Source organism: Aquisalinus luteolus (genome assembly GCF_009712425.2).
Classification (GTDB): Bacteria; Pseudomonadota; Alphaproteobacteria; order Caulobacterales; family Parvularculaceae; genus Aquisalinus; species Aquisalinus luteolus.
Genome location: NZ_VCJR02000001.1, coordinates 680,387 through 738,057, shown reverse-complemented (window position 1 = coordinate 738,057; position 57,671 = coordinate 680,387). Strand labels below are relative to the sequence as shown.

Here is a 57,671-nt window from a genome sequence, read left to right as displayed (position 1 = left end):
GTTTGTAGCATTGAACAAAAAGTTAACGCCGCCATTGTTGGGCAACACAGGCTGGTCTAGACTGCAGGCAGCGAAAGGCCGGTTAGCCTCAAATGGCGCCGGAAGGGGATGGTATGAGGGCTTCGCAAACTGGGATCGACCTGATCAAGCATTTCGAGGGCATTCGCCTCGATGCCTACAAGGATGTGGCCGGTATCTGGACCATTGGCTACGGCCATATCGGTCCGATCAGCATAGACGGCAGGCGCTATGACAGCGTTGCTGCCGCCGTCGCGGCCAATGGCGGCCAGCCCGTGCGCATCAGCCAGGGCTATGCCGAGGAGCTGCTGCGCGACGAGTTGCAGCGCTTCGAGGAAGGTGTCTCGGGCGGCCTCAAACGCGACATCAACCAGAACCAGTTCGATGCCTTCGTATCGCTGTCCTACAATATCGGCGTCAGCGCTTTTCGCGGGTCGAGTGCCCTGAAATTCTTCAACCAGGGGAAGATCACCGAAGCAGCAGATGCCATCACCTGGTGGAACAAGGCGACCGTGAACGGCCAGAAACAGGTCGTGCAGGGCCTCGTAAATCGCCGCGCTGCCGAGAAAGCACTGTTCCTGCAGCCGATGGACAGCAACGAGCTGGGCGATACTGACGAGGATTCCAGCCGCGTCACACCGGAGGAGAATTCACCCCGGCGCAAGAATATCGGCTCCTCGCGGACCATGGAGGGCGCGGTGGTTGCCGGCGCGGGCGGCGCAGCCAGTGCCGGTGCGGCATGGATGAACCGCGACAAGGACGAGGAAGGTAGCGAAGACGGCGAACCCGATAGCGGTGACGACGGTGATACGACCGGCGACACTGGCACGGATACAGGGACTGATACCGATAGCGGCACGACGACCGATGCCCCCGGCGAAGAGGATAGTTCGACGGACGAGCCAGCCGATGGTGAGCCAGCTGACGATACCGGGACTGATGACACCGATACTGATGACGCGACCGAAGACAGTACTGACGATACCTCCAGTGATACGTCGACGGACGGTTCGACCGGCGCGACCGATGACGTTGCGAGCGACGACACGGCTGGTGATGATACCGGCACGGGAACGGAAGTCGGCACGCCGCCAGTGACCGACCCGGAGATCACGCGGGAGGATTATACCCTCGCCTTCCAAGTCGCCATCGGCGTCATCATCGTGATCGCGGTGCTGTACATCATCTATGCCCGTATCGACGACTGGCTGAACCACAAGCGCTAGCCTGCAACGGCACGTACCCGGTTGGTCAGCAAATGCTGGAATGCCGGGAGCAAGCCGATGCATCTTTGCCTGATATTTCTCTTCGCTTTATGGGGCGGGACGAGTGCCCTTGCGCAGGAGAGCGCGAGCCTGACACCCGCACAACACTATGAAGCGGCACTGGAACACAGACAGGCAGCGGCAGGTTTCATCGATGCTGGCGATACCCCTTCCGCCATTTCTGCCCTTGAGGCAGCCCTTTTCCATCAACCCGGTCATGGCAGCATTCTCGTCAACCTGGCAATCCTCAGTGCCCGGATGGGTGACATGGATACTGCCGAGAAATGGTTGACTGAGGTCAATCGTCTCGGCCTCTCCTATCCGACCAGCGCCCTAGCCGCCGCAATGCCGGAAGACGCGCGTAATAACCTTTCTGTGCTGCTTCAGTTGATTGAAGAGAATGGAGCCCCGACCGGCACAGTGGAAGCGCTGGTGACCATCCCCTACCTCGACATACTGATCGAAAGCGTCGCGAAAGTCGACAGCACCTGGTATGTCAGCGGCATTGCACAGCCCGGCCTTTATCGCCTTGACGATGATACACTGGAAAACCTTCTGGAGGACAAGTCTATCGGCAGTGTTTTCGAGATCGTTGCTGCGGATGGCCTGATCTGGGCGGCGACGGCCATCGTGCCGCAGACAGCCGCAAGCCATCGCAAGGCAGGCACTGTCCTACTGGCGATCGATCCGCAGACAGAGCAGGTTATTTACCGCTTCGAGGCCCCTGCCAACAATGCCCAGATCACCGATCTCGCGCATGACGAGGATATCGTTTATTTCACCGATCAGGCAGGCGGTGCGATCTACAAGGCGGATATCGAGACTGGCGAGCTCACGACTGTTGTCGCCCCCGGCACATTCGCCTCCCTGCAGGGTATCACGGTCAGTCACAGCTTTCTGTATGCGGCGGATTATGCGACCGGCATATGGCGCGTTGATCTATCGACAGGCACCGCATTACGCCTGATGACGGACAACGCATCGCTGATCGGCATCGATGGCCTGACAGCTGATGGAAATGGCGGGCTGGTCGCCATCCGTAACGGCGCACGCCCCCATGGCGTGCTGCATCTCTCCCTGACAGAGAATGGATCCGCCATAGAAACTGTCACGCCACTGGCGACAGGCATGCCCGAATTCGACGATCCGACACTGGGGTTTGTCAGGGACGGTCAGTTCGCTTTCATCGCCAATTCGCAATGGCCGAGCTTCCCGGAGGATGGCAGCGCACCTGAAAGTCCGCGCAAGCCGGTGCTTATCATGGCAACGCCACTCCCCACGGAAGAACGCTAGGCCATCACCTCCTCGACGAAGACGGCAGCAAGTTCGAAAGACTTGTCGGCATCGCGGGACTTGAACCTTTCGAGATGGTGGCGCGGCGAGTCCCAGTAATTGATGCGACACGGCACACCGGCCTTTTCTGCCTTTTCCACCAGCCGCAGGGCATCATCGAAGCGAATGTCATACCGGCTGGAATGGATCGCCATGGGCGGTAATCCCTTTATTTCGCCATAAACTGGCGAGGCCATCGGATCTGTCGGCAGCGTATCCTGCAGGTACAGACGCGCGCAGAAGGCAGCGATTTCCATTCGGTACGGGCTCGTCGCGGAGACGCTGCCAGTGATGTAGGACCAGCCGGACAGGGAAAGATCCGCCCAAGGCGAGAACAGCAACGCCCCCGCCGGCATGGTCACACCGCGGCGGCGCAATTCCATCAGGGCACCGAGCATGATGGCCGCACCGGAGGTGTCACCACCGGCGATGATGTTGCCGGGATGGTGACCCTCGGACAGCAGCGCCTCGTAATGATCGGCGATATCGTGGATCGCCGCCGGGAACGGATGTTCCGGCGCCAGCCTGTGGCGGCCGATGACAAGGCGGCTGTCGCAGGCACTGGCGAGGCGTTCAGCCGTCGACAGCTGTTTCGGCGATGGGGGCAGGATGAAGCCACCGCAGGGCACGTAGAAGAGGACGCGTTCGCCGCCCTGACGGCTCAGCCGCCAGACATCGGCGCTGGAGGTCTCATCGGTATCGATATGCGGCGTGCCGTCAGCCGAGGCCATCATGGACAGGCCGGCCATCTTGCCCTCGCTCTGTTGCTGGCGCAGGTCGTCCATCATGTTTTTGGTCGGTTTTGACGGATCGGCGAAGTCGCGAAACGTCTTCCTCAGCCGACTGATGAAAACGAATTCGATCAGCATGTTCTCAAAACGGGCCAGGGTGTGATCAGCGAGACGTCCAATCACCCCCGCCTCGGAGCGGACGAATTGAGCGAGCCTGCCAGCCTCGAGCGCCGAAAGACGGGCTGCCGGATGCATGCGTTCGGTATAGGTTCCTGCCGTCATGAGCCTCTCCCGCCCCTGAAATTTGCCTGCAGAGTATAGCATAAATCAGGAAAACCTGAATGCTTCACAGGACTGCCCGGGCAAGGCATGATGACCACCGGAGAGAAAATGGCCAAAGAGCAGGACAGAAATGACGATGAGAATGACGAAACGGACACCGTGGAGGCGTTCCTGACCTATGCCCAGCTATTCGAATTCGACGGCGAACGGCTGGGGGACGTGCCTATCTGGCAGCAGCGGATGCGGGAAATCGCGCAGCACCTGCCGGAAGAAACGGTCAAAGCACTGACCGACCGAATGCGCCACGCCGCACCGGGGGAATTGACGGATTATCATGCCTTTTCACAACGTTATAACCTGACTGTGTCGGAGAAAAAGCTGCTGGTCAGCCTTGCCGGCGGCTTTTCCGTGCCCGACCATGCCCGCCGCACCGGCATTTCGGTGAATACCGCACGGGTACACATGCAGAACCTGCTCGACAAGACCGGTGCCGGTGGGCAGGTCGACCTGATCAAAATGCTCCTTGCCGGATAATTTAGGCCCACCTAGTCCTATTGCATCATGTGGAGTGCCGGGCATAGCGGCACCCTCCTCCTCGTTCACAACTTTCGAAGAGGAGAGAACCCATGAAACGTACATTACTCGCGGCATGTGCCGCCATTGCCATCTGTGGCGCTATTCCTGTTGTCTTGACGCCCGCCCACGCCCAGGCAATGGACTCGCTTAGTGTAACCCAGCTTGAAGACAGATTGACAGGGATGATGCTCGCGGACGGGCAGGCAGCTGCCTCCACCCAAGCATACGCACAGACCTACCGGGAACTGAAAGTCCGAATGGAAAGCAAGCCAACTGCCGATCAGCTGAACAGGTTCCAGAATTTTCCCAAGCCAGTGCAGACAACAAAGGCCGAAGACAGTCCAGGTGGGCAACCCGCCGGAGACGCGAATATTGTCTATTTCGGTTTTGACCGGGAAAAACTCAGTGCAGAAGCAAACCAGACGCTTGATGAGGTGAGAGATGCGTATGCTCCGGATCATCAGCCAGGGGATCTTCCCGAGGTCGCCAGGACAAGCCCGGCGCGGAATGCAGACGGAGTTGATCCCGGCACGTCTTTTGTACTGACTTTTTCCGAACCGATGGATGAGGCTGCTGTCGAAGACAATTTCGTGATCAGGAGTTTCACGGAAGAGCGCGAAGGGTCAGATGGTTCTTATCCGCCTCACTCTACCGGCAAAAGCAAAGATGCCGACGATGGTGAGCCGGTCGACGCAGCCTATGCCGATGCGAATCTCTATGCGGCGGAAAAGGGCGCGGTTTCAAGCCGGGACGGTGCACGGTTTGTCGGCAGCGATACTGGCGGATTGATCGTCGAGGATGAAGACGTCGGCAAAGAGCGTCCCACCGCTTCTGGAGAAAAGTCCGACGGAGGCCAATGGTATGATGGTCTCGATACGTCAGACGTACAGGGCGCTCTTCCGGGAACTGACTCACCGGAAGACGCCTACGACAAAACCCTCGGTGGGCCTATCGTCAAGGACAGGCTGTGGTTCTTTGTCGGCGCGTCGCAGACAAGCCTGCCCCAGGCTGGCTACGGCGTCGAGGTGACAGCGGACGATGAACAGTTCGTGGCGGAAACCGACGACCATCTTTCGGGCACCACATTCGGCGGGGCCTATCTGGGCGGTACTGTTTTCACCCCCAGGGATGAATTTGAGCGGTTCTCATACATGCAACGAAAATGGCGTGGCCGGGCGAGCGCCTTTGCCGCTTCATTGTCCTACACTGAAGCTGAAGGGTCATCCTTTGGCAGTGTTCCCGCCGGTGGTAACGGCACAGGTGTCGTCTATTTCGACTTTGCCGATGACGACGCCACGGGACTGTTCTATGGCAGCGCCGGATCGGATGTCGAGACGCATACAGATTATGAAAACTTCCGCTTCGCCGCCGGGCGCAAGGTTTATCACGGCATTTCGCCGGACTGGTATTGGGGCTGCTATCACGGCTTTTTCTTTGATTATTCCGGCACGGAACACGAGTTCCGGATCACGACACCGACCTACCCGGATATTTACACATTCGGCCTTCAGGACCTGACGGAACGTTATGCCGGTGTTGAAGTCGGTCCGTTCTTCGGGCGCAAGTTCGGCAAGGTGAATACCTTTGCCCGCCCACTGGTCAATATCGGCTATCGCGAAGCAGACCTTGATGCGAAGGAGGATACTTTCTGCGGAGCGTGCTACTATTCCCAGAATGTCCCGATCCATCTGGAAGATGACGATTCAGGCCTGACTTACGGCGTTTCGTTCGACGCCGGCTTGAGTGCCCAAATAGCCGATGGGGTTGATATAGGCCTGCTGTATGGCGCGCGTTGGCGAGCCGACAGGGCCGCGATCGATAACCCGGAAAGCGGCGACGATCTGTTCGTCGACAACCAGCCGACAAGGCTTTCCAGCGAGGATGAGCTGGACCAGAGGCTGGTCTTTACGATCGGCAAGAGCTGGTAAGCCTCACGAGAACTCTCGGCGGATGATGTCCTGCATGAAGGGCACGACGTCCTCTTCGAACCAAGTGTTCTTGCGCAGCCACGCATTGTTCCGCCAAGAGGGATGGGGAAGCGGTAGATAGATGGGGGAGTCCATCGCCGCTTCCCCATCGATTATCCTGTCCCGCGCCATCTTCACCGTTTCCGTCAGGGTACGCCCCATCTGGTCACCGAGGTGCCATTTCTGGGAATAGCCGCCGACGAGCAGGACGAGTTTCAGCCGGCTTTCGATCTCCTTCATGATCCGCGCACGCCAGATCTCCGCGCAGACCTTTGGTGGCGGCAGGTCACCACCCTTGCCTGTCGGGCTCTTGCCGTCATAGCCGGGGAAGCAGAACGCCATCGGCGCAATGGCGATGCGACCTGAGTCGTAGAATTCTTCTTCCGTAACGCCCATCCACTCGCGCAGGCGCACGCCGGACGGATCATAGAATGGTTTGCCATTTATATGAGCGAGATTGCCGGGTGCCTGGCTGAACAGGCCGATCCGCGCCTTCGAGGGCAGCTGGAAGATTGGCCGCGCCTCGGGGATCAGGCCGACTTCTTCGCAGTGTCGGCAGCCGGCAAGGTCTTTTCTGAGGGTGCTGAGGCTCATGGTCGTGACGATATAGGTTTGTCGCCGCCACTGTGCCAGTGCGAGCGTGAGAGAAGAGAGGAAGGCCCGTGGAGAGTATTATCCAGAGCTGTATGAGCATTGAGAGCTGACAAGCTGGAAGCAGCTATTCACTCTCCACGGCGGCATTCTGGTGCGCGGCCCTAAGGGAGCTCTCGCGTCCACCCGTCTGGGCGGAATGCCGATCCCTGCCACGGGCGCCGACGCGCGCTCGCTCCTCCCGGCGGCAGGAATGCCTGTTGTCTCCGGGCTGGCGGACAGATCACCCGCAGACCCGAGACCTCCGCCCGGTTCTCACCGGGCTTGGGGGGGGTTATAAGTGCTGGTGAGAGTGTGGGGATAAGTTTTGCCCTCACCCGAAATTCCCTGCAGGAATTTCGACCTCTCCCAGAGGGAGAGGTAAAGCCAACTCTCAGATATTTTACGGCGCCCTACCTCTCCCTCTGGGAGATGTCAAAATCAGCCTGCTGATTTTGGGTGAGGGTCCTACTTCAACCGATACCGGATCACGCCCTTGACCGTGTGCGGATTGACCGGCTTGCCCTTGCGGGTGACCTCGATCAGGCCTTCGTCGGACAGCGCCCTGCCCGCTTCGCGGACCTTGTGCATTTCCGGGCGCCAGTTGTCTGGCGAGAGAGCCTTGGCGGCTTCCGACGGGCAGATGGATTTACCGGGGTCGCGCTTGTCCAGCAGCGTCAGGATTGCATCGCGCGCCTTGCTCATGATTTTTTCTTCCCGATGGGAACATAGCGGGCTTCGAACGCGAAGGGGTGTTTTTCGACGCCGGGCGTGAGGTGCACATACCGCCCCTGCCCCGCTAGATTGGCGCTGACATCGACGCTCGCTTCGACTGTCAGAACATTGTCCTTGTGCGGAGAGACCCAGTTCTCGATCTGCGCCAGCGCGTGTTTCTTTGCCTCACGGCCATCCTTAGCGACGACCAGCAGGTTTTCGTGCAGTTCGGTGAAGAGTTTCGGGTCATAGCCGCCGAGATTGACGAACCATAATGACGCCCCGCCCTCCTGAGGCTCATTGCGCAACTCAACGACATGGCCGTCGGCCCAGTGGATTTCGCCCCAGCAGTCGAGATGCAGGCTCTCAGGCGTGCCCCACCATTGCGCGCGCAGGTCGTCATAGCAGGCCTCGATGCTCTCGCCGATGACGAAGCGGACATCGTGCAGCTCGACGTGGCAGCCCTCGGCCATGCCGCCGACATAGACCATGAACAGCTTCTCAGCACTCAGTATGGTCATCGGGTCATCCCATCCAGATTACGCCGATGACGGCGCCGGACATCAGGGTGGCAAGCGTGCCGCCGACCAGCGCCTTTGGTGTGATCTGGATGATCTCCTTGCGCCGGTTCGGCACGAGGCTGGACAGGCCACCAATGACGATGCCGAGCGAGCCGATATTGGCAAAGCCGCAAAGGGCATAGACCATGATCAGCTTGGTGCGCTCGCTGAGATCGGCATATTCCGGGCTGGCGAGGTTGATATAGGCGATCACCTCGTTCAAGGCGGTCTTGATGCCCATCAGCTGGCCTGCATGAAACGCTTCTTCGAACGGGACGCCGGCAAGCCAGACCAGCGGCATGAAGACCCAGCCGAGCATGCGCTCGATCGTCAGCGGCGCACCGTTGATATCCGGTATAAAGCTGTCGAGCATGATGTTGATGAGCGCGGCGAGCGCGATGAAAGCGAGGATGGAAATGATGATGTTCCACCACAGCTTGCCGCCCTCGGTGACGCCATGCATGAACGCGTCCATGGAGCCTTCATACTGGAAATCATCGCCTGCACTGGTCGGCGTCGGCGTTTCCTCATCGGAATACGGCACCATGATACGACCGATCAGCAGTGCGGCCGGAACAGAGATGATCGAGGCAACAATGATGTGGCCGAGGATCGATGGTTCGATCGGCGAGAGGATCGTCGCATAGAGCACGATGACAGAGCCGGCGACCGTCGCGTAGCCGGAGGTGATGATGGTGAACAGCTCCGACCGGGTGACCCGATCGAGATAGGCGCGGATCAGCAGGGGCGCTTCGGTCTGGCCGAGGAAGACGTTCGCTGCGGCGGCGAGCGAAACCGCGCCGCCTGTGCCGAAGATCTTCGTCAGCACGATCGCAAAGCCGCGCACGAGCCATTTCAGAACGCCCCAGTGCCAGAGGACGGCGGACAAGGCCGAGATGAACACCACAAGAAACAGGGCCTGGAAAGCAAAGATGAAAAGCGCCCCTTCATTGGTCACCTCGAACGGCATGGATGCAGTGTCGCTGGTGCCGAGATAGCCGAACAGGAAGGATGTGCCCTCGCCTGTTGCTGCCTGCAGGGCATCGACAAGGCCATTCAGACCGCGCAGGGCCCGGCGGGCCGGATCGAACTGCAGGAAAAAAGCTGCAATCCCCATCTGGATCGCCACCGCCCAGATCGCACTCATGAAAGGAAATTTTGTCTTTCGCTCCGACAGAAGCCAGGCGATTGCCATAAACGCGAAAATTCCGAGCAGTGACTGCCCTCTGAGCCCCAATTCCATACTCATTCTTTCTATCTGCCCCAACCGGATACCCTGACGACCGGCCTGCCGCGATTCCCACCATGAAATACCGTTTTCATGGTTTTGTCATGTCTGGGCGCTTGCCCCTGTAACTGTGTACCGGTAGGAACGAAAGGTCTTTTGCTAGAGGAGAGAAGCGATGCTGCCAACCCCGCGTACCGATCTTGAGCCAAATACGCTTGAGTATGAGATCATCCCGAAGGTCAAACCGACCGGATTCCGGGAATATGACGCGCGATGGCTGTTCGAAAAAGAGATCAACCTGCTGGGCATCCAGGCCCTCGGCGCGGGCCTCGGCACGCTGATCCACGAATTGGGCAAGGAGCCGCGCATCGTCGTTGGCCATGATTTTCGCTCTTACTCCTCCTCGATCAAGCAGGCGCTGATCGTCGGGCTGATGAGCGCGGGCATCGAAGTCAACGATATCGGCCTTGCCCTGTCGCCTGTCGCCTATTTTGCCCAGTTCGACCTCGATATCCCCTGCGTCGCCATGGTCACCGCCAGCCACAATGACAATGGCTGGACCGGCGTGAAGATGGGCGTCGAAGCCCCCCTGACCTTCGGGCCGGAGGAAATGGGCCGCCTGAAGGAAATCGTGCTCAACGGCGAGTTCAAGCCGCAGGATGGCGGCGCCTACAAATATGTCGAAGGCATGCGCGAGCGTTATATCGACGACCTCGTCAAGGACGTGAAGTTCACCCGCAAGATGAAGGTCGTCGCGGCCTGCGGCAACGGCACGGCGGGCGCCTTCGCCCCGGAAGCGCTGGAGCGCATGGGCGTCGAGGTCATCCCCATGGATGCGGAGCTTGACCACTCCTTCCCGAAATACAATCCGAACCCGGAAGACATGAAGATGCTTCATGCCATGGTCGATGCGGTGAAAGAGCATGGCGCGGATGTGGCGTTGGGCTTTGACGGCGATGGCGACCGCTGCGGCGTCGTTGACAATGAGGGCAACGAGATCTTCGCCGACGTGATCGGTGTGATGATCGCCCGGGACCTGTCTGCGCTGCATGACGATGCGGTTTTCGTCGCAGATGTGAAATCGACCGGCCTCTACCTGACCGATCCGGTGCTGCAGGAAAATGGCGCGACGACCAAATACTGGAAGACCGGCCATTCCTATATCAAGCGCTATTCCAACGAGATCGGCGCGCTTGCCGGCTTCGAGAAATCCGGCCACTTCTTTTTCCGCGAGCCCTATGGCCGTGGCTATGATGACGGCCTCGTTGCCGCCATCGCACTCTTGAAAATGCTCGACCGCAACCCGGACAAGTCGATGGCGCAGCTGCGCGCAGACCTGCCCAAGACCTGGCAGTCGCCGACCATGTCGCCCCATTGCGATGACGAGAAGAAATACGAAGTGCTCGACCGCATCGTCGCGCAGGTGCAGAAGCACGCCGATGGCGACGGTACGTTCATCGGCCAGAAGCTGCGCGACGTGAACACGGTCAATGGCGTGCGTTTCACCGTCGAGGACGGCACCTGGGGCCTGATCCGCGCCTCCTCCAACAAGCCGGAGCTGGTGGTCGTGGTCGAGAGCCCGACATCGGAAGAGAACCGCAACGAGATGTTCCGGGAGATCGAAGCGATCCTCGAGGGCTACCCGGAAGTCGGCGAGTTCAACCAGAAGCTCTGATTTCCCCTGTTTTATCTTTTTGGCGCATAGTGACTATGCAGCGGCGGACGGTCCCGGACTGTCCGCCGTTCTTGTATCCGGTTCTCATGTCGGCAAGAGTTGAGAGAGACAGGAGAGACTGCCCATGACCATCACGCTGTATCACGCCCCTTATTCGCGCTCGTTCCGCATCGCCTGGCTGCTGGAGGAAATGGGACTGGAGCATGAGCTGAAACTCGTGCCGCAGGCGACATTCCGCCAGTTCGCGCGCAGCGAGGAATATCGCAAGATCAGCCCGACAGGGAAATATCCGGCGATCCAGGATGGCGACTTCACCATGGTAGAGTCGACCGCGATCATGGAATACCTGATGAGCCGCTATGGCGATGGGTCGACGGCGGGCGGGCTGAAGCCGGAACCCGGCACGCACGACTATGGCCGCTACCTGCAATGGTTCGAATATGGCGAGGCCGGCATGGGGCCATACATGAACATGCTGCTAGCCCATGCGCTGATCCTCCCGGAGAAGCACCGCAACCCTGCAATCGCCGAGTGGGCGCAAAAGGAAGTCTACACCTGCGTCGATTTCATCGGCGACGGGCTGGGCGACAAGCCGTTTATCTGCGGCGAGACCTTTACTGCGGCTGATATCTCCATCGGGTACATGCTGCTGCTGCTCAAGGTCATGGGCCGTCTGGACGGCACACCTGAAAATGTGCAAGCCTATTTCGATCGCCTGAGGGGGCGCGAGGCCTGGAAAACCGTTTCCGCAAAGGCCGCCTGATCCCCTCGCCATCCTGAAGGGGTTTTCCGCATGACACTGATGTCCCGGCTTTTGACTGCCGCTGCTGCCGTTTTCGCCATTACCGGCACCGCGCACGCGCAGAACGCGTTTGTGACCGCCGACCGTATGGTCGATGTGGAGAGCGGTCGCCTGATCGAGAATGCTGCGGTGCTGATCGAGGATGGCAAGGTGAAATTTGCCGGGGACATGTCGACGGTCCGGATGGCGATCCCCGAGGATGCGACGCGTATCGATCTTTCCGGCTACACGCTCCTGCCGGGGCTGATCGACATGCATGTCCATCTGACGAGTTCATCGGACTATCACGGCTATCGGGGTCTCGCCCTGTCCGACGAGATGAGTGCGATCATCGGTGTCGTGAATGCGCAGACGACCCTCGACGCAGGCTTCACCACGGTGCGCAATGTCGGCGCCGGGTCGTTCGGCGATGTCGCCCTGCGCGATGCGATCAATCAGGGGATGATCCCCGGGCCGCGCATGTTTGTGTCCGGCCCGTCCATCGGGATCACAGGCGGGCACTGTTCCGATAATAATCTGTTGCCGGAGGAATATAAGCTGGAGGGTGAAGGCGTGGCCGATGGCCCGTGGGCGGCGCGCAGCGCAGTGCGCAAGAACATCAAGTATGGCGCTGACCTGATCAAGACCTGCTCGACCGGGGGCGTCCTGTCCAAGGGCACAAAGGTCGGTGCGCCGCAATACACGGTCGAAGAGCTGACCGCGTTGACAGAAGAAGCCCACAGCCATGGACTGAAGGTCGCCTCCCACGCCCATGGCGCCGAAGGTATCCGCAACGCGCTTATGGCCGGTGTCGACACGATAGAGCATGCCAGCTTCATCGACGATGAAGGCATCCGCCTCGCCAAGAAGAACGGCGCTTACCTGTCCATGGATATCTATGTGACCGAATATATCCTCGGCGAAGGCGAAGCGGCGGGGATCCTTGAAGAGTCGCTGGAGAAGGAGCGCATGACCGGCCAGACCCAGCGCGACAATTTCCGGAAAGCCCATGAAGCCGGCGTGAAAATGGTGCTCGGCACCGATGCCGGGGTCTATCCCCATGGCCAGAACGCCCGGCAGCTGTCACGCATGACCCGTTTCGGCATGACCTCTGCCGAAGCTCTGCAGGCCGCCACCGTCAACGCCGCTGACGCGCTCGGCAAAGGCGACACGATCGGCAAGCTGGCACCGGGCTATTTCGCAGACATCATCGCCGTTCAGGGCAACCCGCTGGACTATATCTCGATCCTGGAAAGCGTCGACTTCGTGATGAAGGAAGGCGTCGTCTATAAGTCCGTAGACTGATATGCTTCCTGAAGATGAAAAATATCCCTACTTGATGCATACCAACCGCGAGTTGGAACTCATGCTTGAGGGTAAGAAACCCCTTGCGGTCTTTACGCATGAAAAAGTGGCAGGTTGGGAGAAGTCAGATGCTTTGGCCTCGCAGGATTTCGATCCGTATGTTCTCGACGGCACCTTCTCCGAACACAAGCGAACATATGCATGTTCGCTGAGAGGTATGCCATCAACAATCGACTACTGGTTTTATACCAAAGCCGGGGAAGAATGGCGTGTTGAGGCATATTGCCAGTTACTTGATTTGTTATACCGCGGCGGCTGGTGCTCCCATTTGGAGTGGTTACAAGGTACTCTTCTGGGTTACACGGAAGAAGAAAACAGATATCACCTGTCCCGAAAATATGGTGACAAGAAATGCGAACACTGATCGCTTATTCTGGTATTTTCCCACGCATCTTCTTGATATCGCCCCGGCGCTTCTTGGCGTCGAGGCGTTTTGCCTTCTGCGCCCTGCTCGGCGCCGTCTTCTTACGTGCCTTGGGTGGCACGAGCGCCTTTCTCAGCAGATCGATCAGCCGCTTGCGGGCATCCTCGCGGTTCGCTTCCTGCCGGCGGAATTGCTGCGCCTCGATCAGGATGTGGCCGTCCTTGGTCAGGCGCGATCCGGCAATGCGGCGAGCACGCGCCTTCACATCCGGCGGGATCGTGTCGCAGCCCTCCAGATCGAAGCGCAGCTGCACGGCACTCGCCACCTTGTTGACGTTCTGTCCGCCCGGCCCGGACGCGCGGATAAACGCCTCCTCCAGCCATTTGTCGTCGATCTCGATATTGCGGGAAATCTGCAAGGTCATGTCAGACACCGGTAATGAGCAGGTCTATGGCCTGCAATAGTCTGTACCGGTCATGTTCCAGATCACCGAGACTGGCACTTAACTCGCCGGTCTGGAATGACGTCATTTCGTAACTCATGAACAGCAAGTCCTGTCCTTCAAAGCTGACTGATGGTGCCAGCTCCTGTATCACACGAGCTGGCGCAGACGCATAAAGCGGCACAACAAGGCGCGACGGTAGTGACGCGAAGACATCAGACTGAACGCAGACCACATAGGGAATGATCCGGCGCACGGACGGTACCGGCATCTGGTGAACGGTGAAATCACTCATTTGCCGTCGCGCCACGCCCGGACATGATCAGCGAAGAAACCATGCTCTTCATGAAAAGCATGGTGAGCGGCAATTGCCTCGGCATTATCTTCCTGCCACTGGCGTTTCTTCTCGGCGCGGACGGCTTCCTCGATGGCCCGCTCTGACAGGGCAGACAGATTAAGCTTCAGCGCCTTGGCCTGCTGCAGCAAGTCGGCATTGATGGTGACATTGGTCGCCTTTTTCGGGGCTTTCCGATCGTAGAAGCTCATGAGGCCCTCCAGAATTTTATGCGCATACGTTATGCGCATAACCTATCCGCATCAAGCTATATCAACGCTTCCCGCAGCAGCAACAGCGCCGTTATGCCAAGATAAATCGCAAAGACGCGGTTCAGAATGCCCTTGTCGAGCCGATGGGCCAATGTGGCGCCGAGTGGTGCCGTCAGGAACGTCATCGCAGCGATCAGGGCAAAGGCCGGGAGGCTGACATAACCGATAGTGAGCGGCGGCAGGCCGTTGACGCCCCACCCCGACCCGATGAAACCGAGCGTGCCGGGCACGGCGATGGCGAGGCCGAAGCCGGCAGATGTGGCGATAGCCTGATGGATGGTGCGGCCATAGGCGGTCAGCACGATGACACCGAGCACGCCGCCGCCAATGCCCATCAGCGAAGACAAAAGGCCAATACCACCGCCAAGCGCTGCGGCGATTGGGCCGCCGGGCACCGGGGCCAACTCGCTCGCCTGTTCTTTTTCCCGCGACCGGAACAGACCCTTGCGGATGGCAACGCCCAATGCACCAAGAGCGAAAATGAGCGTCAGCGCCTCCGCCGGGATGACGCGCGCTGCGATCGCACCGGCGATGGCGCCAAGGCCTATCCACGGCGCCCAGCGCTTCAGAAGCGCCATGTCCACCGCGCCATGTTTCATGTGCGAGGAAACCGAACGCAGCGACGTGACGATGATCGTGGCAAGGGATGTGGCGACGGCGACCTTGATCCGCTCCTCCTCAGGCACACCGATAAGACCGAAGACGGCATAGAGCGCAGGCACGATGACGATGCCGCCACCGATGCCGAACAGTCCGGCAAGAAAACCGGCGAAAAGGCCGACCCCGGCAAGGCCGAGCAACATCAGGGCCCAGTCGAGCCCGGTCAGGTCGATCACGCCGCCCCCTCCAGCGCTGCAGCGGGCAATTCATCGAGCGACCGCAGCAGCACGCTGGCATCGGCGTCGGGCCTGGTGCCTTCGACTGTCAGCGTCTGACGCCAGCGGCGGGCGCCGGGCTGGCCGTGGAAAAGCCCGAGCATGTGGCGGGCGACATTGTGGGGACGCACACCCCGCCCTGCCTGTTGGTCGATATAGGTGGCCATCGCCTCGACCACCGCGCGGCGGGAGGCTGTCTCTCCCGTCAGCCCAAGGAGCTTTTCATCAAGCTGGCTGAGCATATACGGGTTCTCATAGGCGGCACGGCCGATCATGACGCCGTCGAGTTTTTCCAGATGCCCGGCAGCGGCGTCAGGCTCGGTAATGCCGCCATTGAGGACAATGGTCAGGTCGGGCCTGGCCTGCTTGAGGCGATAGACGAGATCATAGTCGAGCGGCGGGATGATGCGGTTTTCCTTCGGGCTCAGACCCTGCAGCCAGGCCTTGCGGGCATGGATGATGAAGACCTTGCAGCCTGCATCCGCCAACAGGTCGACAAAACCGGGCAGGACTTCCTCCGGGTCCTGATCGTCGACGCCGATGCGGCATTTGACCGTCACCGGCACATCGACCGCCCCGGCCATGGCACGATAGCAGTCGGCGACAAGCTGCGGCTCGCGCATCAGGCAGGCACCGAAGGCACCGGACTGGACCCGGTCCGACGGGCAGCCGACATTGATGTTGATCTCGTCATAGCCGTAGTCGGCGCCAATGCGGGCGGCATCGGCCATGGTTTCAGGGTCGCTGCCGCCGAGCTGCAAAGCTACAGGATGCTCGATTTCATCAAAGCCGAGCAGGTAGTCGCGATCACCGCGCAGGATCGCATCGGCGACGATCATCTCCGTATAGAGCCGCGCACCGCGCGTGATCTGACGATGGAAGAACCGGCAGTGGCGGTCCGTCCAGTCGATCATTGGCGCGATGCAGAATTTCCAGTCGCTGGTGTAGTCAGTCATACGGCCATGAAATAGGCCGATGGGGGCGGGAAAGGCAAGCGGCGGCCTGCCCTTCCCTGATGCCGGATTATTGAGCGTCGACCGGCGCGGCAACTGTTTCCGGTGACGTCTGGGCATACATGCCGAAGGTTGCGCCAACGAAACCGCCAGCGGTGCGGGTCGAGAGAGGCTTCGCATCGAGGCGCTCGCCCAGCTGCTGCCAGTCGCCACCGCCAATGGCATAGTGGAAGGTGTAGCCGTCAACGCCCTCTGCGACAGCCTTCAACCGCAGCGGCCCCTTGGCCGCCAGCGGCGCAGAGGCAACAGTAACACCGCCCTTGGGCGCGCCTTCGCCGACACGCTGGGACAGGCGTACGAGACGGTTGCCGTCCTGATCAAGGGTAATGCCGATGGCGTAATAGTAGTGATCATTCTGGAAGGCAGCGAGGCCGGCTTCATCACCCGCATCGCGCGGGGTGAATTTGACGACCGTTTCCGCCGAGCCATGCAGGTGCTGCTGGCGGCGGGCCACAAAAGACGGCTGGGTCATGTCGCCAAGACGCTGGTCGCGGGCCTCGATAACCAGCGCACCATCCTGGAGCGACCACCATTCCTCCTTCGGCACACGGACCATCATCCAGTACGGATCAAGGCTGTCACCATCAAACTCTTCCGTGATCGTGAAGTTGCCATTCATAGGGATATCCGGCGCACCGGCATCGGGCAGTGCCGGGCGGTCGAGCATGTAGCCGACGGGTTCGCCGCGATCAAGGATCACCGGCCAGCCATCGCGCCATTCGACCGGCAGCAGGTAGGTTTCGCGGCCGGTGTTGTAATAATCGCCCTCATAGGGACGAACGCCGAGGAAGGTCGCCCACCACTTGCCGTCATTGTCGATGACCATGTCGGCGTGGCCGACGGAGGTGATCGGGTTGGCCCGGTCCGGGTCCATGTCTCGCTGTGTCAGGATCGGATTGCCCTCATAGACTTCCCACGGTCCCTTGATGTTCCTTGAACGGATGATGACCTGGGAGTGGTTGATCGCCGTGCCGCCCTCTGCCGAAGACAGGTAGTACCAACCGTCGACCTTGTAGATATGCGGCCCCTCGATCCAGATCGGGTTTTCCTCCGGACGAACGCCGCCATCGAGCAGCACGGTCTGTTCCTCGATCGGCTGCAGCGTTTCCGGGTCGACAGCGCGAATCCAGATGGCCCGGTGGCCGTCATAGCGCGGCTCGCCGACCGGCGCGTCATTGTTGATCATGTAGACGGTGCCGTCATCGTCAAAGAACAGCGACGGGTCGATGCCGCCGACTTCAGGTGTCCAGATCGGGTCGGACCAAGGGCCTGCCGGGTCTTCCGAGGTGACGATGAAGTTGCCGCCGCAATCGACGCAGGTATTGGCGACGTAGAACGTGCCGTCATGATGCTCGATCGTCGGGGCGAAGACGCCGCGCGACAGGCCGAGACCGTCGAAATCGAGCATGCCGGGCCGGTCGATAACATTGCCGAGCTGCGTCCAGTTGACGAGATCGGTGGAATGGAAGACCGGCAGGCCGGGGAAATAGGCAAAGGTCGAATTGACGAGATAATAGTCACCGCCGACCTGAGTGACGCTCGGGTCCGGGTAGAAGCCGGCGAGCACCGGATTGAGGAACTGATTCGCCCCCGGCTCCAGTCCGTCATAGACCGGGTCATTGCCAGTATAGGTGAAGCTGTCGAAGCTGGCCGTCAGCGGGCCAGCGGCTTGTTCGGCTGTGTCAGCCGAGCTGTTTTCCGCAGCCGGTTCACTGCAGGCGGCAGCCCCGCCCAGCGCCATGATGGCAGCCATAATCCCAAGCTTGTTGATGTCTTTCATTGATTCCTCCCGGTTACGTTAAGCCGCCCTGTTTTTGTTCTTGGTGGACGGCAATGGTTAGTTTATGATAGCGTTACCAAACAGACTAGTGTATAGCTGGCGAAAAGTACAAAAAAATTCTGCCCCTGTCCTGAGACAAAATACTGGATGGGGTCCGGTGATGGAGGAAACAAGACATGACCCGCTGGTCTCGCCGCGAGTACCTGACCTATTCCCTCGGCACGGCTGCAATGGCCGGTGCTGGTGCCCTGTCCCCTGCTTTTGCTGCGTCTAATGAAGCATCTTCCCTCGCCGCTATCGCCGCCGAAAAGGGCATCCGTTTCGGCACGGCCATGGCCGCCTATCAGGTCAATGACCCGAAATATGTCGAGATCGTCCTGAACGAGTGCAACACCATCGTCGCCGAGAACGAGCACAAATGGTACACGATCCATCCGCAACCGGACGTTTGGAATTTCGCGCCCGGCGACACGCTGGTCAACTTCGCCAAGGCCAACAACCTGATGATGCGCGGCCACACGCTGATCTGGCATCACCCGCAATGGTTCCCCGACTGGGTCAACAACAAGCAGTTCTCCAATGCCGCCGAGGCCGAGGCGATGCTGGATGATTACATCGACCGGGTCGCGACCCATTACTCCCCCTATCTCTATTCCTGGGACGTCGTGAACGAGACGATCGACCCGGAAACGGGCGAACTGCGCGAGACGTCGTTCTCCCGCGCCATGGGGCCGGAAGTGATCGACTATTGCTTCCACCGCGCCCGCGAATACGCACCGAACGCAACGCTGGCCTATAACGACTATATGAGCTGGGAGAGCGGGCACGAGAAACACCGCACCGGCGTGCTGAAACTGCTGGAGCGGCTGGTTGCCAATGGCGCGCCGATCCAGGCGCTGGGCATCCAGAGCCATTCCAACGACAACAACCCGGACGAGTTCACCGCCGACAAGCAACGCACATGGCGGGCCTTTGTCGAGGAAGCCATCGGCATGGGGCTGGAGATCTACATCACCGAGTTCGACGTCAACGACACGGAGATGGACCCCGACCCGGCGGTTCGCGACGAGATCATGGCAGCGTACACGAAGGACTATTTCGACTTGATGCTGTCCTACGAGGCGACCAAGGAAATCCTGATCTGGGGCATGGTCGACAAATATTCTTGGCTTCAGGGCTTCAAACCCCGCGAAGATGGTGTTGCAAAACGCCCGACTCTGTATGATGCCGACTACAAGGCAAAAGCCATGCGCGATGCTGTCGGCCAGTCGCTGAAGGCGGCGCCGGTTCGAGACCCGGGCAAGGCCGACCCCCTTCGCGGGAAGAGTGAAGGCTGAGACGGAACTTCAGGGCAGGAAAGAACGGATTGGATTTGAATGTTTCTAGGTATTGATATCGGCACGTCCAGCGTGAAGGCCGTGATCACTAACGCCGATGGCGACGTGATCGAACAAGCGACTGCGCCCCTGCCCATCTCGCGGCCGAAGCCGCTATGGTCTGAGCAGAACCCGGCGGACTGGTGGTCGGCGACCAACAAGGCTGTACTGGAATTGTCGCCAGACCGGCGCAAGGCTGTCGAGGCAATCGGCCTGTCCGGCCAGATGCATGGCGCAACCATCCTCGATGCCGAGGACAAGCCGCTGCGCCCGGCGATCCTGTGGAATGACGGCCGCTGCGCCGCCGAATGCGCGGAGCTGGAAGCAGCCGAGCCGAAATCGCGCGAGATTACGGGCAACCTCGCCATGCCGGGCTTTACAGCGCCGAAGCTGGTGTGGGTGAAGAAATACGAACCTGAAGTCTTCGCCAAGACAGCCAAGGTGCTGCTGCCGAAGGACTATGTCCGCCTGCTGATGACCGGCACCTATGCCAGCGACATGTCGGATTCCGCCGGCACGCTGTGGCTGGATGTCGCCAAGCGCAAATGGTCGCCGGAAATGCTGGCCGCGACCGGCCTCGATGAAAGCCACATGCCCGAGCTGTTCGAAGGCTCGGAGGTTACCGGCACGCTGAAAGCATCAGTCGCAAAAGACTGGGGCATGGATGCCGTGCCTGTTGCAGGCGGCGGCGGCGACAATGCTGCCGGTGCCGTCGGTGTCGGCGTGACGGAACCCGGTCAGGCCTTCCTGTCACTTGGCACCTCTGGCGTGCTGTTCCTTGCGGGCGAAGCCTTCCTGCCGAACCCGGAACGGGCTGTGCATGCTTTCTGCCATGCCCTTCCCAATGCCTGGCACCAGATGACGGTGATGTTGTCTGCAGCGAGCTGCGTCGACTGGGCGGCACGGATGACCGGCACACACGATGCAGGCGAGATCATCGCCAAGGCCGCCGCGAAGGACCGCCTCGACGGGCCGGAAATCTTCCTGCCCTATCTGTCGGGCGAGCGCACGCCCCATAATGATCCGTATGCCCGCGGCGTGCTGTTCGGCCTGAACCATGACACAGATCCGGCAACCGTCGGGCAGGCGGTGATGGAAGGCGTTGCCTTTGCCTTCCGCGACGGGCTCGATGCCCTCGTCGAAGGTGGTGGCACGCTGAACGAGGTTACCGTCATCGGCGGTGGATCGCGCTCTGCCTATTGGGGCCGCATCCTGTCGGCAGCGCTGGAAACGCCGCTCGTCTATCGCCGCGATGCGGAGGTCGGCCCGGCCTATGGCGCCGCCAAGCTGGCCCAGCTGAGCATTTCCGATGCCGACCCGGCAACGGTCTGCGCTCCGCCGCCGGTGCGCGAAACCATTGAACCGAAACAGGCCGATATCGACGCCCTCGCCGCCAAGCGGGAGCGTTTCGGCACCCTGTACAAGAACTTGAAGTCAGTATTTCCACAAGGAGACCAGTAATGAGCAGTTCGGAATTTTTCGCCAAGATCGACCCGATCAAATATGAAGGCCCGGAGTCCAAGAACCCCCTCGCCTATCGTTATTACGACAAGGACCAGATGGTCATGGGCAAGCGGATGGAAGACTGGCTGCGCCCGGCGATCTGCTACTGGCACACCTTCTGCTGGGACGGTTTCGACGTCTTCGGCGGCGGCACGTTCAACCGCCCGTGGCACAAGCTTGACGGCCAGGAAATGGCCGAAGCCAAGCTGGACGTCGCGTTCGACTTCTTCACCAAGCTGGGTACGCCCTATTTCTGCTTCCACGATATCGACATCATGGCCCCGGCCGCTGACATCAAGGAGCACACGAACAATTTTGCCGCGATCCTCGACAAGGTCGAAGAAAAGATGGGCGAAACCGGCGTAAAACTGCTGTGGGGTACGGCGAACGTCTTCTCCCATCCGCGCTTCATGGCCGGCGCCTCGACCAATCCGGACCCGGAAGTGTTCGCGTTCGCGGCGACCCAGATCCGTCAGGCGATGGACGCGACCAAGCGCCTGAACGGCGAGAACTACGTCATGTGGGGCGGCCGTGAGGGTTATGACTCGATCCTCAACACCGACCTGAAGCGCGAAATGGACCAGCTCGGCCGCATGGTTTCCCTCGCCGTCGACTACAAGCACAAGATCGGCCTGTCCGGCCCGATCCTGATCGAGCCGAAGCCGCATGAGCCGACCAAGCACCAGTATGACCGCGACACGGCGACCGTGTACGGCTTCCTGAAAAAGTACGGCCTGGAAAATGACGTGAAGGTCAATATCGAGACCAACCACGCGACGCTCGCCGGCAATTCCATGGAGCATGAAGTCGCCACCGCCTTCGCGCTCGGCATTTTCGGCTCCATCGACGCCAACCGCGGCGACCCACAGAACGGTTGGGACACCGACCAGTTCTGGATGGAGAACATGGAAATCACCAAGACCATGTATCACATCGTCAAGAATGGCGGGTTCGAGACCGGCGGCTTCAATTTCGACTCTAAAGTGCGCCGCCAGTCGATCGACGCCGAAGACCTGTTCTATGGTCACATTTCCGGCCTCGACGCGCTGGCCCGCGGCCTGTTGTGTGCCGTCGACATCATGGAAGACGGCCGCATGCCGGACTTCGTCACCGAGCGCTATGCCGGCTGGGATGGCGAGTTTGGCCAGTGGCTGCTGAAACAGGGCTCTCTCGACGAGATTGCCGACCGTGCCGTGAAGGAAGGCCTCGATCCGAAGCCGAAATCCGGCCGTCAGGAATATATGGAAGGCCTGCTGAACCAGTTCGTCTAGGCAGATGACACCAGCACCCGAAATACAGGCCCGCCGCACCTCCGCGGCGGGCTTTTCTGTATCCAGCCGCCAGCCGGGTTGCCCATGAATTGCCATCGGGGGCATAGAGTTGTCGACTCGGCATTCAGTACGCTATAGGCTTTGCAAGCAGGGACAAGAAACGACAATAAAATGAGCCAGTCACAGATCCGCATGAACAAGCGCCAGTCCGTCACGATCAAGGAAGTGGCCGAACGCGCTGGCGTCTCGCTGATGACGGTCTCCCGGGTGCTGAACAAGCAGAGCGTGGTAAAAGACGAAACCCGCGCCCGTGTCGAAGAGGCAATGCGCGAGCTGAACTATCGCCCGAACATGCTTGCCCGCGGGCTTGCCGGCGGCAATTCCATCTTCATCGGTCTCGTGCACGCCAACCCGTCCGGCAGTTATCTCAGCGAGTTCCTCGTCGGCGCGCTCAACAAGTGCCGTGAACTGACGCACCACCTGGTGCTGGAAGACATGGTCATTGGCGAGGATACGAGCGTGGAGGAGTTCGAACGCCACCTGCGCAATATCGGCCTCGACGGCATGATCGTGACACCACCCCTGAGCGAGAACCCGTCCTTCATCCAGGCCCTGCGCAATATCGCGGCGCCGTTCGTACTCGTCTCGCCCGGCGACAATGCGCCGGAAAATGCCAGCGTCCTCATCAATGACCGACAGGCGGCAGAGATGATGACCAATTACCTGATCGAGAAGGGCCACACCCGTATCGGTTTCATTCTCGGCAAGCCGGACCAGTCATCGACCTATCGCCGCCATGAAGGCTATCTGGCTGCGATGAAATCCCACGGGCTGGAGATCGCCAGGGATGATGTGATCCAGGGCGCGTTTACCTATCGCTCCGGCATGCAGGCGGCCGAAAAAATCCTGGGCCAGGCTACGCCGCCAACCGCGATCTTTGCCAGTAACGACGACATGGCCGCAGGCGTTATCGCCATGGCTCACCAGCGCGGGCTGAAAATTCCGCAGGATCTTTCCGTCGTCGGATTTGACGACACGCCGATCGCAACCGCGATATGGCCGCAGCTGACGACGATCCGCCAGCCGATCGCAGACATGGCGCAATCTGCCGTGACCATGCTGTCGGAAAGCGTTGCAGGCTCCAACGGCAATGGCGCAAAACAGTCTTCAGACGGGCACGATCACCTGGTGCTGGATTTCGCCATTATCGAACGCGACACGGTCGGTGTGCCGAAGAAAGGCTGACGCGGTCCGGACCGGCTAGGCTTCTTTCGTCAGCAGGCGGGCGATCTTCTGTTCGAACCCTTCAAGGTCTCGCCATGCCATGGCGCAGCGCACAGCTGTACCAGCTTCCTCATCGACGAGCGTCATCCCCTCGTCGGTCACGGTGATGGGCAGGGTCTCGATCTCGACATGGCTGTCATTATAGGCAAGCTCCACTGCGAGGACGTCGAACAACGTGCTGCTGACCTGTGAGGGGTCATATCCTTCCGGCATCCAGTCGACATTGGGCAGCCATGTCTCGTAATTCTCGATGGTCGCGCGCGCGAGCGGATCGGCGCTGCGGTAGACGCGCTGATAGTCCTCGCCGTCGAGCACGATCAGCCCGCATGTATCGAGCGGCGTCAGCAGGATGTCCCGCCATGGCGCAGACAGGAGCGTGCGCAGGGCTCCGGGATCGGCAACGACATTATATTCGGCGACCGGCTCCCCAGCCCCGCCATAACCGACATCGATGGAACCGAACATCCCGATCAGCCGGGCATTACGGAAGACTTCAGGGCGCTGACGGATCGCCTCAGCCAGGACGGGCGCGGGCCCGACGGAGAGTACAGTCACCGGCTCTTCCGAGCTTTCGATGGCCGCGAGAATTGCTGCGACGCCATCCTCGAGGATCGCGCCTGGATAGTCGGTGAGCTGATAATCGCCGATCCATTCCGATTGCGGACCGTCCCAGTCGTCGCGGTTCGGCCCGAGACTGACGGGTACGTCGGTGCGCCCGGCAAGCTGGAGCAGTTTCGCCGTCAGCCGTGCACGGTATGGCGTCGCGCTGCCCTCTGTCGCAACGAGCTTCAGGTCGAGCTGCGGGCAGCGCAGCAGGTAATAAAGCGCCCACGTGTCATCGACATCGCCGCCAATATCAGTGTCGAAAATGACGGGGATGGAGCGCAGGTCCGATGGCCCTGCCCCGCAGGCGCCAAGCATGGGCATTGCCGCCATCAGCTGGAGGATCGTCCTTCTCGAAATGTGGGTCATGACCGCTCCTGCCCTGATATGTTTTTCCGCACTCTAATGAAAAAAGGCCGCCCTTCACAAGGCGGCCTTTCGATAATGATCTGTGAGAAGAGGGCTAGCCCTGCATCTCTTCCAGTTCCTTGCCTTTCGTCTCCTTGACCGCCCAGAAGACGAAGAAGACCGAGATCAGCGCGCAGACTGCGTAGAACGCGTAGGCGCCCGACAGGCCGATCCATGCCGTTGCCAGCATCATCGGGAAGGTCAGCGTGATCGCGAAGTTCGAGATCCACTGGAAGAACCCGGCGACTGCGAGACCGGAACCACGGATCTGGTTCGGGAACATCTCGCCAAGGGCAACCCACATGACCGGGCCCCATGACATGTTGAAGAAGAACACATAGGCGTTCGCGGAAATGAGCGCGGTACGACCGACATCTTCCGGCATGCGGACCGAGCCGTCGACCAGAGACGCCTGGGAGAAACACCAGACGAGAAGGCCGAGCGTAACGGTCATGCCCATGGAGCCGAACCACAAGAGCGGCTTGCGGCCGATGGCATCGATCAGCACCAGCGCCACGATGACAGCACCGATGGAGACGGCGCCGGAGATGACGTTGATGAGAAGCGCGTCAGCTTCCGAGAAACCGACAGCCTGCCACAGCACGGCGCCGTAATAGAACACGACGTTGATGCCGACGAGCTGCTGGAACACGGCAAGGCCGATACCGACCCAGACGATGGGCTTGAACACCGTCCCGCCGAACACGTCGCCGAGGCTCGGCTTGTGGTCCGAGGCAAGCGATTCCTTGATCTCGGTGACTTTCGTCTTGGCACGGATCGCGCCGGAGAGTTTCTCCAGAACACCGCGGGCTTTCTCGACCTTGCCATTGGCAACAAGATAGCGCGGGCTTTCCGGGATCAGCAGGAGAGCAAAGAAGAAGATGAAGGCCGGGATCAGTTCCATCCAGAACATCCAGCGCCACGCTTCGAAGCCCATCAGCCATTCATTGGTCGAGGCACCGGCGGCACCGGCGACGAGGTAGTTGCTGACGAAAGCCATGAACAGGCCGGTGATGATCGCGACCTGCTGGATCGAAGACAGGCGACCTCGATACTTGGCGGGCGCGACCTCGGAGATATAGGCCGGCGACATGACCGATGCGGCACCGACGGCGAAACCGCCGAGTACGCGATAGATGATGAACTCGATGGAGCCGTTGGCAACACCCGAGCCCCATGCGGAGACAATGAAGAAAACGGCGGCGACGATCATCATCGTGCGGCGACCGAAAGCATCTGACAGCGTACCGGCAAGCGCGGCACCGCCGGCGCAGCCGAGCAGCATGGAAGCGACGTTGAAGCCCGTGCCTGCGCTGTCGGAGTTAAATGCGGATTGCAGCCCGTCTACGGTGCCGTTAATGACGCCGGAGTCGAAGCCGAAGAGAAAGCCGCCGATCGTGGCGACGATACTGATGAGAAGAACGTAGGCAAAGCTGCCCTCGCTCTTCGGAGCGTCTGCGGTTGTTTCTGACAATGTTCCATCCCTTCGATACTGGCCACTGCCCTACTCTGGCAAACATGGCACCCTGTTTGTTGTCTACCCTTGGCTTGTCTTCTTATTGTTAGGGCTAACAGCCACGATACGGCACTTAAGCCGCCAAGATCAACAACAGTTTGGGATAAGATCACAGGCCGGGAGCGTCAAGCAACAGAAAACTCTGCGGGTGCAGCAGGCATGACCCGCGACAGGTGTGACGAGCAAATTGGCTACAGGCGACTGGTGTATATCAGACCGTCACCAGCGCGTTCATGGTCAGGCGGCCCTTGCGCGGATTTTGAGGGAACCTGAACCAGTCGGGGATCAGTCCGGAGTGAAGCGTATTGCCCCGATACATCAGGACACGATTGAAGATGCCATCCCAGCCGGCGATACGCTCGAAAAAGGGGTTGCTCTGCTTCATGTATTCCTGCGGCGGTGGCCCGTAGTGGCGAACCTGTGCCTCGACAGTACCGCGATAGGATGGCGCGCGCCGAGAGGTGACAGTTTCAAACCCTGTCTGCACATGCCGGAAGAAACCGGTGCCTCCCGCCTCGTTGCGCGCGATGTAATGCAGCACGGCGATCGAGTTCGGGTATGTGCCGTCATAATGCGGCATGCGCTGGAACGGCACGAGTTGGTCGGGAGGGGTCGTGACCAGCGAATAGGCACACTGCTCCACTTCCGGCTCTTTGTGTCTGCCAAAGACATCGTATATCACCGGGCCGAGAATCTGTTTGACCGTCTGTCTGTATTTTTCGCCGGCAGGGGCCCGCACCCCGGGATAAAAGGGTGAGCGGATCGGCCAGTCCTCCAGCCGCTCCGCAGATTCGACCAGCGCGTCTGAGTCTTCCAGGAAGTTATCGACAACGACAACAGGCTCGCCTTCGGACCCGACGGAACTGACATGACATTTAAAATCAGGGTGCTGATTATAAATATCCAAGACAAAACTCCGGCACGCGTTACCCAACTGCCGGTTGACTAACATGCTCCCGCCCGGGCGCATAGTTACAGTGGCTTAAAGAAGCCCTGTGAGAAGCCATTGCACAGTGATGGTTTCGTCAGTTTCCGCTCATCAGGTTCGGCAGGCCCATGGACAGGAACGGCACGAAGGTCACGAGCATCAGCGCGGCAAGAAGCGCCAGGTAGAACGGCCAGATCGAGCGCACTGTCTCCTCCACCTTCACCTTGCCGATAGCCGAGCCGAGGAACAGCACCGAGCCGACCGGCGGCGTGACGAGACCTATCGACAGGTTCAGGAGCAGCACCATGCCGAACTGAGTCGGGTCCATGCCCGCCTTCTCGGCAATGGGCAACAGGATCGGCGTCATGATGATGATCAGCGGCGCCATGTCCATGAAGGTGCCGAGGATCAGGAGGATCAGGTTGATGATCAGGAAGATGACGATCGGGTTTTCCGACGCCGCAGTGATCAGCCCGGCGAGCATTTCCGGCGCCTGCAACAGCGCCAGCAGCCAGCCAAAGGCACCGGCGGAGGCGATGATGAACATGATGATCGCCGTGGTGCGGGCAGCACCTGCCGCGGCCATGGCGAATTCCTTCCACCCCATTGAGCGGTAGACGAGCCCGGCGATGATAACCGTATAGACAACGGCAACGGCGGAGCTCTCGGTCGGCGTGAAGACGCCCGCGAGAATACCAACGACGATGATGACGGCGGTCATCAGACCGGGGATCGCGACGATCAGCCCGATGATGAGATTGCGCCACCCCGGGAACGTACCGCGCGGATAGCCGCGCTTTTTCGCTACCAGCCATGCAGCGACCATCAGCATGGCACCGGCGATGATGCCAGGCACGATACCGGCGAGGAACAACTCGCCGATGGAGATGCCGGAACCGGCTGCTGCGGCATAGATGATCATGTTGTGCGATGGCGGGATGAGGATGCCGAGCACCGCCGCACAGACGGTGACGTTGACGGCATAATCGCCGTCATAGCCGCGCTCGCGCATCATCGGCATCAGCGCCGAACCAATGGCGGATACGCTGGCGACGGAAGACCCGGAGACGGCACCGAACATCATGGAGGCACCGATGGTGACCTGGCCAAGCCCGCCCTGGGCGCGGCCGAACATGGCCTCTGCCACCTTCACCAGCCTCTGGGCTATCCCTGCCCTGTACATCAATTCCCCGGCAAAGACGAAGAAGGGTATCGCCATCAGGGCAAAGGTGTTGATCCCCGCCGCCATGCGCTGCAGGCCGACGATGGGCGGGATGTCCATGTAGATGAAGGTCAGCAGGCTCGCCCCGGCAAGCGCAAACGCCACCGGCACGCCCATCAGCAAGAGGATGAGGAGTGCGCCAAGCAGGAGTGTCAGTTCCATAGTGGTTCAACCTCCTGCCCTTTTATGGCGGCAAATATGTGTTCGAGTGCGAAGAAAGCGATCATCAAGCCACTGACGATCACAGGAATATAGGCAAAGCCGCGCGACATGCCGAGGGTCGGGATATTGTGCGGCCAGGTATAGCCGGTCAGCTGGACGCCCCAGAGGATCATGCCGATGCCGATCAGGCCGACGATGACATGGGTGATGATTTCCATCGTCCGGCGCGCCTTGCTGCCGAGCGGATCGACCATGGCGGTGATGCGGATATGGAAATTCTCGCGAATACCGACAGCGGTCGCGAGAAAGATGAACCAGATCATGAGGAGGAGCGATGCCTGTTCGGTCCAGGACGGACTGGCGTTCAGCACGTAACGGGCAAACACCTGCCAGGTGATGATCAGCGTCATCGCACAAAGGCCGGCAGCCGCAAGGGTGAGCGAGACCCGGCTAAGCAGCTTGGAGAGTTGTGTGAGGAAATCAGGCACTGGCTTCCTCCATCGACAGGATGTCATCGACGATATTCTGCATTTTAGGTGTGGTGATGAAACGGTCCCAGACCGGCTCCATCCGTGCAGCAAACAGCGACTTGTCGACATCCTCTACGACCTCGACACCACTGGCGAGGACGGTCTCGCGGGCCTCGTCAACCAGCGCATCCCAGAGCTGGCGCATATAGGGCACGGATTCACGGGCGGCCTGAAGTACTGCCTGCTTGTCATCATCGCTCAGGCGGTTCCAGCGATGGGCGGACATGACGAGCACTTCCGGTGCCAGCACGTGCTGGTCGAGCGTGTAGTATTTAGCGACCTCGAAATGGCGGGATGTGTAATAGGACGGCCAGTTGTTCTCCGCCCCATCGATGACGCCCTGCGTGATGCCGGTATAGATCTCGCCATAGGGCATGGGCGTTGCGTTGGCGCCCAGCGCCTCGACCAGGGAGACATAGAGATCGGAGTTCTGCACCCTGATCTTCATCCCCTTCATGTCGTCCGGTTCGTGGATCGGACGCCGGCCATTATAGAAGCTGCGCGCCCCTGAGTCGTAATAGCAAAGGCCGATCAGGCCATGGGGCTCCAGCGCATCGAGGATCGCCTGCCCCGGCGCACCGTCCATCGCGGCGCGGGCATGGGCGATGGAATTGTACAGGAAGGGCAGAGCCGGGATGAACGTCTCGCGCGCTATGGAGTTCAACGGCGCGATGTTGACCCGGTTTAGATCGAGCCCGCCGAAGATGGTGATCTCCAGCGTGTCTTTCTCCGCGCCCAGCTGGGCACCCGGATAGATATTCATCTTCATCCGGCCGTCGGTCAGCTCTTCCAGCCGCCGCGCCATGAAGCGAACAGCCTCGACTGTCGGATAGCCATCGATCTGGGCGTCGGCGGCGTAGAGAATCTCCCGCCCCTTGCCGCAGCCGGTCAGGCCGAGCGCGCCCACCCCGGCACAGGCGGCGAGTGCCCCCCGTCGGGTCAGATTGGATTTCTGGTTCAGCAAGAGCTGCTTCCTTCCCTGTCTTCCCTGTCCGGCACTTCATGAGCGCCGATTATCCAGTTTTGCCACCGGTAACATTATTGTCGGCTGCCGACAACAGCGACATCTAGCCTGATCACCCTTCGCCCTATCTGCCCCTTATCCATTTCCGGGAGCGGAGGGGAAATGCCGTGACTTGTAATAGTCTACATCATGGGGCGGCACGTCATAGCCGTCAGGCAGGTCGCGGCCTGAAACTTCCATGAAATAGGCAAGGCAGGCATTGCGCCACCAGCGGGCTTCCTTCTCCTGTATGGCGAGGAAATCGGCAATCTGGGCATGGCGTTCGGCATCCACATAAGGCGCCATCTCGTCCCAGGTCGTGCGCATGGCCTCGACCTTTTGCACGCCTCGCTCGTAGTAGAAAACGATCTCTTCCCACAGGGTACGCCCGCTACCCATCTCGTAATCCCAGCTGAGATGGTGGAACCAGAGCAGGAGTTCATCCGGCGTGGTCGCGGGATCGTCCCACTGCTCCCGAAGGAATGGCGCATATTGGGAGACGGCGTCGGAGCCGGTGGAAGAACGATCGAAACCGATCCCTTCCTCGTCAGCCTTGTGATAATAGGCCGGGTTCCAGTCGGGCCGGCCGAGATCGTCGACCCACGGGCCGGGCCCGTAATGGTGGCCGGTCGCCATAAGGTGATGGAGGCCGAGCGGTGTCATGTAGTCGACCACCGCCTCGCGCGATCCCATCATCATCTCGACGACAGGATCGAGGAACTCTGCCTCAGGTGTGAAGGTCATCGCAGCCCATTCGCGGGCGACCGTCTCGGCATCCTGCTCGGGGTCCCAGGCGAGACGCCCGAAGGCATACCAGTTGGCCTGATCGAAGATTGACCCGGACCAGTTGCGGTCGGTGCCGATATTGGCAACGCCCGCCATGGCGCTGACCGTGTAGTCGTCATTGTCGGAGACCATCATGTCGGTGACGGTCAGGGTCTCGCCCTCTCCGGTCCTCTCCGCGGGGGCGTCCAGCGTCTCCTCCCACATCGTGCCGAGATAGGCGAGATGGGTGGCAAAGCCGAGATATTCCTTGGTGATCTGGAATTCCATCATCAGCGTCGTGTCTTCCACGCCGGCAAAGAGCGGGCTGAACGGCTCGCGCGGCTGGAAGTCGATGGGGCCGTTCTTGACCTGGATCAGGACGTTGTCGCGAAACTCGCCATCGAGCGGTACGAATTCCTCCCAGGCCTGTTTGGCCCGGTCCTGCGTCTCGTCGGCGGCATAGACAAAGGCCCGCCACATGACGATGCCGCCATGGGGCGCGACAGCATCGGCCAGCATGTTGGCGCCATCGGCGTGGTTGCGGTCATAATCCTGCGGGCCCGGCTGGCCCTCGGAGTTCGCCTTGACGAGGAAGCCGCCGAAGTCCGGGATGTAGTTGTATATCTCGTCAGTCTTTGTTTGCCACCAGGCCTGCACCTCTTCATCCAGCGGGTCTGCCGTCTCCAGCCCGCCGATCTCGATCGGGGCGGAGAAGCGCGCGGTCAGGTAGACCTTGATGCCATATGGCCGGAACACATCGGCAAGTGCGGCGGCTTTTTCGAGATATTGCGGCGTCAGCACCTCTGCATTGGCGTTGACGTTGGTCAGCGACGTGCCGTTGACGCCGATGGCGGCATTGGCGCGGGCATAGTCCGTATAACGCGGATCGAGATAGTCCGGCAGCTTGTGCCAGTCCCACAGGGACTGGCCGGCATAGCCACGCTCGACATAACGGTCGAGATTGTCCCAGTGATTGAGGAGGCGATGCTCGGTCGCCGGGCGCGAGACAAGCTCCATGCCTGCAATCGGTTCACCCTGAAGCAGGTGCTGCAGGAAGGCGAATGTACCATATAGCACGCCGATCTCACTCTCAGCCGCGATGACCGTCAGAACGCGGCCGTTGCGGCGCATCTGGGTGATGGCATAACCCTCCGGCCCGACATCCGCGCTTTCTAGGTCGAGACCTGAGAGCTCATCATAGGTGCCGGCAACCAGCGCATTGCCGCGCGGCATTGCCGTGCCGACGGTGACCGTCCTGTCGAGAATGCCGGAAAGGCCCGTTGCCATTTCCTGGCGGGCGGCTGCGATGGTCGCACCCTGCCCCAGCACGGCGATGGAGGAAATCTGACTGTTGTAGTCAGCGCGCAGCTCGACCGGTGCCTGTTCATAGCGCAGCCAGAGATCGTAACCGTCCTCGGCCTTTGCCGTCAGACCTGTAAGCAGCATCAGGGCAGCCAGAAGCGCCATGGGGTAGTTCATCGTTTCCTCCGCGGCCGGACCGGCCTGTCATGATTTCCCGGATCAGCCTGATATTGTTCTGATTAATGGCTGACGACCAGAATGTTAGCAGTAACAGGCGGCTTGTCCAAGACAAACCGTGCAATCGATTGCCGAAGATTCAGGGAATTTCTAGCGCAGCATCAAGCCGAGACGGGTGCGCAGGAAGCGGCCCGTTTTTGCCACAGCCGTCGGACGGCTGTCCGGCTCCAGCTTCCACATGATGAGCTTGCGAGCCATAGGCTTGGGGCCATAGCCGAGAAGAACGAACCACAGGCGCTGGCCGATCTTCGTGCGCAACAGCGCGGTCTCGGGGATGGCTTTCAGCGCATCACCCGCAACACGCGCGCGCGTGTCCTCTGCGAATGGATGGCTTTCCGGGGCAAGCAGCAGCGAAACGAGACGGCTTTCCAGATGCGACTTGTCGTGGCGGGAGATAGTGTCCTCGACCGGAAGACCGAGCCTGCGGGCGTGGCGGATGATTTCGCGATGGCGCTCGGCGTCATGGTTCAGGTACCAGCGCGTACGCTTCAATAGGCTGCTCTGGAAACTGGAATGGTTCGCGCCATGGCGGCGATAGCCGGAGAGCGGCCTATCGATACTGCGGCTCTCGCCATAGAGCGGCACGACGGCAGACAGATAGCCATCCCCGCCTTGCCGGAACGCTTCCTGATCCATCGGCATCACCTGCGCCAGCGCAGCGCGGGAAAAGACGAGGCCCGAGGTGATCGTGCCATCATAGCGGCCGTGTTTCAGGAGTTTGCTCGCAATATCGCCACTGGCGAGCGACTGCTGTTCCGGCGGGAACAGGTCGCCGAGGGTGCCGGTCTCGTCAGCGATCAGCATACGGTAGTGATAGATGGCGACGCCCTGCTCGACATTGGCGCGGATCGCCTCTATCGCCCCCGGCAACAGGAAGTCATCGGCATCAAGGAACATGACGAGGTCGCCGCGCGAGGCCGCAAAACCTGAATTGAACGCGCCGCCATGGCCCTTGTTGACCTCGTGCAGTACAGGCGTGATGCGCTCGCCATAGCCGGCGATGATTTCTCTGGAATGATCGGAGGAGACATCGTCGACGACGATAAGCTCGACCTCATCGTCCGCCTGGGACAGCACGCTGTCGATGGCGACCGGCAGGAAGTGGGCGTAATTGAAATTGGAGATGATGATAGACAGTATGGTCACACCTGCCCGCCCGTAGTGCTCGCTGTTGGTGCGTTGCCCGCAGCGGCCCGGCCGCGATCGATGCGACGGCGCAGGCGGATGATCATGCCCTTTATGGAATGCTCGGTGTCCGGCTTGCGGATGAAAGCCATGACGGCTGGAAAGAACATCCCCGCCAGAAGGGAGACATAGACCGCCCCGCCAAGCGCGATGGCAGAGGCGAGCACGAAGACTTCGTGCAGGGTCTGGCCTTCCGCTCCCTGCCCCTCCGCCCAAGGCACGTACAGCGAGACAGCCACGAACATGACGGCCCCGCAGGCGGCGATCTTCGTGAACGGTACGAGCACATCACGCCAGTTGAAGGCAACGATCGAGCGGACGGTGAGCCAGGTTGCCAGGAGGCCCGGCAGGCTGGACGCGGCCATGCCGACAGCAGCGCCATTAAGCCCGCCATAAGCCATGCCGATCACGACACCGGCGATGATGAAAACCGCCCGCGCCGCCAGCAGCCAGAACAGCGTGCCGGACCTGTTGACGGCCCTCATGAAGGCATAGAGCCCGACGCAGGGCGCGGTGATCGCCTTTGAGATCGCAAGCCCGGCGAGGATGCCGGCGGCAGGGGCGAATTCCCACCCGAGAATGACCTTGGTCAACGGCCCAGCCACCGCGGCAATGCCGACAAGGATCGGCAGCAGGAGAAATGTGTTGGCTGTACCGCTCCACACGACGGCGCGGGCGCGCTCCTCCTCGCTTTTCAATTCCGCGAAAGCCGGGAATAGCATACGGGCGAGCGAATGCAGGATGATATCGCCCGGTAACGAGGACAGCCGGTTGGCGACGCCGTAAAGCCCTGCACTTGCGGCCCCGAGACCGCGGGACACCAGCAGGACCGGCGCCTGGACGGCAAAGAAATTGACGAGTTCACCGCCGGTCGACTTGACCGCGTAAGGCACCATCGGACGGATGAGCGCGAGCTGGGGACGTATCGCCGGATAGAGCTTCGTTGCGCGGGTGAAGACGATGAAACGGATACCCTGTGCAAGGAAATGCTGGAGCACCAGCGCCCATGCCCCTGCCCCGAGAAAAGCCGCGATGATGGCAAGAACCGCAGCCGTCGTCTCGGCGGCAAGTCCCGCTTGGGATTCAGTGCGGTATTTGTTGTCTGCCACCAGCAGGATCGACATGAATTCCGCCGACAGCATGATCGGTGTCAGGAGAGCGACTGCGCGCAGGTACGGGACGGCCTGCGGCAGTCCGATAAGGGAAGCAATTGCAGGGGCAAGCGCAATGACGATCAGGGCGCAAAGCCCGGCAATGATCAGCGTGATGGAATAGGCCGTGCGCCATGCGGCAGGATTGTCGCGGTGAAAGACGATGACAGCGGCAGACAGCCCGCCGCGCCCGCCAAGGATCGCGATGAACATGATCAGGGCCATGGAGGCCGCGACGATGCCGAACTCCTCAGGCGCCAGCAATCTGGTCAGTACCGGGATCAAGGCGAGCTTGATCAGGAACGACGCGCCATGGGCGGCGGCAAGCCACCCTGCCCCCTTCGCAACGCTATGGGGCCTGAAGACCGCTTCCTGTCTATAGTCCTGTTGCTCGCTCACGGGTCAACTCGCACGGCTGAGCGTCTGGGATGCGAGGTCGTTCACAGACATCGGCTCCTCGACCAGCGACACCTGATCCCCGAAATGCGGCGCCAGTGATGCATCGTAGATCGCCCGTATCTTGAAATAATTGCCGGTGATCAGACGAACCTTACGGCCGACGATGCAGGCACCGATGGCGACATGCAGGCGGTCGGTGACCACGGTCTCATAAGCGGCGATACGGGAAAGGAAATCATCGCCATTGGACATGTGGTCGCCCTCGAGGCTGAGATCGACATTGCCACCGGGGACTGCCTCCGCCGACAGGCGCGATTCGCGGTCGGTCCGCAGGAACATGCCGGTGCCTTGCGTCGGCGCGGGCCAGACGCGCCCGCCCCCCTTTTTTCGGCAGGCGGCATAGAGGGCCATGTCGTGACAGAATTCTGAGTTCGGGGCGAAGTCCACGCTCTGGGCTTCATCGCGCCGGAACATGACGGCACGTTTTGGCAGGCCATCGAGCGCATAGGTCGACGGCAGCACCATCAGCCTGTCGGTGAACCGGTCGATGAAACGGCAATAGTCACGGGCAAACCCGTAATGCTCGGACCAGGCCCCGCCACCGCCATAGAGAAAACAGGCGTTTCCCTTCACCAGCCATGGCGCCAGCTGATAGCGCGCACGGGTGTAGCCAATATTGAGCTCATGGTGTTCGAAGCCGAAATCGGCCAGGAACTGCTTGGTCGCATAGCGGATCAGGCCGTCGCCATAATTGCCCGGATTGGGAATATAGACGAGGCGCCGCCCGTCACTCAGCGCTCTCAGCCTATCGGCGAGATATTCGAAACGTTCCAGCATCATCGTCAAGCGATAGCACCGAAACCTAAACAGATTGTTCCGAAAGGCCGGGAATGGCGGCTCGCCGGGGCTTTCAGGCAAAAAAAAGCCGTGTTCCGCGTAAGGCAAGGCCAGTACGGAACACGGCAGTAATAGTCAGCTTCTAGAAGGCAGTCAGGCCGGCTTCCCGGTGCAAAGACAGGCCTGACTTACAAATTGCAATCTGCGTCGCCTCCATTGCTGACAATCTGCGCGGACTGGATCTGCACGGTGAGCGGACCCTCCGACGAAATACCAAACGGTACTGTAACGTTGCTGACATCGAGACCTGCTTCGGCAAAGCAGCTGAGCTTGACCTGGGATGTCTGCCAGCCTGCCCCGGCGAGGCCGACGAACTGGTCGGACAGGTCGAGCGTCGCGCCGCAATCAGTGCCGCACTCGGCAAACAGGGACGTTGCGCCGACAGTGTCGCCGGTTACCTGATAGGTAAACTCGACGACCATGTCGCCATTGGTCTGGCGTGTCAGGTCGACCGGCTGGCCGGAAATGTAGAAGCGCGCCGGTGCCGTCCATGTGACGATACTGGTATCTTCCTGCGCCTCATAATCGGCAGGTACGACAGACAGCGAGCCGCTCGGCGTTTCGCCGGTCGAGCCACTGATCTGGTTCTCGCCCTCGCCATCGGTGATAACCATGCGCCATGGCGAGCTGGCATTGCCGGCAACGATCAGGCTGTTGAGGCTGACAAGGCCATCCTCGCCGAGACCGGAATCTTCCGACAGTTCGCCGATCACTTCCTCGTCGCCATAGGTCAGGCCATAGCCATAGGCAAAGAGCGGATCGTAATCATCGTCCCCGACATTGAGCACATCATCAATTGCCGTTTTCGGCCAGGAGAAGGAGAGCGTGCCGGTGAAGTCGTTATTCACGCTGCCATCGGCATTGGCCATCAGGACATCGGCGACACCGATGCCTTCCGAACCCGGCAGCCAGGCGGCGACGAATGCATCGGACGCATTCATTTCCGGCGAGGTGAACATCGGACGGCCGGACAGGAAGACCGATACGACCGGGATACCTTCTGCCTGCAGGGCGCGCATCGTTGCGAGCGGACCATCATCGGCAAAGTCCAGATTGGCACGGTCGCCCTGGAACTCGGCATAAGGCTCCTCACCGAACACCACGATGGCGACATCCGGTGCTTCGTCATAGCTGCCGTCTACGGACAGGGTGACAGAGCCACCGGCTGCCTCGGCTGCCGCTGCGATACCGTCATAGATCGAGGTGCCGCCGGGGAAGTCGCTGTTCTCATTGTCCGTACCCTGCCAGTTGATGGTCCAGCCACCGGACTGCTTGCCGATATTGTCGGCACCGTCACCAGCCATCAGGATGTTGAGCGAAGGATCGAGTGGCAGCGTGCCGTCATTGTTCTTCAGAAGGACGAGCGACTGGCGCACGGCGCGGCGGGCAACCTCGCGGTGCTCGTCACTGCCAAGCAGGTCCCACTCACCGGCATAGGGCCGCTCGGACGGCAGGCCCGCCTCGAACACACCGGCGCGCAGCTTCACGCGCAGGATGCGGGACACGGCCTGATCGAGACGCTCCATGGAGATGGTGCCATCCTGAACCTGGGCCAGCGTGTTTTCGTAGAGCCCCTTCCAGCTGTCCGGCGCCATGAACATGTCGAGGCCGGCATTGAAGGCCTGTGCGCAGGACACGTTGGTACAGCCGGCGACCTGGCCGTGACCGTTCCAGTCACCGACAGTAAAGCCGTCAAAGCCCATGCGATCGACGAGAACGTCGGTCAGCAGTTCTTCATAGCCGTGCATCTTGCGGCCATGCCAGTCATTGAATGATGGCATGACAGTCTGGATGCCTGCTTCGGCAATTGCCGCCGGATAACCCGCAGCGTGAATATCGCGCAGGTCTTCCTCCGAGGACAGGTTGGAGCCCTGATCGACACCGTCTTCGGTGCCGCCATCGCCAAGGAAGTGCTTGGTAGTGGAGATCATGTGCTCATCGGACAGGAAATCATCCGTACCCGGCTCGCCCTGGATGCCTATGACGATGCGGGGGGCATATTCTGCAACGATGGCGGGATCTTCGGAATAGCTCTCATAGGTCCGGCCCCAGCGGTCGTTGCGCACGACGGCAACAGTCGGGGCAAACGTCCAGTCGAGACCCGTGACCAGCATTTCCTTGGCCGTGATCTCGCCGATCTCTTCCATGATCGCCGGGTCGCGCATGGCGCCGAGGCCGATATTGTGCGGGAAGAGTGTTGCGCCGACGATGTTGGAATGGCCGTGGACTGCGTCCGTGCCCCAGATTGCCGGGATGCCGACACCGCCATCGGAGGTATCGGTCGAGGCGAGCCAGAACTCGTCAGCCAGCGCCAGCCAATCTTCAGCCGGCGAGTAATTATCATTGTTCGGGGCGGAGCTGCCACCGTTCAGCACGGAACCTAGATTGTACTCACGCACATCTTCCGGCGTGACGGAGGCGATATCGGCCTGAATGACCTGGCCGACCTTCTCCTCTACCGTCATCTGGCCAAGAATTTCCGTGATCCGTTGTTCGACAGCCTCGTCGCGGCCGATGGCTGATTCTTGTGCCGGCCAGATGTCAGGATTGACCATGCTGTCGGTATCGGTGCTCTCGACCTCGGCAACATCAGTTGGCTCGGGTTGCTCGCTGCCAGCATTGCTATCGGCAGGCTGGCTGCAGGCGGCAATGGTCAGCGCCGTGCCGGCGAGCAGAATTTCTTTCAATGAAAAAGACACAGTTTTCCTTCCCAGGTTCAAACTTCAGGATTTGCACATCCTGTATGTTCTCATTCTTTTGTCCATGATTATCAAGGTGTCTGACACCGGTGTCAACATTATTGATATATTGAGCCCAGCTCTCATGATATGGAAAAACCCGGCAGTTTCCTGCCGGGTTCTCATCGTCGGTTTCAAATCGGGTCCAGCGCCTCGCTATTCCTGTTCAGGGATCGGAAAACCGCGGTCCCGCATCAGCGCATCAACCTTGGCATCGCGGCCCCGGAAAAGGCGATAAGCCTCAGCCGGGTCGATGGAGTTGCGCGGGGCGAACAGATAGTCGACCAGCTTCTGAGCCATCTCTGCATCGTAATAGCCGCCAGGCGCCTCGGCGAAGGCCTCTGACGCATCGGCAGTCAGCACTTCGGCCCACATGTAACCGTAGTACCCTGCAGAATAGCCCTCGCCGGAGAAGACATGCCCGAAATGCGGCGAGCGGTGACGCATCGGCAGTTCATCCGGCATGCCCAGCTCTTCCAGCGTCTCACGCTCGAATGCGTCCGGGTCGATACCGGTCGGATCGACCGTGTGGAACTTCATGTCGACAAGGGCCGAGGCGAGATACTCGGTCGTCGCGAAGCCCTGGTTGAACGTCGCGGCATTCTTGATCTTGGCGACAAGTTCGTCGGGGATCGGCTCACCGGTCTCGTGATGGACCAGATAGTTCTCGATCACCGGCTCGGTCAGCAGCCAGCGCTCCAGCAATTGCGACTGGAACTCGGTATAGTCGCGCACGCCGCCATTCAGCGTCGGATAGGCGACGTTCGAGGACAGGTAGTGCAGCGCGTGGCCGAACTCGTGGAAGAACGTCTCCGCATCGTCCCATGAGATCAGGACCGGCTCGCCCTCAGCACCCTCGATGAAGTTGGAATTGTTCGAGGACAGGACATTGGTCTCGCCATCGAATGTCGTGTAGCTGCGATAGCTCGTCGCCCACGCGCCGGAGCGCTTGCCCTGACGGGCGAAGGGATCGAGATACCACAGGCCGACATTCTCGCCGGTGGTCTTGTTCGTGACTTCCCAGACTTTCACATCCGGATGGAAGACAGGCACGCTGCCCTCCTCCACCGGCGTGAACCCGAAGTCGAACAGCTCTCCGGCGACGTAGAACATCGCCTCGCGCAGCTTGTCGAGCTGGAGATATTGCTTCACCTCATCGGAATCGAGATCGTATTTCGCCTTGCGGACTTTCTCCGCATAGAAACGATAATCCCATGGCTCGATAGTGATGTCGGCACCCTCTTCGTCGGCGATCGCCTGCATGTCGGCGACCTCTTCCTCGACACGGGCGATGGCGGCAGGCCAGACGGCAAGCATCAGGTCGTAGGCCTGCTCGGGTGTCTTCGCCATGCGGTCCTCCAGGCGCCACTGGGCGTAATTGTCATAGCCAAGAAGGCCGACACGCTCGTCGCGCAGCTGCAGGATCTTGGCGATGATCTCGTTATTGTCGTACTCATCGCCATTGTCGCCACGATTGTAATAGGTGCGCCAGACCATCTCGCGCAGGTCGCGCTCGGTCGAGAAGGTCAGGAACGGGTCCATGGACGAGCGCGTGTTGGTGACGGCATATTCGCCCGGACGGTCACGCTCCTCAGCGGCAGCAGCCATCGATTTGACGAAGCTCTCCGGCAAGCCGCCGAGCTGGTCTTCCGTCAGGTAGGTGACGTAGAATTCCTCGTCATGCAGGACATTGTTGGAGAAATCCGTGTGCAGAACGGACAGCTCCTTGTTGATCTCCGCATAGCGCGCCTTGGCCTCGCCATCAAGCTCTGCGCCATTGCGCACGAACCCGTCATAGGTCAGGTCGACGACGCGCTTCTGGTCATCACGCAGCTCGTCATACCCCTCGCCTTCCTTGACCGCCTTGATGCGCTGGAACAGCGCTTCGTTCTGGGAAATCTTCGTGGAGAACTCAGACAGTTTCGGGGCCATTTCCTGCTGGATCGCACGGAATTCCGGCGAGGACATGTTGGACGACCAGATGCCGTAATAGGTGAAAACACGGTCCAACTCAGCGCCCGCCCGCTCCAGCGGAACGATGGTGTTCTCGAAAGTCGCCGGTTCGGTGTTGGCGGTGATCGCATCGATCTCTGCTAGCTGCATCGCCATGCCGGCCTCAAGCGCCGGCTTCAGCGCATTGAGGTCCATCTGGTCGAATGCCGGCACGCCTTCATAGGGACCGGTCCATTCGGCGAGCAGCGGATTATTGTCGGCCTGTGCCATGGTCGTCATTTCTTCCTGGGCATTCGCCGTGATGGAGAGGCCGCCCGCCATGAGCGCAATAGCGGCAGCGGACACACCGCTGATCAATCTGGTCTTGAATGTCTGTTTCATACCAATTCCTTCAGTTATCCCCGTGTTATCTTCATGGGATACGTTTCGTGCCATCAATATGGCGCAGGCGACGAGACTGCCCAACCCTTCTGTACCGTGCAACTGCCATTCGTCGTGGAAGGATGACCGTTCGTCGTGGCTGGCCGTTAGTGTGGCGCAGCGGTCGTGCCGCCGACGATCAGGCGGGACAACAGGGTCTGCGCTCCGCCCGCTTCGCCCGCGCCACGCTGGATGCGGGTGATGAGCCGCTCGCCCGCTGCCCGTCCAAGGGCATCGAGCGGCTGGTTGACCGTCGTCAGCGGCGGCCAGACCATCTCGGCGATCTGCGCGCCATCGAATCCGGCAACGGAGATATCGCCCGGCACTTTCAGGCCATGCTGGTAAAGGCTCGCCATCACGCCTGCGGCCATGTGGTCATTGCCGGCGAAGATCGCCGTCGGCCTGTCGGGCGACGCCAGAAGCATTTCCGTCGCCGCCATGCCGGAGGCGAAGGTGAAATCGCCATGGGCGATGAGATCGGACGGCACCTCAAGACCATGGGCCTCCATCTCTGCAAGAAAGCCCTTATGCCGGCGCAAAGCCGCGCCGTGGTGCTTGCGCCCGACAATGAAGGCGATCCGGCGATGGCCAAGCTCAATCAGGTGCCGCGTCATCTCCCGCGCGGCCCGCATCTCGTCGATGCGTACATGCAGGACGTTCTCTCGCTCAAGACCGGAGGAGATCAGCACCACCGGCTGGCCACTGGCGACCAGCGCATCGACCAGCTGTTCATTGTCCGACAGCGGCGGCATGAGAATGACCCCGTCCAAGTGGCGCATGCCAAAAAGGCCACCGCCCCTTTCGGCTTCCCGGTCCTCGCCGTCGCCGGCCGAGACAAGGTCTGCCTTGTCCAGCGGCTCCAGCATCAGGTGATAGCCATAGAGGCGGCAGATCTCGAGCACACCGCCCTGGATACCGGCCATGTATTCCGAACTCGGATCGTCATAGGCGAGCGCGATATTGTAGGAGCGGGACCCGGCGAGACTGCGCGCGGCAATGTTCGGCTTGAAGCCCAGCGCCTTGACGGCCTCCATGACCTTTTCCTCGGTAACCGGATTGACGCCCTTCTCGCGGTTCAGGACGCGAGAAACGGTTTTCTTGGAGACGCCGGCCTGGTCCGCGACGGTCTGAATTGTCACCCTCTGGCCGGTTGCCGGCATGCTCTACTCCCTCTTGCTTTTATAATGGTATTACTCCGGCATTTCGACGGCATAGGCAATCTGTTCGTCTGCATCCGCTTGACGCACGCCCAAATGCCCGCCTTGCCGCCTCTCCCTTAAGTGCAAGGAGTCCTCATAAGCCTTTGAAACAACATCGCAATGGCTAGATCATTTCCGCATATGGATGACTGGGCAATACATGCTAGCCTGAAAAAAACGGAGGAATGAATGAGGCTTTCTGCAACACTTGCTATCCTGATGGTACCATTGCTGGCCGTTACAGCCTGCACGGATGAAGATGCAGCGGAGGGCTTCGACATCGACCACGAAGAGATAGCCGCAACGGGCGCGCTGGTCACCGAGGAGCTGCTCTCACGCGAGACTTTCATGATGTATGAGGTCGATACGGTCATTGCCCTGCATTATGCGGAGGTCGCGGCGGCCTATGGCGCGCTGGAACTGGCAGGTCTGACGGGCCGGGACGATTTTGTCAGCGCCTTGACCGACCGGTACGAGCGCACCATCAGCGAAGAGATCCCGAACTCCGAAAACCACGTCGATGCCAATGTGCTCGGCGTGTGGCCGCTGGAGCTTTACATGCAGTCCGGTGGCGAGGACTATCTGGAGCGCGGCATCGCGCTGGCTGACGGCCAGTGGGTAGATGCCGACCCTGAACCGGCCTGTCTGTCCAGACCCGCTACTGGATCGACGACATCTGGATGATCGGCGCTCTGCAGATGCAGGCATACCGGGCAACGGGCGATGAGATCTATCTGACCCGCGCGGCGCGCACGGCGGCAGCCTATATCGAGCGCTTGCAGCAGCCGAACGGCCTGTTCCATCACGGGCCGGATGCGCCGTTCTATTGGGGCCGCGGCAATGGCTGGGTCGCGGCGGGGCTCGCCGAGATCATCGACGGGCTGCCGGAAGACAATGAGTACTACGACGAGGTCGTACGCGGCTATCAGAGGATGATGCAGGCGCTACTCGAGTACCAGGCCGAGGACGGCATGTGGCGCCAGCTGATCGACTATCCCGATGCCTGGAAGGAAACTTCAGGCACGGCCATGTTTGGTTACGCGATGGCTGCGGGAATCAATAATGGCCTGCTGGACGAGCATCTCTATGGCCCCGCCGTAGAGAAGGCGTGGACAGCACTGCAAGGCTATATCGAGGAGGATGGCCGCCTGTCTGCCGTCTGCGTCGGTACCGGCCAGTCCCTGGACGAGAACTACTATCTCGAGCGACCGACCGTCACCGGTGACCTGCACGGGCAGGCACCGTTGCTGTGGTTCGCGTCAGAACTGTTGAGTGCAGACTAAATAGCCTGGCGGGTGGCCGTGATCTCGACCATTACGGTGACCGGCAGCCCAACCCACTTGCCATCCTTGTAGGCACCGGTGCCGACATTGTAGTCGGTACGGGTCAGATCCAGCGTTCCTGACGCTGTCGCCGTATCGCCGTCGATTGAGAGGGTGAAGGGCAAATTTGCCGGCTGGCTGACATCCTTGATGGTCAGGGTACCGACAGCCTCATACTGGTCGCCGCCAAGGCTGTTGATCTCGTCTGACACGAATGTCGCCTCCGGAAATTTCTTCACCGCGAACCAGTCATTGGTCGGCAGGGCATCATTCCGGTCAGTCGATCCGGCATCGACGGATGTCATGTCGATCGTCGCGGAAATCATGGCGTCAGAAAGGTCCTGCGGGTCAAGACGGATGTCGGCGCTAAAGCTGCCGAATTCACCGGTAAACTCCTGTCCCTGCTGTTCGGCGGTGAACGTGACAGAGGATACCGCGGGGTCAATCGCCCAGACATCGTCGCCCTGCAGGCTGGTCTCCCCTGCCCCGGCATCGGTAGCAGCTGGCTGCCCGGCGCTGTCGGTCGCAAAGGATGCTTCACCGGTCTCGGCAGTGGTCTCGCTGGCATTGCCGCAGGCGACAAGGGCGAGGATGAGGAAGGCAGCGGCGGAGTTGGCGAACAAGGATGTCATGGGTCTTATCCTTTCTTGTTCAGTAACGGGATCATGCGGGCCAATACCCCGTCCCGGTTGATGAAATGATGTTTCAGGGCCGCGCCAATGTGCAGGACCAGGAGGGCAATGATGGCAAAGGCCATGTACTCATGCACTTCCTTGAAGATGCCTTCCAGCGCTGCATCCTGCGGAATGCCGGGCACATGCGGCCACGGTATCAGCTTGAACAGGACCGTCGGCAAGTCATAGGGCGACGCGGAGACCATCAGCCAGCCGGCCAGCGGTACGGCGATGATAAGGAAATAAAAAGCAACATGCGTGAACCGCGCGGCAAGCTTTTCCCAGCTTTTCATGCCTTCGGGCAGCGCGGGGGCCTTGTGGGTCAGCCGCCAGCCGAGGCGGGCAAGAGAGAGCAGCAGCACAGTGATGCCGAAGGATTTATGCCACTGGTAGAGTTCGAACTTCCAGGTCGTCGCAGGCAGATTGTGCATGTAGAGACCACCGGCGATCTGGCCGATGATCAGCACGGCGATGAGCCAGTGCAGGGTAACGGCGACTGTCGTGTACCGGTCCGGTGAATTGAGCACTGTGGTCGACATGGCGGTTTATCCTGAAATGGGAGAGCCGTTTCAGGCCCTCCCCATTGAACCGGTCTTCCTTACTCGGACTTTTCCAGCTCGATCTCGATGATCAGGTCGACCTCGTCACTGACGTAAGGGACATAGGCGTCGACATCGAAATCCGAGCGCAGGACAGTGCCCTTGGCGGAGAAGCCCATTTTCGGCGTATCGCCCTGCATGGTCGTACCGATCTTGTTGAGCGTAACATCAAGGGTCACCGGCTTGGTAATACCCTTGATGGTCAGGTCGCCGGTCAGGGTCCCGGTCGTCTCGGTTGCCTGGGTCAGGCCGGTGCTGACGAAGGTGATTTCCGGATAGGTCTCGGTCTCGAAGAAGTCGGCCGAGTTCAGGTGATCGTCAAAATCTGCAACGCCGCTGTCGATGCTGGCGGCATCGATGGTGACATTGACCGTGCTGGCCGTAACGTTTGCCGGGTCATAGTTCACTTCGACAGCGAAGTCGTTGAACCGCAGATAGGGCGCGGAATAGCCTTGGTGGTCATAGGTGAAATAGATATAGGCGTGGGCATCGTCCTCGGCATAGGTACCGGCGGGGGCCGTGTCCTGTGCGAAGGCAAGGTTGGAAATCGGGGCAAAAGCGAGCGCACCGGCAAGGATGGCGGCGCTGAGGGAAAGCTGTTTCTTCATGGTCGGTCTCCAGTGTGTTCTGGTGAATGGGTTTGATCCTGTGGGAGGGCGACTTCTCTGCCCCCGCCTTTCATCTAACAATTCTCAAGCCGTAAATTAATTGCCGATCCGGCAGCTTATCGTTGCCGGATACTTCACAATCAGGCCGGCTTCTCGAATTCGGCCTCGACAACCACGTCAACCTCGTCACTGACATTCGGGACATAGGCGTCGAGCCCGAAATCGGAGCGCAGAAGCGTCGTGCGACCCGAAAAGCCGAGCTTGTAGACATTGCCGCGTTCCTCGAAGCCCGCCTTGTTGATCGTCACGTCCATGGTGACCGGCTGCGTCGTGTCCTTGATCGTCAGGTCACCGGTGAGGATACCGCTGTCGGCGCCTGTCACTTCGAGGGCCGTTGTGGTGAAGGTGATCTGCGGATATTCGGCTGTGTTGAAGAAGTCGGCCGAATTCAGATGGTCGTTGAAGTCGGCAACGCCGGTATCGACGCTTGTCGCATCAATGGTGACGTCGAGGGTCGAATTCTCGGGATTGTCCGCATCCCAGTTCAGGTTGGCATCCCAGTCGCCCCAGCGCACGATCGGCTTGGAAAAGCCGAGATGGTCATAGCTGAAGACGATATAGGCATGGCCGTCATCCTCGGTATAGGTCCCGCTTTCGGCGGCGGTGTAGTCGACGCCGGCCGGTGCCGGGGTGGCCTCTGCGTCGGCATCGGCGACTGTTTCAAGGGTTTCTGTAGTGGCCTCTTCGGTCTCAACGACCGTTTCATCAGCCGCCGGTTCCGTTGCTTCAGGCTCGTTGCCACAGGCAGCGAGCAGCAAGCCAATAGCGAAAAAGGAGCAAGTTGTTCTTGTAAGTAAAGACATGGAGGTTTCCTTCGTTCCTGTTCGCACAAGAATCTAGTGCGATGCCGCCTGTCTTCCAGAGTTACCGGCGGCATTCACGATAATATTACCTGCAGGAAAGGGCAGTATTGCTTGCAGCGTGAAAAAGCGGCTAAGGCGATTGCATGTTCGACAAGCTGACAGATTATCAGGACGACATCATCGAGGGCATCTTCCGGCGTTGCGCGGCAGACAACCGCCCGGAGGTGATGAACCTGTCAATCGGGGTGTACCGCGACCGGCATGGTGCTGCCCCGGTGATGAACGCCGTGCGCCAGGCAGAGGCGGATGTCATCGCCAGCCAGCAGACGAAGGCTTATGTCGGCCCACTCGGCAATATGGCCTATGCCGGCGCCATCGAGCGGCTGGTGCTGGGGGATGATCATCCCGTGATCGACAGCGGTCGGCTGAAAACGGCGCAGACACCCGGCGCCGGGGCGGCACTGAGGGTTGCCGCAGAACTGATCCGCGACCTCGCGCCGGACACGACAATCTGGTTCAGCGACCCGGTCTGGCTGCACCAGGTCGATTTTTTCACCCGCGCCGGGCTGAAGGTTGCCTGGCACCCCTATTACGACTGGCAGTCGGGAACGCTCGATTTCGATGCGATGCTAGATGGGTTGGGCAAGGCAAAGGCGGGCGATATCGTCGTCATCCATGCCGCTTGTCACAACCCCACAGGGGCAGACCTGTCCCTCGATCAATGGCGTGTACTGACCGAGTTCTGCCTGCAGAGAAAGCTCATGCCCCTCGTCGACAGTGCCTATCAGGGCTATGGTGACGGGATCGAGGCGGATGCAGCGGGCCTGCGTCACATGGCAGCCCACATGCCGGAGATGATGATTGCCGTCTCATCCTCAAAATCCTTTGCGGTCTATCGCGACCGCGTCGGCGCGCTGATGCTGCTGCACCCTGAGGGCGGACGCGGGGCGGAAGAGGCATGGCTGCACATGGGCGACCTTATCCGCGGGCTTTACTTCATGCCACCGGACCTCGGAGCTGCCGTCATCACCCACATCATGTCGGACGCCTCGCTGAAAGCGGCTTGGCAGGCAGAGCTGGAGACGGCCCGCACCCATGTACAGCGCCTGCGGCAGCTGACGGTCGATCATTTCACCACTGCCCTGCCCGATTTCGACAGCCGATACATGCTGCGCCAGAAAGGCATGTTTTCCTGCCTGCCGTTAAGCGACGAACAGCGGCTGACGCTGGAACAAGATCACGCTGTCTATCTGATGCCGTCGGGGCGGCTGAACTTCGCTGCGCTCAGCGAGGACAAGATTACGTATCTCGCCGAGGCGTTGAACACCGTGTGGAAATAGCCGGTCAGCGCTGCCAGTGCGTAGTGATATCCGACGCCTCGACCCGGGGGCGTTCGAGCGGATCTTCCTTGGCCGTGCCGATATAGATGAAGCCGGCTATGCGCTCTTCTTCCGACAGGCCAAAGGCGGCCAGGACCTCGCGGTCATAGGCGTACCACTCGGTCAGCCATTGGGCGGCAAAACCAGAAGCGCTCGCGGCCAGCAGCATGTTGTGGCACGCAGCCCCGCAACACAGGACCTGTTCCCATTCCGGTGTCTTGTGGCCGGGATCGGTTCTCGCGACGACGGCAACGACCACAGGCGCACGCAGGAAACGCGCGGCCTCCAACTCCATCGCTGCCTTTTCCGCTCCGGGATTCTGCTTTCCATAGGCTGCCGACAGGATATCGCCTGCGTTTTGTCGAGCACCTCCCTCAAAAATCACAAATCGATATGGCACGACCCGGCGATGATCGGGAACCCGCGATGCGATATCCAGAATGGTAGTCAACTGATCGGAGTCGGGTCCCGGCCCCGTCATCATGGCAGCAGTCGTCGACCTGCGCTGCTGGAGCATAGACAAGAAATTCTCGTCAGGATGAGTGGCGGGCAAAGGATCGCCCAGAACGGGTTTGTCTTTCATAGCAATGGTGGCCTTCTTTAACTTGGATTGTTGCCCTCAAGCACCTTTTTACAGTTTCAGGGGTCCCTTTAATCTATCTTAATGGCAAAACTCGCCAACTGTTCGATACCTGTTCGCTGACGTCCCCTACCACCTTCATAGGAAACAATGGTGCGAACAAGAAGAGGCGAAAGCCCCCTAGCCATACTGGCCGGGAAATACCTGAACCTGAACGAGGATGAACGGGAGCTCCTTGGATCACTAGACAACCAGCCGCGACGCATAGCCCGCAATAGCGAGGTAGTGCGCGAAGGGCGGGCCGCAGACAATCTGTTTGTCGTGCAGTCAGGATGGCTCCTGTCCTACACGATCATGCCGGACGGTCGCCGACAGGTATTACAGGTCCACCTGCCCGGTGACATCATCGGCTTCTGCGACATGCCGCTGCCAAGCTTTACCTATGAGCTCAAGTCGCTGACCGACTGCAGCCTGTGCATGCTGACCCATGGCCACATCCAGGACATCTTCCACAAGACACCGCGCCTGACCGGTTTCCTGCTGAGCCTGATGATGGTCGATCAGAAAACGCACACCGACAGGCTGCGTGTGCTGGGGCGGATGAACGCTCGTGACAGGGTGATCCACTTCCTGCTCTCGACCCTTGTCCGGTTACGGATGATCGACCAGGCAGAAGGCAACATTTTCGATTTCCCCATGACCCAGTTCGACCTTGCCGATGCCGTCGGGCTGACAAACGTATCGGTCAGCAATGCGTTGAGCAGCTTGCAGGAGCAAGGCGCCCTGAAGCGCTCGACGGGCAAGATGCAGATACTTGATGAAGCCTATATGAGAGAGGCTGTCAGCTTCATCAACCGGTTCGAGAGCATCGATATCAGCTGGTTCCCCTATCTGCCGCCCGCGAAGGACAAATAGCCTTCATTCACTGCTGCCTGAACGGGCACGCCGCAGCAGGGACTGGCAGGGAACATCCTCACCATCGCCGGTTTCGAAAAACGGCAGCGCCGCAAGCGGGGATGCGAGTGTGCCCAGCAGCCCGGCAAAAAGCGCCTGCGCGGCGCCACCGCTTGCATCGACGCTGATCGAAGGATCGCGCCATTTGCCGCCGATATTGATGTCCCCCATCAGGGTGCCCCACGAGAAGTCCTTGGCGTCCGCTTCCACGTCGAGGTTCAGGGTTTCGTCGCGCAGATTGACTGTGCCCTTGGCGAGCACGACGGAATCTTCCGTATCCGCGACTATAGGGCTCGCCGTGCCGATGCCATCGGCGATGTCGAGGCTCGCCACAAGACATGGCGCTTCGACATAGACAGGATCGTCCCTGTCCTGCCCGGCAAGCGTCACGACAGCCTCGCCAAGATCGAGCCCTGCTGCCTCGACAGGCACAGCCGCCAGCCGCGCATCCTCTGCCCAGAAAGTGACACTGCCATTGGCATTGCCGAACGCCGTGCGGAAGTCGCTACCGGTCAATGCCAGATCGAGACGGCCCTCGATCTTGCCGCGGGCCATCCGGTCCGGCACGATCTCTTCCAGATCCAGATTGCTGAAAGTGCCTGCAAGGTCACTGCGTGCCGGTTGCTCGCGGGCATTCACCGTGCCGGACAGCGACATCTGGCCGTCCACCATATTTGCAGTGAAGTCTTCGATAGTCAGCAGGCTCTCTTCGATCGTCAGGCCAAGGTTGAACGCGGAAATGCTGAACGGTGCATCGATAACATTCGCAGCACTGTAAGAGACATCTGCATCGACGACAGACAGGCGGCTGAAGTCAATGCTGGCATCCGGTATGAACCGGTCGCTCTGCTGGTACTTGGTGTTGGCCGCTTCCTGAGCCTCGTTCAGCTCCGCACCATCTTCATTGGCACTGGGCAAGCCGATGATCACACCGAGATCGTCGAAGTCGAGCGTTTCGGAAGTCAGCTCCGCTTCGATGAGCGGCCGGGGTTCCTCGAAATAGATCGTCAGCCCACCGCCTATATCGCTGTCACCGATCTCGCCCGAAATGCCGGTCAGGTCCCAGTTATCGGAATTGACCGCGAGGCGCCCGTTCAAGGTGAAAGGCGGTACGTCTGGCGCGGCGATACCGAGGGCCTCAGCAACAGTGGCGAGGTTATCGCCCTCGACAGTGACATCACCTTCAATCGTCTCGACGATAGTTAGCTTGCCATCGCCGCGGAAATAGACACGACCATCGCCTGCCACCGCATCAAGTGACAGTGTGCCGCCGCGCAGGGAGCCGCTGCCATCGACAATGCGAAAGCGTGTGGTCGCTGATGCCCGCCGGATCACGACATCGATGCCGGTGAGCGAAACCTGGTCGATATATCTTTCGTAATTCGTGCTCATCGAACCGCCGCCAGTGCGTTCGATGATTACGGTGCCACTGTCTGCATTGACCGACCGAACCATGGTGATGCCTGGCAAGAACCCGAACCAGTTCGGACGCAGGTCTATTGTACTTGCCTGAAGACGGTCGGCGATATCTATCTCGCGGATGGCATAGACCGGTCCATCATTCCACCGGAGCCAGGCACTTCCGATCCGTGTCTCGTGGCCAGTAACCAGGCTGGTCACCCGCTCGGTTATCGGTGTCATGATGGCGGGCCGCGTGGTCGCCCAGATCAGGGCGGCAGCCAGCAGGATGGAGGGCAGAAAGACCGCCAGAAGGATGTTACGGGTAGACTGCATATCGATACCGCAGTCTGAACACCGGCCCTGCTGTTGGCGTTCCCCGAAGCCACGCCGCCCGATACCCTAGAGGCCGAGACTGCGAGCACCCCAATAGGTCAGCCCTGCCGAAATATAGGCGAGCGCAAAGAGGTAGATGACCATCAGCGCCGTCCAGCCACGCGAGTTCGTCTCCCGCCGGGCAACTGCAATCGTCGAGATGCATTGCGGGGCGAAGATGTACCAGGCGAGGAAGGCCAGCGCGGTCGGTAGCGACCAGGCCGATTGCAGCGCCTCGGCAAGGCCTTGCGTGTTCTCCTCAGCGTCGGCAACAGCGTAGACCGTGCCGAGTGCCCCGACGGCAACTTCCCTAGCGGCCATGCCCGGCACCAGCGCGATGACCATTTCCAGGTTGAAGCCGATAGGCGCAAAAATGGGCTCGATCACCCGACCGATCATGCCGGCAAAAGACGTGCGCAGAGTATCACCCGGATAGGAGATCAGGACCCACAACACGATAGAGACGGCGAAGATGATTGTACCGGCGCGGCGCAGGAAGATCTTGGCGCGCTGCCAAAGGCCCAACAGAAGCTCCCACGGATCGGGCATCTTGTAGGTCGGCAGTTCCATGATCAGCGGCTGGGTCTCACCCTTCGTCAGTGTCTTGCGCAGGACGAAAGCAACGAGGATGGCCGACAGGATGCCGATGAGATAGAGGGCAAACATGACGATGCCCTGCAGGTTGAAGAGCCCGCCTACTGCCGTCGGCGGGATGAAGGCGGCAATCAGCAGGGTATAGACCGGCAGGCGTGCCGAGCAGGTCATCAGCGGTGCAATGAGAATAGTCGTCAGCCGGTCGCGCTCGCTTTCCAGCACGCGGGCCGCCATCATGCCGGGAATGGCGCATGCAAAGCTCGACAAGAGGGGGATGAAGGCTCGCCCGTTCAGACCGACCTTCAGCATCAGCTCGTCCATGAGGAAAGCCGCACGGGCCATGTAGCCGGTCATCTCCATCAGCAGGATGAACAGGAACAGGATGATGATCTGTGGCAGGAAGATCACCACGCTGCCGACCCCGGCGATGATGCCGTCGACCAGCAGGCTCTGTATCCAGTTATCGGGAAGGACGCCGGCGAGCCAGCCCGACAACGCGCCGATCGACCCGTCGATCATGTCCATCGGCACTGTCGACCAGGAGAACACCGCCTGAAAGACGAAGAACAGGATCGCCGCGAGCAGGAAGGTGCCAGCAACCGGATGCAGCAGGATGTTGTCGAGGGTACGCGTCAGCTTGTTGAGACCCGGCTCGTGCAGGATCACTTCCGAAGCGAGCTGCCGTGCCGTCGTCTGGACGTGGCGCAGGTCCGGTTCCTCGGCGGCGCTTTCCTGCAGCGTCGTCTCACTAGCCATCACCTCGTCGAGGCGTTTGAGCAGATCGGCGCGGCCTGCCTTGCGGGTCGAGGTCGCTGCAACGACCGGCACGCCGAGCTTTTCCTCAAGCTTTGCGGCATCGATCTCCAGCCCGTCGCGGGTGGCGAGGTCCATCATGTTGAGGACGACGATCATCGGCTTGCCGAGGGACTGCATCTGCAGCACGGTCTGCAGATGCGTGCGCAGCTGGGCGGCGTCGATGACGACGAACATCAGGTCCGGCGTATTGAACGCCTCGGTCTGGCCCTGGATGACCGACAGGGCGACACGTGCATCGACTGAGCGGGCCGACAGGCCGTAAATGCCCGGCAGGTCGATCAGGTTGAACTGCGATCCGGCGGGCGTCTCGAACAGCCCGACCCGGGTCTCTACGGTCACGCCCGGATAGTTGGCGACCTTGGCATTGCCGCCGGTCAGCCCGTTGAACAGGGTCGACTTGCCGGCATTGGGCGCGCCGACAAGGGCGATGGTGCGCGGACCGGTCTTTTCCGGCACATCCATTTGGCCCGACGTGTTTTCGTCGGTGACGATATCCTCAAGTACAGTCATCAGCGGCGCGCGACCTCGATCATCGCCGCCTCACCGCCGCGCAGGGCAATGATGGTGCGGTTGAGGCGCACAGAGATCGGTGTCGCCCCGAAGGCGCCGAGCGCCAGCACTTCGATGTCGTCGCCCTCCGAAAACCCGATCTCGCGCAATTCGCGCACGATGGGGGCTTGTGCATCCGTGAAGCCGGTGACAGAGGCATGCTCGCCGCGCTTCAGATCCCTGATGGTAATGGTGTCTGTCATAGCGCGGTACCAATCACAATTGAGAATGATTTGCAAATCAAAAGCGCAATGGCGGCAGGACGCGCTGCCGCAGTTGTTCAGGTCAGCCGGCGAAGGATCGACTGGACCTGGCCGAGATAGCCGCCGCCGAACAGACGCACATGCACCAGCAGCGGATAGAGGTTGTAGAGATCGCGGCGGATCTCGAAAAAGCCCGGCCGTATCGCATGGTGCGCGCCATAGCGGCGGAAGAACCGGTCCCCCACCGTGCCGAACAGCGTCATGAAAGCGAGCTCTATTTCAGGGTCGGCATAATAGATCGCCGGGTCGATGAAGCCGGACAGGCCATCTGAACCGCACAACACATTGCCGCCCCAGAGATCGCCATGAATAAGCGTCGGCGGGGCGGGATCGGGAATCAGGTCATCGAGACGGGCGCAGACGCGTTCCAGCCGGATGAGCACACCCTGATCCATCCGCCCCTCCTCCAGCGCCTTGCGACCCATATGCAGGAGACGATGCTCTGCGAAGAACGCGCGCCAGTCATCGCTCTCAGCATTGGGCTGCGGCAAGGGACCGATGACGGTATCACGCTCAAGGCCATACTGCTCGGCCTTCACGCGGTGCAGGGCCGCGACGGCGTCTGCCACTTCCTCCTCGCATGACGCGCTCATCAATCCGCCGGATGGCAGGTAATCCATGATCAGCAGGCGGTCCTCGGCATGGTAGACAGCGGGCACCGGGAAATCAGCATGCTCGGCCAGATAACCGAGCATCCAGCCCTCCAAGTCGAGACCGGAGAATTTGCCTGTCGCCTCCTTGGCGACGAGGTCGCCACCGCCTTCCAGGCTCAGACGGATCAGCGTCGTGCCGCTGCCGGACGTGCCGGCGCCAAGACTCTCTGTACTGATAATCCTGTCGTCGACAAAGGGCTGATAGTCCATGACGGCTCCTCCCTTGGATAGTTTGTGTCAGCTCGCTTTCGCTGCGGCGATGGCGGTGCCCGCGGCCCAGCCGGACGACCAGGCCCACTGGAAATTGTAGCCGCCGAGCCATCCTGTAACATCGACGACCTCGCCGATGAAATAGAGGCCCGGCACATCGCGCGCCATCATTGTCTGCGAACTGAGCGCGTCTGTCGAGACACCGCCGACAGTGACTTCCGCCGTGCGATAGCCCTCGGTGCCTGCTGGCTTCAGCTGCCAGCAGGACAGAAGGTCGGCAAGCGCCTGCAGCTTCTTGTCCGAATAATCGGCAATATTGCCTGAGGCGCCTGCAAGGCCTGCCATATATTGGCCAAGGCGTCGCGGCAGGATTTCCGCTAGGACAGAAGAGATATCGCGCTTGCCATTGGTGGTGCGGACGGTCTTGAGCTGGCCGAAGAAATCCGTACCCGGCATCAGGGCAACGCTGATGCCCTCCCCATCCCGCCAGTAGGACGATGCCTGCAGCATGGCGGGGCCCGACAGCCCACGATGGGTAAACAGCATGGCTTCCTCGAATGCCGTCCTGTCCGTCGTCACCCGCGCATCGCAGGCGACACCGGCCATGGGCTTGAAATTCTTCATCACCGTCTCGTCGAAGGTGAAGGGTACGAGCCCGGCGCGGGTCTGCGTCACCGGTAGTCCGAATTGTCTTGCGACATCGTAGCCGAAGCCGGTCGCACCCATTTTCGGGATCGACAGCCCGCCAGTCGCAATGACGAGGTGTTGGCAGCTCACCGCGCCTTGCCGGTCCCCGGAAAGCATCAGGCGAAAGCCGCTCTCCGTCTTCTCGATCTTGTCGACAGCGGTGCGCAGGACGAGCTTCGCACCCGCCTTCTCCATCTCGGTCATCAGCATGGAGACGATCTGTTTCGAGGAGTCATCGCAAAACAGCTGGCCCAGCGTCTTCTCGTGATACGTAATGCCATGGCTGGCGACGAGACCGATGAAGTCCCACTGGGTGTAGCGTTTCAGTGCCGATTTGGCGAAGTGGGGATTGGACGAGATGAAATTGTCCGCCCCCGCATGCATGTTGGTGAAGTTGCAGCGCCCGCCACCGGAAATGCGGATCTTCTCGCCCGGCGCCTTGGCATGGTCGATCACCAGCGTGTCGCCGCCTGAATGGGCTGCGCACATCATGCCGGCGGCACCGGCACCGATGATGATGGTGTTGTGGTGAGGGTTAGAGGCCATGGCCGCTGACTAGCCTATTGGTTGAGGGATGTCATCACAGCGCAGCGAGCATAGTGCATCCGGGCTTGGCGGGGATAACGCGTCAGGCCATGGTGCGCGCATGACCCGCATCCTGGCCCTCACAATCGTGGCGATGATCGCCTTCGCCGCCAATTCCGTGTTCGCCCGACTGGCGCTGATCGACAGCGGTGCCGGGGCCGCGATCGGTCCGGTTGCCTATACGGTGATCCGGCTCGTCAGCGGCGCAGCGGTGCTGGCGGGGCTGGCAATGTGGCGCTTTCGCCTGAACCCGCTTCGACACGGAAGCTGGACCGGTGGAGCCTCCCTCGCCGCCTATGCCGGCCTGTTCTCGCTTGCCTATGTCGTGCTGGGCGCCGGGCTGGGGGCGCTGATCCTTTTTGCCTGCGTACAGATGACCATGATCGGCTGGGGCGTCTTTCGCGGTGAGCGGCTCGCCCCTGTCCAGCTGATCGGCCTGGCCGTGGCGGTGTCGGCGCTGTTGTGGCTGATCGCGCCGGGTGCTGGCAATGCCAGCCTGTCGGCATTGCCTGCGATGCTCGCCATGGCACTGTCAGGCGTCGCCTGGGGCGTCTATTCCCTGATCGGGCGCGGCGCACGCCAGCCGACGGCGCAGACAGCCGGAAATTTCCTGCGTGCCTGCATCATCACCGTGCTGCCAGCCATAGCCTTGTTACCCATGATGCCTGAACCGATGCCTGCGTTCGCTGGCATCGCCTATGCCACCCTGTCCGGTGCCATTGCTTCCGGCCTTGGCTATGCGGTCTGGTATGCCGCCCTGCCAGGGCTGAAGGCGACGCAGGCGGGCATCGCGCAACTGAGCGTACCGGCCATCGCCGCGGCAGGTGGTGTCATCTTCCTGTCCGAGCCACTGACAGTGCGCTTTACCATAGCGAGCCTGCTGATCCTGAGCGGTGTCGCCCTCGCCACGCTGACTAAGCGGCGCACCTGACCAGATCTGCCGTACACGGTTACAATCCCTTCACATCCGGATCATCTGCATTTTCTGCGGAACGGTATGTGCGACATCCTGTTGGCCGAGACATAAGCCCGGCGCGATGGAGCGGACAGCTCCATGTGCGACGGCATCGATACGCCAGTAGAGAAATGATGAAAGCAGGTTCAGTTATGACACGTTTCAACAAATCCCATCTCGCCATAGCCGCAGTATCCACCGCAGCCCTCGCCGCTGCAGGCTGCCAGAACATGACACCCGCCCAGCGCAACGCCGCCATCGGCACAGGCGTAGGTGCCGCAGCAGGTGCCGCCGTTGCCGGGGACGAGACCACAGGCGCGCTTGTCGGTGGCGCTCTTGGTGCCGCAGTCGGTGCCTATACCGGCTGCCGCCAGCAGGGTGGCTGCTATGTCGGCGGTGACCGCGTCGCCAGCAATGATGACCGCTATTACGATCAGGGTGCAGGCCGCTACTACTATGTCGATGAACGCACCGGCCGCACCTATTGGGCGAATGGCGAAATCCGTACACGATAGATCATACCCTTCCCTCGATGCTTATGTATTTCCCTCCCGCATAAGCACTATCCTGACCCGGGCACCGACAGGTTGCCCCGGGTCTTTTTTTACCCTGCCCCGATCACCTAGCCGGAAAGCGTAAAACCGGTGAGGCACAAGGCACCGCCCTGTCCGCGCTTATGCTCCGGCGTGACTTTCAGGTCATGCGCCCGGGCCATGACCAGCATCTGCACCTGCTCGCCCGACAGATCCCGCCCCGGGCAGGTCGACCCGCCCCATTTATAATCCATTGCACCGGTGCCGAGGAAATCGAGCGTCAGGGTACCGCGATATTTTCCGTAATTATCCGATCCCAGAGCACTGACGTAGATGGAGACGATGGAACCGCGCTGATACGCCGTATCGCCATCGTCGGATTTCTGCACGGCGATCCGGGCTGTGGCTGGCGTCAACTGATCTGCCTGAGGGCTCGCAAATGCATTTCCCGAGGAAACCAGCAGGGCTGATGAAGCAACAAATCCGGTAAGGACAACAAGCAATTTCTGTTTCATGACGATCTCTCCTCTTCGTGGCATGAAGTATGCGCCGGAAAGCAACCGACCGCAATTGGTCGGCGGAGGCAGCGCTGCACCGCAACAAACCCTCCCCGGAACGGATGATTGACGGGCGCAGAAGAATAGCACAAATCTGTACGCCAATAATTGAGTAGAGAGAGAGAGATCAATGACAAAAGCCCGGAAAGCAACGACCCTGACCATCATAACTGCCTTGATGTCGACGGGCATAATCGTGGCGCATGCAGCGCAGGAGCGGACCACCGCGCCGGAGATCAAGCCTGGCAAGTGGGAAATGAC

54 protein-coding genes (1 of these 54 cut by a window edge) are annotated in these 57,671 nt (G+C 60.4%); 19 read left to right on the top strand and 35 right to left on the bottom strand.

Going from position 1 to position 57,671, the window contains the following annotated elements:
* Positions 1–113 precede the first annotated feature (113 nt).
* Both FF098_RS03320 and FF098_RS03315 read left to right on the top strand, forming a co-directional pair.
* Complete coding sequence (locus FF098_RS03320) at positions 114–1,244, top strand: lysozyme (RefSeq protein WP_155137332.1); 1,131 nt, start codon at positions 114–116, stop codon at positions 1,242–1,244.
* A gap of 57 nt (positions 1,245–1,301) precedes the next feature.
* Positions 1,302–2,576 carry a tetratricopeptide repeat protein gene (locus FF098_RS03315; protein ID WP_155137329.1) on the top strand — a complete coding sequence of 425 codons (1,275 nt, stop codon included), beginning with the start codon at positions 1,302–1,304 and terminating at the stop codon, positions 2,574–2,576.
* Here the strand turns inward: FF098_RS03315 and FF098_RS03310 are convergent.
* Positions 2,573–3,628, bottom strand: coding sequence for an alpha/beta hydrolase fold domain-containing protein (locus FF098_RS03310; protein ID WP_166426297.1), 1,056 nt, complete (start codon positions 3,626–3,628; stop codon positions 2,573–2,575). The two genes, FF098_RS03315 and FF098_RS03310, sit on opposite strands and share 4 nt — an antisense overlap.
* Positions 3,629–3,736: 108 nt before the next feature.
* Here FF098_RS03310 and FF098_RS03305 point away from each other — a divergent pair, with 108 nt between their 5' ends.
* Positions 3,737–4,162, top strand: a complete 426-nt coding sequence (locus FF098_RS03305; RefSeq protein ID WP_166426296.1) for a helix-turn-helix transcriptional regulator — start codon at positions 3,737–3,739, stop codon at positions 4,160–4,162.
* A 92-nt stretch (positions 4,163–4,254) separates the two neighbouring features.
* A complete protein-coding gene (locus FF098_RS03300) occupies positions 4,255–6,132 on the top strand; it encodes an Ig-like domain-containing domain (protein WP_155137320.1) in 1,878 nt (625 codons plus the stop codon).
* Between the two features lie 3 nt (positions 6,133–6,135).
* Here FF098_RS03300 and FF098_RS03295 read toward each other — a convergent pair whose 3' ends face one another.
* The 4 genes from FF098_RS03295 to FF098_RS03280 all read right to left on the bottom strand — a co-directional run bounded on the left by FF098_RS03295 (position 6,136) and on the right by FF098_RS03280 (position 9,318).
* Positions 6,136–6,765, bottom strand: a complete 630-nt coding sequence (locus FF098_RS03295; RefSeq protein ID WP_155137317.1) for a uracil-DNA glycosylase family protein — start codon at positions 6,763–6,765, stop codon at positions 6,136–6,138.
* A gap of 504 nt (positions 6,766–7,269) precedes the next feature.
* A complete protein-coding gene (locus FF098_RS03290; protein ID WP_155137314.1) occupies positions 7,270–7,506 on the bottom strand; it encodes a DUF3253 domain-containing protein in 237 nt (78 codons plus the stop codon).
* Positions 7,503–8,036, bottom strand: a complete 534-nt coding sequence (locus FF098_RS03285; protein ID WP_155137311.1) for a DUF1543 domain-containing protein — start codon at positions 8,034–8,036, stop codon at positions 7,503–7,505. The genes FF098_RS03290 and FF098_RS03285 overlap by 4 nt, the downstream gene beginning before the upstream one ends.
* 4 nt (positions 8,037–8,040) lie before the next feature.
* A complete protein-coding gene (locus FF098_RS03280) occupies positions 8,041–9,318 on the bottom strand; it encodes a NupC/NupG family nucleoside CNT transporter (RefSeq protein WP_155139364.1) in 1,278 nt (425 codons plus the stop codon).
* A gap of 160 nt (positions 9,319–9,478) precedes the next feature.
* On the opposite strand from FF098_RS03280, the gene FF098_RS03275 reads away from it, so the two are divergent.
* From FF098_RS03275 to FF098_RS03260, 4 genes are all read left to right on the top strand, one after another.
* Positions 9,479–10,978 carry a phosphomannomutase/phosphoglucomutase gene (locus FF098_RS03275; RefSeq protein ID WP_155137308.1) on the top strand — a complete coding sequence of 500 codons (1,500 nt, stop codon included), beginning with the start codon at positions 9,479–9,481 and terminating at the stop codon, positions 10,976–10,978.
* 124 nt (positions 10,979–11,102) lie between these two features.
* A complete protein-coding gene (locus tag FF098_RS03270) occupies positions 11,103–11,741 on the top strand; it encodes a glutathione S-transferase family protein (protein ID WP_155137305.1) in 639 nt (212 codons plus the stop codon).
* Positions 11,742–11,780: 39 nt separating this feature from the next.
* On the top strand, positions 11,781–13,064 hold the full coding sequence (locus FF098_RS03265; RefSeq protein ID WP_155139362.1) for a Xaa-Pro dipeptidase: 1,284 nt from the start codon (positions 11,781–11,783) through the stop codon (positions 13,062–13,064).
* A gap of 1 nt (position 13,065) precedes the next feature.
* Positions 13,066–13,488, top strand: coding sequence for a hypothetical protein (locus tag FF098_RS03260; protein ID WP_155137304.1), 423 nt, complete (start codon positions 13,066–13,068; stop codon positions 13,486–13,488).
* Positions 13,489–13,492: 4 nt separating this feature from the next.
* Here the strand turns inward: FF098_RS03260 and arfB are convergent, their stop codons facing one another.
* From arfB to FF098_RS03230, 6 genes are all read right to left on the bottom strand, one after another.
* Positions 13,493–13,912, bottom strand: a complete 420-nt coding sequence (gene arfB, locus FF098_RS03255; protein WP_155137301.1) for an alternative ribosome rescue aminoacyl-tRNA hydrolase ArfB — start codon at positions 13,910–13,912, stop codon at positions 13,493–13,495.
* 1 nt (position 13,913) lies between these two features.
* A complete protein-coding gene (locus FF098_RS03250; protein ID WP_155137298.1) occupies positions 13,914–14,225 on the bottom strand; it encodes a CcdB family protein in 312 nt (103 codons plus the stop codon).
* Positions 14,222–14,476, bottom strand: coding sequence for a type II toxin-antitoxin system CcdA family antitoxin (locus FF098_RS03245; protein WP_155137295.1), 255 nt, complete (start codon positions 14,474–14,476; stop codon positions 14,222–14,224). Before FF098_RS03245 ends, FF098_RS03250 begins: the two co-directional genes overlap by 4 nt.
* Before the next feature lie 56 nt (positions 14,477–14,532).
* Complete coding sequence (locus tag FF098_RS03240) at positions 14,533–15,372, bottom strand: sulfite exporter TauE/SafE family protein (protein ID WP_205967357.1); 840 nt, start codon at positions 15,370–15,372, stop codon at positions 14,533–14,535.
* The gene (gene dusA, locus FF098_RS03235) at positions 15,369–16,367 is read right to left on the bottom strand and encodes a tRNA dihydrouridine(20/20a) synthase DusA (RefSeq protein WP_155137292.1); all 999 of its coding nucleotides are present in this window, start codon (positions 16,365–16,367) and stop codon (positions 15,369–15,371) included. Before dusA ends, FF098_RS03240 begins: the two co-directional genes overlap by 4 nt.
* Positions 16,368–16,434: 67 nt before the next feature.
* Positions 16,435–18,177 carry a glycoside hydrolase family 43 protein gene (locus FF098_RS03230; protein WP_155139357.1) on the bottom strand — a complete coding sequence of 581 codons (1,743 nt, stop codon included), beginning with the start codon at positions 18,175–18,177 and terminating at the stop codon, positions 16,435–16,437.
* A 203-nt stretch (positions 18,178–18,380) separates the two neighbouring features.
* Between FF098_RS03230 and FF098_RS03225 the strand changes: the two genes are divergently transcribed.
* From FF098_RS03225 to FF098_RS03210, 4 genes are all read left to right on the top strand, one after another.
* Positions 18,381–19,541: an endo-1,4-beta-xylanase gene (locus tag FF098_RS03225; protein WP_155137289.1), complete on the top strand. Its 1,161-nt coding sequence runs from the start codon at positions 18,381–18,383 to the stop codon at positions 19,539–19,541.
* 39 nt (positions 19,542–19,580) lie between these two features.
* On the top strand, positions 19,581–21,041 hold the full coding sequence (xylB, locus tag FF098_RS03220) for a xylulokinase (protein WP_155137286.1): 1,461 nt from the start codon (positions 19,581–19,583) through the stop codon (positions 21,039–21,041).
* Entirely contained in the window at positions 21,041–22,354 is a 1,314-nt protein-coding gene (gene xylA, locus FF098_RS03215; RefSeq protein WP_155137283.1) for a xylose isomerase, read from the top strand. The genes xylB and xylA overlap by 1 nt, the downstream gene beginning before the upstream one ends.
* A gap of 171 nt (positions 22,355–22,525) precedes the next feature.
* Positions 22,526–23,599 (top strand): LacI family DNA-binding transcriptional regulator, encoded by a 1,074-nt coding sequence (locus FF098_RS03210; protein WP_155137280.1) that lies wholly within the window; start codon positions 22,526–22,528, stop codon positions 23,597–23,599.
* 15 nt (positions 23,600–23,614) lie between these two features.
* Here FF098_RS03210 and FF098_RS03205 read toward each other — a convergent pair whose 3' ends face one another.
* From FF098_RS03205 to FF098_RS03145, 13 genes are all read right to left on the bottom strand, one after another.
* Positions 23,615–24,610 carry a nucleoside hydrolase gene (locus FF098_RS03205; protein WP_155137277.1) on the bottom strand — a complete coding sequence of 332 codons (996 nt, stop codon included), beginning with the start codon at positions 24,608–24,610 and terminating at the stop codon, positions 23,615–23,617.
* Between the two features lie 94 nt (positions 24,611–24,704).
* Entirely contained in the window at positions 24,705–26,123 is a 1,419-nt protein-coding gene (locus FF098_RS03200) for a sugar porter family MFS transporter (RefSeq protein WP_155137274.1), read from the bottom strand.
* 253 nt (positions 26,124–26,376) lie between these two features.
* Positions 26,377–27,072, bottom strand: a complete 696-nt coding sequence (locus tag FF098_RS03195) for a DUF6445 family protein (protein WP_155137271.1) — start codon at positions 27,070–27,072, stop codon at positions 26,377–26,379.
* A 118-nt stretch (positions 27,073–27,190) separates the two neighbouring features.
* Entirely contained in the window at positions 27,191–28,477 is a 1,287-nt protein-coding gene (locus tag FF098_RS03190) for a TRAP transporter large permease (RefSeq protein ID WP_155137268.1), read from the bottom strand.
* The gene (locus tag FF098_RS03185; RefSeq protein WP_205967355.1) at positions 28,468–28,965 is read right to left on the bottom strand and encodes a TRAP transporter small permease; all 498 of its coding nucleotides are present in this window, start codon (positions 28,963–28,965) and stop codon (positions 28,468–28,470) included. The genes FF098_RS03190 and FF098_RS03185 overlap by 10 nt, the downstream gene beginning before the upstream one ends.
* On the bottom strand, positions 28,958–29,971 hold the full coding sequence (locus FF098_RS03180; RefSeq protein WP_155137262.1) for a TRAP transporter substrate-binding protein: 1,014 nt from the start codon (positions 29,969–29,971) through the stop codon (positions 28,958–28,960). The genes FF098_RS03185 and FF098_RS03180 overlap by 8 nt, the downstream gene beginning before the upstream one ends.
* A gap of 135 nt (positions 29,972–30,106) precedes the next feature.
* On the bottom strand, positions 30,107–32,254 hold the full coding sequence (locus FF098_RS03175) for an alpha-glucuronidase family glycosyl hydrolase (protein ID WP_205967354.1): 2,148 nt from the start codon (positions 32,252–32,254) through the stop codon (positions 30,107–30,109).
* Positions 32,255–32,404: 150 nt separating this feature from the next.
* Positions 32,405–33,460: a glycosyltransferase gene (locus FF098_RS03170; RefSeq protein WP_166426295.1), complete on the bottom strand. Its 1,056-nt coding sequence runs from the start codon at positions 33,458–33,460 to the stop codon at positions 32,405–32,407.
* Positions 33,457–35,049, bottom strand: coding sequence for an oligosaccharide flippase family protein (locus tag FF098_RS03165; protein ID WP_155137256.1), 1,593 nt, complete (start codon positions 35,047–35,049; stop codon positions 33,457–33,459). The genes FF098_RS03170 and FF098_RS03165 overlap by 4 nt, the downstream gene beginning before the upstream one ends.
* Before the next feature lie 3 nt (positions 35,050–35,052).
* Complete coding sequence (locus FF098_RS03160; RefSeq protein ID WP_155137253.1) at positions 35,053–35,889, bottom strand: polysaccharide pyruvyl transferase family protein; 837 nt, start codon at positions 35,887–35,889, stop codon at positions 35,053–35,055.
* Positions 35,890–36,074: 185 nt separating this feature from the next.
* Positions 36,075–38,645, bottom strand: coding sequence for a glycoside hydrolase family 3 protein (locus tag FF098_RS03155; protein WP_205967353.1), 2,571 nt, complete (start codon positions 38,643–38,645; stop codon positions 36,075–36,077).
* A gap of 195 nt (positions 38,646–38,840) precedes the next feature.
* Positions 38,841–41,018, bottom strand: a complete 2,178-nt coding sequence (locus tag FF098_RS03150; protein WP_155137247.1) for a M3 family metallopeptidase — start codon at positions 41,016–41,018, stop codon at positions 38,841–38,843.
* Positions 41,019–41,164: 146 nt separating this feature from the next.
* Positions 41,165–42,217 (bottom strand): LacI family DNA-binding transcriptional regulator, encoded by a 1,053-nt coding sequence (locus tag FF098_RS03145; RefSeq protein ID WP_155137244.1) that lies wholly within the window; start codon positions 42,215–42,217, stop codon positions 41,165–41,167.
* 228 nt (positions 42,218–42,445) lie between these two features.
* Here FF098_RS03145 and FF098_RS03140 point away from each other — a divergent pair, with 228 nt between their 5' ends.
* Together FF098_RS03140 and FF098_RS03135 are read left to right on the top strand one after the other, a co-directional pair.
* On the top strand, positions 42,446–42,940 hold the full coding sequence (locus FF098_RS03140) for a glycoside hydrolase family 88 protein (protein ID WP_155137241.1): 495 nt from the start codon (positions 42,446–42,448) through the stop codon (positions 42,938–42,940).
* Entirely contained in the window at positions 42,937–43,539 is a 603-nt protein-coding gene (locus FF098_RS03135) for a glycoside hydrolase family 88/105 protein (RefSeq protein ID WP_155137238.1), read from the top strand. Before FF098_RS03140 ends, FF098_RS03135 begins: the two co-directional genes overlap by 4 nt.
* Here FF098_RS03135 and FF098_RS03130 read toward each other — a convergent pair.
* The 4 genes from FF098_RS03130 to FF098_RS03115 form a co-directional block, all read right to left on the bottom strand.
* Entirely contained in the window at positions 43,536–44,210 is a 675-nt protein-coding gene (locus FF098_RS03130) for a YceI family protein (protein ID WP_155137235.1), read from the bottom strand. The genes FF098_RS03135 and FF098_RS03130 overlap by 4 nt on opposite strands.
* Positions 44,211–44,215: 5 nt before the next feature.
* On the bottom strand, positions 44,216–44,791 hold the full coding sequence (locus tag FF098_RS03125) for a cytochrome b (RefSeq protein ID WP_155137232.1): 576 nt from the start codon (positions 44,789–44,791) through the stop codon (positions 44,216–44,218).
* Positions 44,792–44,850: 59 nt separating this feature from the next.
* On the bottom strand, positions 44,851–45,459 hold the full coding sequence (locus FF098_RS03120) for a YceI family protein (protein ID WP_155137229.1): 609 nt from the start codon (positions 45,457–45,459) through the stop codon (positions 44,851–44,853).
* A 140-nt stretch (positions 45,460–45,599) separates the two neighbouring features.
* Complete coding sequence (locus FF098_RS03115; protein ID WP_155137226.1) at positions 45,600–46,322, bottom strand: YceI family protein; 723 nt, start codon at positions 46,320–46,322, stop codon at positions 45,600–45,602.
* Between the two features lie 143 nt (positions 46,323–46,465).
* On the opposite strand from FF098_RS03115, the gene FF098_RS03110 reads away from it, so the two are divergent.
* The gene (locus FF098_RS03110; RefSeq protein ID WP_155137223.1) at positions 46,466–47,662 is read left to right on the top strand and encodes an amino acid aminotransferase; all 1,197 of its coding nucleotides are present in this window, start codon (positions 46,466–46,468) and stop codon (positions 47,660–47,662) included.
* A 4-nt stretch (positions 47,663–47,666) separates the two neighbouring features.
* Here FF098_RS03110 and FF098_RS03105 read toward each other — a convergent pair whose 3' ends face one another.
* The gene (locus FF098_RS03105) at positions 47,667–48,284 is read right to left on the bottom strand and encodes a nitroreductase family protein (protein WP_155137220.1); all 618 of its coding nucleotides are present in this window, start codon (positions 48,282–48,284) and stop codon (positions 47,667–47,669) included.
* 147 nt (positions 48,285–48,431) lie between these two features.
* Between FF098_RS03105 and FF098_RS03100 the strand changes: the two genes are divergently transcribed.
* Positions 48,432–49,196: a Crp/Fnr family transcriptional regulator gene (locus FF098_RS03100; protein WP_155137217.1), complete on the top strand. Its 765-nt coding sequence runs from the start codon at positions 48,432–48,434 to the stop codon at positions 49,194–49,196.
* Positions 49,197–49,199: 3 nt separating this feature from the next.
* Here FF098_RS03100 and FF098_RS03095 read toward each other — a convergent pair whose 3' ends face one another.
* The 5 genes from FF098_RS03095 to FF098_RS03075 form a co-directional block, all read right to left on the bottom strand.
* Positions 49,200–50,969 carry an AsmA family protein gene (locus FF098_RS03095; protein ID WP_155137214.1) on the bottom strand — a complete coding sequence of 590 codons (1,770 nt, stop codon included), beginning with the start codon at positions 50,967–50,969 and terminating at the stop codon, positions 49,200–49,202.
* A 66-nt stretch (positions 50,970–51,035) separates the two neighbouring features.
* Entirely contained in the window at positions 51,036–52,928 is a 1,893-nt protein-coding gene (gene feoB / locus FF098_RS03090; RefSeq protein WP_205967352.1) for a ferrous iron transport protein B, read from the bottom strand.
* Positions 52,928–53,170 carry a FeoA family protein gene (locus FF098_RS03085; protein WP_155137211.1) on the bottom strand — a complete coding sequence of 81 codons (243 nt, stop codon included), beginning with the start codon at positions 53,168–53,170 and terminating at the stop codon, positions 52,928–52,930. Before FF098_RS03085 ends, feoB begins: the two co-directional genes overlap by 1 nt.
* Positions 53,171–53,247: 77 nt before the next feature.
* Positions 53,248–54,093: a fructosamine kinase family protein gene (locus tag FF098_RS03080; RefSeq protein ID WP_155137208.1), complete on the bottom strand. Its 846-nt coding sequence runs from the start codon at positions 54,091–54,093 to the stop codon at positions 53,248–53,250.
* Positions 54,094–54,120: 27 nt separating this feature from the next.
* Positions 54,121–55,326: a BaiN/RdsA family NAD(P)/FAD-dependent oxidoreductase gene (locus FF098_RS03075; protein ID WP_155137205.1), complete on the bottom strand. Its 1,206-nt coding sequence runs from the start codon at positions 55,324–55,326 to the stop codon at positions 54,121–54,123.
* A 100-nt stretch (positions 55,327–55,426) separates the two neighbouring features.
* Between FF098_RS03075 and FF098_RS03070 the strand changes: the two genes are divergently transcribed.
* Positions 55,427–56,296 (top strand): DMT family transporter, encoded by an 870-nt coding sequence (locus FF098_RS03070; RefSeq protein ID WP_155137202.1) that lies wholly within the window; start codon positions 55,427–55,429, stop codon positions 56,294–56,296.
* 176 nt (positions 56,297–56,472) lie between these two features.
* Positions 56,473–56,835, top strand: coding sequence for a hypothetical protein (locus FF098_RS17490; protein ID WP_155137199.1), 363 nt, complete (start codon positions 56,473–56,475; stop codon positions 56,833–56,835).
* Between the two features lie 107 nt (positions 56,836–56,942).
* On the opposite strand, the gene FF098_RS03060 is transcribed toward FF098_RS17490, so the two are convergent.
* Positions 56,943–57,368 carry a hypothetical protein gene (locus FF098_RS03060; RefSeq protein ID WP_155137197.1) on the bottom strand — a complete coding sequence of 142 codons (426 nt, stop codon included), beginning with the start codon at positions 57,366–57,368 and terminating at the stop codon, positions 56,943–56,945.
* Between the two features lie 172 nt (positions 57,369–57,540).
* On the opposite strand from FF098_RS03060, the gene FF098_RS03055 reads away from it, so the two are divergent.
* Positions 57,541–57,671, top strand: the start of a protein-coding gene (locus FF098_RS03055; protein ID WP_155137194.1) for a DUF3617 domain-containing protein. Its footprint extends 346 nt past the window's final position; only the first 131 of its 477 coding nucleotides appear in the window; its start codon is at positions 57,541–57,543; the stop codon falls past the right edge of the window.

What these genes read in the sequence shown, in the direction of transcription:
- FF098_RS03320 (WP_155137332.1), top strand. Translation starts at nt 114, where the DNA reads ATGAGGGCTTCGCAAACTGGGATCGACCTGATCAAGCATTTCGAGGGC.
- FF098_RS03315 (WP_155137329.1), top strand. Translation starts at nt 1,302, where the DNA reads ATGCATCTTTGCCTGATATTTCTCTTCGCTTTATGGGGCGGGACGAGT.
- FF098_RS03310 (WP_166426297.1), bottom strand. Translation starts at nt 3,628, where the DNA reads ATGACGGCAGGAACCTATACCGAACGCATGCATCCGGCAGCCCGTCTT.
- FF098_RS03305 (WP_166426296.1), top strand. Translation starts at nt 3,737, where the DNA reads ATGGCCAAAGAGCAGGACAGAAATGACGATGAGAATGACGAAACGGAC.
- FF098_RS03300 (WP_155137320.1), top strand. Translation starts at nt 4,255, where the DNA reads ATGAAACGTACATTACTCGCGGCATGTGCCGCCATTGCCATCTGTGGC.
- FF098_RS03295 (WP_155137317.1), bottom strand. Translation starts at nt 6,765, where the DNA reads ATGAGCCTCAGCACCCTCAGAAAAGACCTTGCCGGCTGCCGACACTGC.
- FF098_RS03290 (WP_155137314.1), bottom strand. Translation starts at nt 7,506, where the DNA reads ATGAGCAAGGCGCGCGATGCAATCCTGACGCTGCTGGACAAGCGCGAC.
- FF098_RS03285 (WP_155137311.1), bottom strand. Translation starts at nt 8,036, where the DNA reads ATGACCATACTGAGTGCTGAGAAGCTGTTCATGGTCTATGTCGGCGGC.
- FF098_RS03280 (WP_155139364.1), bottom strand. Translation starts at nt 9,318, where the DNA reads ATGGAATTGGGGCTCAGAGGGCAGTCACTGCTCGGAATTTTCGCGTTT.
- FF098_RS03275 (WP_155137308.1), top strand. Translation starts at nt 9,479, where the DNA reads ATGCTGCCAACCCCGCGTACCGATCTTGAGCCAAATACGCTTGAGTAT.
- FF098_RS03270 (WP_155137305.1), top strand. Translation starts at nt 11,103, where the DNA reads ATGACCATCACGCTGTATCACGCCCCTTATTCGCGCTCGTTCCGCATC.
- FF098_RS03265 (WP_155139362.1), top strand. Translation starts at nt 11,781, where the DNA reads ATGTCCCGGCTTTTGACTGCCGCTGCTGCCGTTTTCGCCATTACCGGC.
- FF098_RS03260 (WP_155137304.1), top strand. Translation starts at nt 13,066, where the DNA reads ATGCTTCCTGAAGATGAAAAATATCCCTACTTGATGCATACCAACCGC.
- arfB (WP_155137301.1), bottom strand. Translation starts at nt 13,912, where the DNA reads ATGACCTTGCAGATTTCCCGCAATATCGAGATCGACGACAAATGGCTG.
- FF098_RS03250 (WP_155137298.1), bottom strand. Translation starts at nt 14,225, where the DNA reads ATGAGTGATTTCACCGTTCACCAGATGCCGGTACCGTCCGTGCGCCGG.
- FF098_RS03245 (WP_155137295.1), bottom strand. Translation starts at nt 14,476, where the DNA reads ATGAGCTTCTACGATCGGAAAGCCCCGAAAAAGGCGACCAATGTCACC.
- dusA (WP_155137292.1), bottom strand. Translation starts at nt 16,367, where the DNA reads ATGACTGACTACACCAGCGACTGGAAATTCTGCATCGCGCCAATGATC.
- FF098_RS03230 (WP_155139357.1), bottom strand. Translation starts at nt 18,177, where the DNA reads ATGGCTGCCATCATGGCGCTGGGCGGGGCTGCCGCCTGCAGTGAACCG.
- FF098_RS03225 (WP_155137289.1), top strand. Translation starts at nt 18,381, where the DNA reads ATGACCCGCTGGTCTCGCCGCGAGTACCTGACCTATTCCCTCGGCACG.
- xylB (WP_155137286.1), top strand. Translation starts at nt 19,581, where the DNA reads ATGTTTCTAGGTATTGATATCGGCACGTCCAGCGTGAAGGCCGTGATC.
- xylA (WP_155137283.1), top strand. Translation starts at nt 21,041, where the DNA reads ATGAGCAGTTCGGAATTTTTCGCCAAGATCGACCCGATCAAATATGAA.
- FF098_RS03210 (WP_155137280.1), top strand. Translation starts at nt 22,526, where the DNA reads ATGAGCCAGTCACAGATCCGCATGAACAAGCGCCAGTCCGTCACGATC.
- FF098_RS03205 (WP_155137277.1), bottom strand. Translation starts at nt 24,610, where the DNA reads ATGACCCACATTTCGAGAAGGACGATCCTCCAGCTGATGGCGGCAATG.
- FF098_RS03190 (WP_155137268.1), bottom strand. Translation starts at nt 28,477, where the DNA reads ATGGAACTGACACTCCTGCTTGGCGCACTCCTCATCCTCTTGCTGATG.
- FF098_RS03175 (WP_205967354.1), bottom strand. Translation starts at nt 32,254, where the DNA reads ATGAACTACCCCATGGCGCTTCTGGCTGCCCTGATGCTGCTTACAGGT.
- FF098_RS03160 (WP_155137253.1), bottom strand. Translation starts at nt 35,889, where the DNA reads ATGATGCTGGAACGTTTCGAATATCTCGCCGATAGGCTGAGAGCGCTG.
- FF098_RS03150 (WP_155137247.1), bottom strand. Translation starts at nt 41,018, where the DNA reads ATGAAACAGACATTCAAGACCAGATTGATCAGCGGTGTGTCCGCTGCC.
- FF098_RS03145 (WP_155137244.1), bottom strand. Translation starts at nt 42,217, where the DNA reads ATGCCGGCAACCGGCCAGAGGGTGACAATTCAGACCGTCGCGGACCAG.
- FF098_RS03140 (WP_155137241.1), top strand. Translation starts at nt 42,446, where the DNA reads ATGAGGCTTTCTGCAACACTTGCTATCCTGATGGTACCATTGCTGGCC.
- FF098_RS03135 (WP_155137238.1), top strand. Translation starts at nt 42,937, where the DNA reads ATGATCGGCGCTCTGCAGATGCAGGCATACCGGGCAACGGGCGATGAG.
- FF098_RS03130 (WP_155137235.1), bottom strand. Translation starts at nt 44,210, where the DNA reads ATGACATCCTTGTTCGCCAACTCCGCCGCTGCCTTCCTCATCCTCGCC.
- FF098_RS03125 (WP_155137232.1), bottom strand. Translation starts at nt 44,791, where the DNA reads ATGTCGACCACAGTGCTCAATTCACCGGACCGGTACACGACAGTCGCC.
- FF098_RS03120 (WP_155137229.1), bottom strand. Translation starts at nt 45,459, where the DNA reads ATGAAGAAACAGCTTTCCCTCAGCGCCGCCATCCTTGCCGGTGCGCTC.
- FF098_RS03115 (WP_155137226.1), bottom strand. Translation starts at nt 46,322, where the DNA reads ATGTCTTTACTTACAAGAACAACTTGCTCCTTTTTCGCTATTGGCTTG.
- FF098_RS03110 (WP_155137223.1), top strand. Translation starts at nt 46,466, where the DNA reads ATGTTCGACAAGCTGACAGATTATCAGGACGACATCATCGAGGGCATC.
- FF098_RS03105 (WP_155137220.1), bottom strand. Translation starts at nt 48,284, where the DNA reads ATGAAAGACAAACCCGTTCTGGGCGATCCTTTGCCCGCCACTCATCCT.
- FF098_RS03100 (WP_155137217.1), top strand. Translation starts at nt 48,432, where the DNA reads ATGGTGCGAACAAGAAGAGGCGAAAGCCCCCTAGCCATACTGGCCGGG.
- FF098_RS03095 (WP_155137214.1), bottom strand. Translation starts at nt 50,969, where the DNA reads ATGCAGTCTACCCGTAACATCCTTCTGGCGGTCTTTCTGCCCTCCATC.
- feoB (WP_205967352.1), bottom strand. Translation starts at nt 52,928, where the DNA reads ATGACTGTACTTGAGGATATCGTCACCGACGAAAACACGTCGGGCCAA.
- FF098_RS03085 (WP_155137211.1), bottom strand. Translation starts at nt 53,170, where the DNA reads ATGACAGACACCATTACCATCAGGGATCTGAAGCGCGGCGAGCATGCC.
- FF098_RS03080 (WP_155137208.1), bottom strand. Translation starts at nt 54,093, where the DNA reads ATGGACTATCAGCCCTTTGTCGACGACAGGATTATCAGTACAGAGAGT.
- FF098_RS03075 (WP_155137205.1), bottom strand. Translation starts at nt 55,326, where the DNA reads ATGGCCTCTAACCCTCACCACAACACCATCATCATCGGTGCCGGTGCC.
- FF098_RS03070 (WP_155137202.1), top strand. Translation starts at nt 55,427, where the DNA reads ATGACCCGCATCCTGGCCCTCACAATCGTGGCGATGATCGCCTTCGCC.
- FF098_RS17490 (WP_155137199.1), top strand. Translation starts at nt 56,473, where the DNA reads ATGACACGTTTCAACAAATCCCATCTCGCCATAGCCGCAGTATCCACC.
- FF098_RS03060 (WP_155137197.1), bottom strand. Translation starts at nt 57,368, where the DNA reads ATGAAACAGAAATTGCTTGTTGTCCTTACCGGATTTGTTGCTTCATCA.